This window comes from Nocardia sp. NPDC004711, assembly GCF_053601595.1.
Genome location: NZ_JBSGCB010000016.1, coordinates 67,576 through 124,019, shown reverse-complemented (window position 1 = coordinate 124,019; position 56,444 = coordinate 67,576). Strand labels below are relative to the sequence as shown.

57 protein-coding genes and 1 pseudogene are annotated in these 56,444 nt (G+C 68.3%); 16 read left to right on the top strand and 42 right to left on the bottom strand.

The window, feature by feature from the left end; translation table 11 throughout:
- Positions 1–100: 100 nt before the first annotated feature.
- From ACWEKS_RS18285 to ACWEKS_RS18265, 5 genes are all read left to right on the top strand, one after another.
- Positions 101–1,102: a glycosyltransferase gene (locus tag ACWEKS_RS18285; RefSeq protein WP_452341174.1), complete on the top strand. Its 1,002-nt coding sequence runs from the start codon at positions 101–103 to the stop codon at positions 1,100–1,102.
- Positions 1,103–1,381: 279 nt separating this feature from the next.
- Positions 1,382–1,711: a hypothetical protein gene (locus ACWEKS_RS18280; RefSeq protein ID WP_452341173.1), complete on the top strand. Its 330-nt coding sequence runs from the start codon at positions 1,382–1,384 to the stop codon at positions 1,709–1,711.
- A gap of 145 nt (positions 1,712–1,856) precedes the next feature.
- Positions 1,857–2,534 (top strand): phenylacetaldoxime dehydratase family protein, encoded by a 678-nt coding sequence (locus ACWEKS_RS18275; RefSeq protein ID WP_452341172.1) that lies wholly within the window; start codon positions 1,857–1,859, stop codon positions 2,532–2,534.
- A 60-nt stretch (positions 2,535–2,594) separates the two neighbouring features.
- Positions 2,595–3,284 carry an arsenate reductase/protein-tyrosine-phosphatase family protein gene (locus ACWEKS_RS18270; protein ID WP_452341171.1) on the top strand — a complete coding sequence of 230 codons (690 nt, stop codon included), beginning with the start codon at positions 2,595–2,597 and terminating at the stop codon, positions 3,282–3,284.
- A 193-nt stretch (positions 3,285–3,477) separates the two neighbouring features.
- Positions 3,478–3,840, top strand: a complete 363-nt coding sequence (locus ACWEKS_RS18265; RefSeq protein WP_379425958.1) for a hypothetical protein — start codon at positions 3,478–3,480, stop codon at positions 3,838–3,840.
- Between the two features lie 153 nt (positions 3,841–3,993).
- On the opposite strand, the gene ACWEKS_RS18260 is transcribed toward ACWEKS_RS18265, so the two are convergent.
- From ACWEKS_RS18260 to ACWEKS_RS18210, 11 genes are all read right to left on the bottom strand, one after another.
- The gene (locus ACWEKS_RS18260) at positions 3,994–4,857 is read right to left on the bottom strand and encodes an acyl-CoA thioesterase (RefSeq protein WP_379402199.1); all 864 of its coding nucleotides are present in this window, start codon (positions 4,855–4,857) and stop codon (positions 3,994–3,996) included.
- Between the two features lie 61 nt (positions 4,858–4,918).
- Positions 4,919–6,343 carry a pyruvate kinase gene (gene pyk, locus ACWEKS_RS18255; protein ID WP_364619557.1) on the bottom strand — a complete coding sequence of 475 codons (1,425 nt, stop codon included), beginning with the start codon at positions 6,341–6,343 and terminating at the stop codon, positions 4,919–4,921.
- A gap of 90 nt (positions 6,344–6,433) precedes the next feature.
- The gene (locus ACWEKS_RS18250) at positions 6,434–7,102 is read right to left on the bottom strand and encodes an amino acid ABC transporter permease (RefSeq protein ID WP_452341170.1); all 669 of its coding nucleotides are present in this window, start codon (positions 7,100–7,102) and stop codon (positions 6,434–6,436) included.
- A gap of 21 nt (positions 7,103–7,123) precedes the next feature.
- Positions 7,124–7,879, bottom strand: coding sequence for a transporter substrate-binding domain-containing protein (locus tag ACWEKS_RS18245; RefSeq protein ID WP_452341169.1), 756 nt, complete (start codon positions 7,877–7,879; stop codon positions 7,124–7,126).
- A 190-nt stretch (positions 7,880–8,069) separates the two neighbouring features.
- Complete coding sequence (locus ACWEKS_RS18240; protein ID WP_452341168.1) at positions 8,070–8,531, bottom strand: NINE protein; 462 nt, start codon at positions 8,529–8,531, stop codon at positions 8,070–8,072.
- A gap of 20 nt (positions 8,532–8,551) precedes the next feature.
- Positions 8,552–9,730, bottom strand: coding sequence for a prolipoprotein diacylglyceryl transferase (gene lgt, locus ACWEKS_RS18235; protein ID WP_452341167.1), 1,179 nt, complete (start codon positions 9,728–9,730; stop codon positions 8,552–8,554).
- A 193-nt stretch (positions 9,731–9,923) separates the two neighbouring features.
- The gene (trpA, locus tag ACWEKS_RS18230) at positions 9,924–10,724 is read right to left on the bottom strand and encodes a tryptophan synthase subunit alpha (protein ID WP_379389802.1); all 801 of its coding nucleotides are present in this window, start codon (positions 10,722–10,724) and stop codon (positions 9,924–9,926) included.
- Positions 10,721–12,031 carry a tryptophan synthase subunit beta gene (gene trpB, locus ACWEKS_RS18225; protein ID WP_452341166.1) on the bottom strand — a complete coding sequence of 437 codons (1,311 nt, stop codon included), beginning with the start codon at positions 12,029–12,031 and terminating at the stop codon, positions 10,721–10,723. The genes trpA and trpB overlap by 4 nt, the downstream gene beginning before the upstream one ends.
- An 8-nt stretch (positions 12,032–12,039) precedes the next feature.
- Complete coding sequence (gene trpC / locus ACWEKS_RS18220; RefSeq protein WP_452341165.1) at positions 12,040–12,858, bottom strand: indole-3-glycerol phosphate synthase TrpC; 819 nt, start codon at positions 12,856–12,858, stop codon at positions 12,040–12,042.
- A gap of 149 nt (positions 12,859–13,007) precedes the next feature.
- Complete coding sequence (locus ACWEKS_RS18215) at positions 13,008–14,000, bottom strand: TIGR02234 family membrane protein (protein WP_452341164.1); 993 nt, start codon at positions 13,998–14,000, stop codon at positions 13,008–13,010.
- Positions 13,997–15,532, bottom strand: coding sequence for an anthranilate synthase component I (locus ACWEKS_RS18210; protein ID WP_452341163.1), 1,536 nt, complete (start codon positions 15,530–15,532; stop codon positions 13,997–13,999). Before ACWEKS_RS18210 ends, ACWEKS_RS18215 begins: the two co-directional genes overlap by 4 nt.
- A 230-nt stretch (positions 15,533–15,762) precedes the next feature.
- On the opposite strand from ACWEKS_RS18210, the gene ACWEKS_RS18205 reads away from it, so the two are divergent.
- The 4 genes from ACWEKS_RS18205 (at position 15,763) to ACWEKS_RS18190 (ending at position 18,082) form a co-directional block, all read left to right on the top strand.
- A complete protein-coding gene (locus tag ACWEKS_RS18205) occupies positions 15,763–16,068 on the top strand; it encodes a hypothetical protein (protein ID WP_452341162.1) in 306 nt (101 codons plus the stop codon).
- A 177-nt stretch (positions 16,069–16,245) separates the two neighbouring features.
- Positions 16,246–16,701 (top strand): peroxiredoxin, encoded by a 456-nt coding sequence (locus ACWEKS_RS18200; RefSeq protein ID WP_452341161.1) that lies wholly within the window; start codon positions 16,246–16,248, stop codon positions 16,699–16,701.
- Positions 16,702–16,800: 99 nt separating this feature from the next.
- Positions 16,801–17,394 carry a permease gene (locus tag ACWEKS_RS18195; protein WP_452341160.1) on the top strand — a complete coding sequence of 198 codons (594 nt, stop codon included), beginning with the start codon at positions 16,801–16,803 and terminating at the stop codon, positions 17,392–17,394.
- A 190-nt stretch (positions 17,395–17,584) separates the two neighbouring features.
- Entirely contained in the window at positions 17,585–18,082 is a 498-nt protein-coding gene (locus tag ACWEKS_RS18190; protein WP_379441750.1) for a MarR family winged helix-turn-helix transcriptional regulator, read from the top strand.
- Between the two features lie 60 nt (positions 18,083–18,142).
- On the opposite strand, the gene hisI is transcribed toward ACWEKS_RS18190, so the two are convergent.
- The 5 genes from hisI to ACWEKS_RS18165 all read right to left on the bottom strand — a co-directional run bounded on the left by hisI (position 18,143) and on the right by ACWEKS_RS18165 (position 21,481).
- On the bottom strand, positions 18,143–18,514 hold the full coding sequence (gene hisI, locus ACWEKS_RS18185; RefSeq protein ID WP_452341159.1) for a phosphoribosyl-AMP cyclohydrolase: 372 nt from the start codon (positions 18,512–18,514) through the stop codon (positions 18,143–18,145).
- Entirely contained in the window at positions 18,511–19,284 is a 774-nt protein-coding gene (hisF, locus tag ACWEKS_RS18180) for an imidazole glycerol phosphate synthase subunit HisF (RefSeq protein ID WP_402770748.1), read from the bottom strand. The genes hisI and hisF overlap by 4 nt, the downstream gene beginning before the upstream one ends.
- A 16-nt stretch (positions 19,285–19,300) precedes the next feature.
- The gene (locus ACWEKS_RS18175; RefSeq protein WP_452341158.1) at positions 19,301–20,122 is read right to left on the bottom strand and encodes an inositol monophosphatase family protein; all 822 of its coding nucleotides are present in this window, start codon (positions 20,120–20,122) and stop codon (positions 19,301–19,303) included.
- A 4-nt stretch (positions 20,123–20,126) separates the two neighbouring features.
- Complete coding sequence (gene priA, locus ACWEKS_RS18170) at positions 20,127–20,858, bottom strand: bifunctional 1-(5-phosphoribosyl)-5-((5-phosphoribosylamino)methylideneamino)imidazole-4-carboxamide isomerase/phosphoribosylanthranilate isomerase PriA (protein ID WP_452341157.1); 732 nt, start codon at positions 20,856–20,858, stop codon at positions 20,127–20,129.
- Positions 20,859–21,025: 167 nt separating this feature from the next.
- The gene (locus tag ACWEKS_RS18165) at positions 21,026–21,481 is read right to left on the bottom strand and encodes a MarR family winged helix-turn-helix transcriptional regulator (RefSeq protein ID WP_452341156.1); all 456 of its coding nucleotides are present in this window, start codon (positions 21,479–21,481) and stop codon (positions 21,026–21,028) included.
- A gap of 99 nt (positions 21,482–21,580) precedes the next feature.
- Here ACWEKS_RS18165 and ACWEKS_RS18160 point away from each other — a divergent pair, with 99 nt between their 5' ends.
- The gene (locus tag ACWEKS_RS18160; protein WP_452341155.1) at positions 21,581–22,054 is read left to right on the top strand and encodes a nuclear transport factor 2 family protein; all 474 of its coding nucleotides are present in this window, start codon (positions 21,581–21,583) and stop codon (positions 22,052–22,054) included.
- 52 nt (positions 22,055–22,106) lie between these two features.
- On the opposite strand, the gene hisH is transcribed toward ACWEKS_RS18160, so the two are convergent.
- The 8 genes from hisH to ACWEKS_RS18120 all read right to left on the bottom strand — a co-directional run bounded on the left by hisH (position 22,107) and on the right by ACWEKS_RS18120 (position 28,789).
- Positions 22,107–22,745: an imidazole glycerol phosphate synthase subunit HisH gene (gene hisH / locus ACWEKS_RS18155; RefSeq protein ID WP_452341154.1), complete on the bottom strand. Its 639-nt coding sequence runs from the start codon at positions 22,743–22,745 to the stop codon at positions 22,107–22,109.
- Positions 22,742–23,371, bottom strand: a complete 630-nt coding sequence (hisB, locus tag ACWEKS_RS18150; RefSeq protein WP_452341153.1) for an imidazoleglycerol-phosphate dehydratase HisB — start codon at positions 23,369–23,371, stop codon at positions 22,742–22,744. Before hisB ends, hisH begins: the two co-directional genes overlap by 4 nt.
- Entirely contained in the window at positions 23,368–24,489 is a 1,122-nt protein-coding gene (locus ACWEKS_RS18145) for a histidinol-phosphate transaminase (RefSeq protein WP_452341222.1), read from the bottom strand. Before ACWEKS_RS18145 ends, hisB begins: the two co-directional genes overlap by 4 nt.
- Before the next feature lie 29 nt (positions 24,490–24,518).
- Positions 24,519–25,856, bottom strand: a complete 1,338-nt coding sequence (hisD, locus tag ACWEKS_RS18140; protein WP_452341152.1) for a histidinol dehydrogenase — start codon at positions 25,854–25,856, stop codon at positions 24,519–24,521.
- A gap of 194 nt (positions 25,857–26,050) precedes the next feature.
- A complete protein-coding gene (gene yidC / locus ACWEKS_RS18135; RefSeq protein WP_452341151.1) occupies positions 26,051–26,827 on the bottom strand; it encodes a membrane protein insertase YidC in 777 nt (258 codons plus the stop codon).
- Between the two features lie 106 nt (positions 26,828–26,933).
- Complete coding sequence (locus ACWEKS_RS18130) at positions 26,934–27,230, bottom strand: DUF6412 domain-containing protein (protein WP_452341150.1); 297 nt, start codon at positions 27,228–27,230, stop codon at positions 26,934–26,936.
- A 172-nt stretch (positions 27,231–27,402) separates the two neighbouring features.
- The gene (locus ACWEKS_RS18125; RefSeq protein WP_452341149.1) at positions 27,403–27,690 is read right to left on the bottom strand and encodes a putative quinol monooxygenase; all 288 of its coding nucleotides are present in this window, start codon (positions 27,688–27,690) and stop codon (positions 27,403–27,405) included.
- Between the two features lie 52 nt (positions 27,691–27,742).
- Positions 27,743–28,789: an aldo/keto reductase gene (locus tag ACWEKS_RS18120; protein ID WP_452341148.1), complete on the bottom strand. Its 1,047-nt coding sequence runs from the start codon at positions 28,787–28,789 to the stop codon at positions 27,743–27,745.
- A 155-nt stretch (positions 28,790–28,944) separates the two neighbouring features.
- On the opposite strand from ACWEKS_RS18120, the gene ACWEKS_RS18115 reads away from it, so the two are divergent.
- Complete coding sequence (locus ACWEKS_RS18115) at positions 28,945–29,796, top strand: helix-turn-helix transcriptional regulator (protein WP_452341147.1); 852 nt, start codon at positions 28,945–28,947, stop codon at positions 29,794–29,796.
- A gap of 67 nt (positions 29,797–29,863) precedes the next feature.
- Here the strand turns inward: ACWEKS_RS18115 and ACWEKS_RS18110 are convergent, their stop codons facing one another.
- The 4 genes from ACWEKS_RS18110 to ACWEKS_RS18095 all read right to left on the bottom strand — a co-directional run bounded on the left by ACWEKS_RS18110 (position 29,864) and on the right by ACWEKS_RS18095 (position 34,707).
- Complete coding sequence (locus ACWEKS_RS18110; protein ID WP_452341146.1) at positions 29,864–31,447, bottom strand: protein kinase domain-containing protein; 1,584 nt, start codon at positions 31,445–31,447, stop codon at positions 29,864–29,866.
- Between the two features lie 267 nt (positions 31,448–31,714).
- Positions 31,715–32,611 carry an arylamine N-acetyltransferase family protein gene (locus tag ACWEKS_RS18105; protein WP_452341145.1) on the bottom strand — a complete coding sequence of 299 codons (897 nt, stop codon included), beginning with the start codon at positions 32,609–32,611 and terminating at the stop codon, positions 31,715–31,717.
- Positions 32,612–32,691: 80 nt separating this feature from the next.
- A complete protein-coding gene (locus ACWEKS_RS18100; RefSeq protein ID WP_452341144.1) occupies positions 32,692–33,636 on the bottom strand; it encodes an NAD-dependent epimerase/dehydratase family protein in 945 nt (314 codons plus the stop codon).
- A gap of 96 nt (positions 33,637–33,732) precedes the next feature.
- The gene (locus ACWEKS_RS18095; RefSeq protein WP_452341143.1) at positions 33,733–34,707 is read right to left on the bottom strand and encodes an alpha/beta hydrolase family protein; all 975 of its coding nucleotides are present in this window, start codon (positions 34,705–34,707) and stop codon (positions 33,733–33,735) included.
- A 107-nt stretch (positions 34,708–34,814) separates the two neighbouring features.
- On the opposite strand from ACWEKS_RS18095, the gene ACWEKS_RS18090 reads away from it, so the two are divergent.
- The 3 genes from ACWEKS_RS18090 to ACWEKS_RS18080 all read left to right on the top strand — a co-directional run bounded on the left by ACWEKS_RS18090 (position 34,815) and on the right by ACWEKS_RS18080 (position 37,037).
- Positions 34,815–35,993: a winged helix DNA-binding domain-containing protein gene (locus tag ACWEKS_RS18090; RefSeq protein WP_452341142.1), complete on the top strand. Its 1,179-nt coding sequence runs from the start codon at positions 34,815–34,817 to the stop codon at positions 35,991–35,993.
- A gap of 279 nt (positions 35,994–36,272) precedes the next feature.
- A complete protein-coding gene (locus ACWEKS_RS18085) occupies positions 36,273–36,770 on the top strand; it encodes a tellurite resistance TerB family protein (RefSeq protein ID WP_452341141.1) in 498 nt (165 codons plus the stop codon).
- 84 nt (positions 36,771–36,854) lie between these two features.
- Entirely contained in the window at positions 36,855–37,037 is a 183-nt protein-coding gene (locus tag ACWEKS_RS18080; RefSeq protein WP_364626387.1) for a hypothetical protein, read from the top strand.
- 60 nt (positions 37,038–37,097) lie between these two features.
- On the opposite strand, the gene nadC is transcribed toward ACWEKS_RS18080, so the two are convergent.
- The 3 genes from nadC to nadA form a co-directional block, all read right to left on the bottom strand.
- On the bottom strand, positions 37,098–37,958 hold the full coding sequence (gene nadC / locus ACWEKS_RS18075; RefSeq protein WP_452341140.1) for a carboxylating nicotinate-nucleotide diphosphorylase: 861 nt from the start codon (positions 37,956–37,958) through the stop codon (positions 37,098–37,100).
- Positions 37,959–38,079: 121 nt separating this feature from the next.
- A complete protein-coding gene (locus ACWEKS_RS18070; RefSeq protein WP_452341139.1) occupies positions 38,080–39,798 on the bottom strand; it encodes an L-aspartate oxidase in 1,719 nt (572 codons plus the stop codon).
- Between the two features lie 33 nt (positions 39,799–39,831).
- Positions 39,832–40,872: a quinolinate synthase NadA gene (gene nadA, locus ACWEKS_RS18065; RefSeq protein WP_354845966.1), complete on the bottom strand. Its 1,041-nt coding sequence runs from the start codon at positions 40,870–40,872 to the stop codon at positions 39,832–39,834.
- A 77-nt stretch (positions 40,873–40,949) separates the two neighbouring features.
- Here nadA and ACWEKS_RS18060 point away from each other — a divergent pair, with 77 nt between their 5' ends.
- Complete coding sequence (locus ACWEKS_RS18060) at positions 40,950–41,708, top strand: NUDIX hydrolase (RefSeq protein ID WP_452341138.1); 759 nt, start codon at positions 40,950–40,952, stop codon at positions 41,706–41,708.
- Between the two features lie 18 nt (positions 41,709–41,726).
- Here ACWEKS_RS18060 and ACWEKS_RS18055 read toward each other — a convergent pair whose 3' ends face one another.
- The 10 genes from ACWEKS_RS18055 to ACWEKS_RS18010 form a co-directional block, all read right to left on the bottom strand.
- Positions 41,727–43,190, bottom strand: a complete 1,464-nt coding sequence (locus ACWEKS_RS18055; protein WP_452341137.1) for an MFS transporter — start codon at positions 43,188–43,190, stop codon at positions 41,727–41,729.
- A 44-nt stretch (positions 43,191–43,234) separates the two neighbouring features.
- Entirely contained in the window at positions 43,235–44,047 is an 813-nt protein-coding gene (locus tag ACWEKS_RS18050) for an ABC transporter permease (protein WP_452341136.1), read from the bottom strand.
- Positions 44,044–45,207, bottom strand: coding sequence for an ABC transporter substrate-binding protein (locus ACWEKS_RS18045; protein WP_452341135.1), 1,164 nt, complete (start codon positions 45,205–45,207; stop codon positions 44,044–44,046). Before ACWEKS_RS18045 ends, ACWEKS_RS18050 begins: the two co-directional genes overlap by 4 nt.
- A complete protein-coding gene (locus tag ACWEKS_RS18040) occupies positions 45,204–45,866 on the bottom strand; it encodes an ABC transporter ATP-binding protein (RefSeq protein WP_452341221.1) in 663 nt (220 codons plus the stop codon). Before ACWEKS_RS18040 ends, ACWEKS_RS18045 begins: the two co-directional genes overlap by 4 nt.
- Positions 45,867–46,000: 134 nt before the next feature.
- Entirely contained in the window at positions 46,001–46,630 is a 630-nt protein-coding gene (locus ACWEKS_RS18035) for a class I SAM-dependent methyltransferase (protein WP_452341134.1), read from the bottom strand.
- Positions 46,631–46,664: 34 nt separating this feature from the next.
- The gene (locus ACWEKS_RS18030) at positions 46,665–48,089 is read right to left on the bottom strand and encodes a cytochrome P450 (protein WP_452341220.1); all 1,425 of its coding nucleotides are present in this window, start codon (positions 48,087–48,089) and stop codon (positions 46,665–46,667) included.
- A gap of 18 nt (positions 48,090–48,107) precedes the next feature.
- Positions 48,108–48,812 carry a class I SAM-dependent methyltransferase gene (locus tag ACWEKS_RS18025; protein ID WP_452341133.1) on the bottom strand — a complete coding sequence of 235 codons (705 nt, stop codon included), beginning with the start codon at positions 48,810–48,812 and terminating at the stop codon, positions 48,108–48,110.
- Positions 48,813–48,861: 49 nt separating this feature from the next.
- On the bottom strand, positions 48,862–52,113 hold the full coding sequence (locus tag ACWEKS_RS18020; protein ID WP_452341132.1) for a thiamine pyrophosphate-binding protein: 3,252 nt from the start codon (positions 52,111–52,113) through the stop codon (positions 48,862–48,864).
- Positions 52,101–53,198 (bottom strand): aminotransferase class I/II-fold pyridoxal phosphate-dependent enzyme, encoded by a 1,098-nt coding sequence (locus tag ACWEKS_RS18015; protein ID WP_452341131.1) that lies wholly within the window; start codon positions 53,196–53,198, stop codon positions 52,101–52,103. The genes ACWEKS_RS18020 and ACWEKS_RS18015 overlap by 13 nt, the downstream gene beginning before the upstream one ends.
- Complete coding sequence (locus ACWEKS_RS18010; RefSeq protein WP_452341130.1) at positions 53,198–54,265, bottom strand: UbiA family prenyltransferase; 1,068 nt, start codon at positions 54,263–54,265, stop codon at positions 53,198–53,200. Before ACWEKS_RS18010 ends, ACWEKS_RS18015 begins: the two co-directional genes overlap by 1 nt.
- Positions 54,266–54,556: 291 nt before the next feature.
- On the opposite strand from ACWEKS_RS18010, the gene ACWEKS_RS18005 reads away from it, so the two are divergent.
- Positions 54,557–55,417 (top strand): haloalkane dehalogenase, encoded by an 861-nt coding sequence (locus tag ACWEKS_RS18005; RefSeq protein WP_452341129.1) that lies wholly within the window; start codon positions 54,557–54,559, stop codon positions 55,415–55,417.
- 84 nt (positions 55,418–55,501) lie between these two features.
- Here ACWEKS_RS18005 and ACWEKS_RS18000 read toward each other — a convergent pair.
- Positions 55,502–56,444 (bottom strand): annotated as a pseudogene (locus ACWEKS_RS18000) (Fe-S oxidoreductase); the annotation flags it as partial.

Here is a 56,444-nt window from a genome sequence, read left to right as displayed (position 1 = left end):
GGTGACGCACGACTGCATTCCAGGGCGGGGTTGCGAGAAGTGGTGTCCAGCAGGGGGTTCGGGGATGGTCAACCCTGGGTTGACGCGTTAGGGTGGCGGGATGCGCCTTGTGTTTGCCAGCCTCGCGACTGTGGGGCATGCGTATCCGCTGGTGCCGCTGGCGGTGGCGGCTCGGGAAGCGGGGTGCGAGGTACATTTCGCGGTGGGGGCGGGGATGCACGGGGTGATCGGGCGGCATGGGTTGGGGGCGTTTCGGCCGGGGGATTGTTTTTCCGAGATGTATGCGGCGGATATTGCGGGGGATTTGGAACGGCTGCGGCCGGATCTGGTGATTCATGAGTGGGGGGTGCCGGGGGCGGCGATTGCGGCGCAGCGGGCGGGGATTCCGGCGGTGTGGCATGGGTTCGGGCGGATGTTTCCGGAGGGGATCGGGCTGGAGATGCCGACGCGGATCGCCGGGGTCGAGGGGGTGCCGCATATCGATATTTGCCCGGTCTCGCTGCAGGACAAGGAATTTCTGAAAGAGGAACGGATCGAGTTGCGGCCGGTTCCTTACCCGGAGACGGGGGCGTTGCGGAACATACCGTCGTCTCGGCCACTGATCTACCTGACGCTGGGCACCGTGTTCGGCACACCGGGACTGCTCACGCGGGCCTTGTCGGGGCTCTCTCGGCTCGACGCCCAGGTCATCGTCGCTGCGGGGCGGCTGGATCCGGACGGGCTCGGTGCGCTGCCGGGCAATGTCAGTGTTCACGGCTGGGTGCCGCAGTCCCGGCTACTCCCCCACGTCGATCTCGTGGTGCATCACGGAGGCAGCGGTACCACGCTCGGGGCATTGAATTTCGGAGTGCCGCAACTGGTCCTGCCGCAGGGGGCCGACCAGTTCGCCAATGCGGATGCGCTGGAGGCGGTGGGTGCGGCGATTCAGCTCGGGGCGGGCGAGGTCGACGCGGACACGATCGCCGATCGGGCGGTGCGGTTGCTGGCGCGACGGGGCAATTCTTATCGAGAGGCGGCCGAGGCGGTCGCGGCGGAGATCGCTCGGATGCCCGGGCCGGACGAAGTCGTCGAGCGGCTGCGCGACTACGTCGTGAGCCGATAGGGGGACCGGAGCTCCCATATCAGGGTCGGATGGGGGATAAATCGGGGCGAACAGTCGGATTTCACTACGGCGGGCCGCCGCGTCGCGCATCATCGGTGTCCATAGGTCCGAGAGCATGGTGGAGGTTGCATGCGAATCCCGATATCCACGGTGGCGAAAGTGGGGCCGGCCGGGGTCGGCCTGGTGGCGGCGGTTATGGCGTTGTGCGCTGGGTGCGGGACGGAAACGGGCGGGTCGGCGGTACCAGCCGGGAGCGGATCTACGGCGGGAGAGACGACCGTGGCCAAGTCGACGTCGTCGAAAGCATCGAACCAGCCGTCGGACGGGCTGCCGGCGGCCGCGAACGGGACCGATCTCAGCGCCTGCGCCAACGGCAATTGCGAGGTCCGAGTCGACGGGCCGACCACGATTCCGGTTCCCGGATTCTCCCGGATCAACAATGTCCGGATCGAGCAGATCATCCCGGGCATGGTCACCGCGTCGACGACGGTGTTCGGGTTGCCGGTGTTCAGCTCGACCGCAGTCGGCGGCACCATCGCCCTGAACGGCCTGAACGTGAAGATCGTTGCCGTCCACGGCAACTCGGCCGTGCTGCGGCTGAGCACCTAGCAGGCGCGCCGACCGCATCCACGTTCCGGCCGCGCATCGCACGGCGGACTAGACTTCGGGCAGGACGAGGAAACAGCGCCTTCGAACCGCGAGCACAGCGGCGCCGTAGTCCCGCACAGATCAGCGAAACGTGCGGAGGTCACGAATGCGGGTGGAGAGAATGACCGCGGACCTGTCCGAATATCCGGATCTGGTCGTGATCCTGCTCGGAATGCGCGTACGCAAGCCGCGTGGAATCCTGCGGCTGCTGGGCGTCGGCCCCAAGCTGTACCGGTCACATCACGACATGCCGGACGGGCTCCTGTCACACGAGGATGTGGTGTGGTCGCTGTGGCCGCCGCACTGGGGTGCGCGGCAGTACTGGCGGGATCTGGAGAGCCTGGAACGGTGGACGCGGTCGGACCCGCACCGGCAGTGGTGGCAGCAATTCCTGCGGGATTCCGGCGGCACCGGATTCTGGCACGAAGCCTATTTCGCCAGGGGCGGAATCGATTCCGTGTACGACGATATGTCCGCAGCCACCGGGCTGGCCCGGTTCGCACGAACCGTCCCTGCTCGGGGGCGGTTGTTCTCGACGCGCGGCCGGGTCGGCGACACGGTCCGGGCCGGAGATCGGGCCGTGCCCGAAATCGCGCCCGTGATAACGGAATCCGCGTTGTACGACACGGCGGACACCAATAGCTGTTCGGCTATTGATTTGCCGGACGCGAACGGGCATGCTCACATTCCAGGGGCGTTGACCTGTTGCCGAACGGACACTCCGGTAAACGAGAATCAACATCAGGTGAGCGACATTCGACCGCGCGATGAACATCGCGGTTGAAACGTGTGATTCGGTCACGGAACAGTTTCGAAGCGACAACGGCGGGCATAAGTTATCCGCATGCATGTGTTGTTCGTGTGCAGCGGAAATGTTTGCCGATCCGTCATTGCCGAGCGCCTCACCCTGGCGGTGGCCGCTGAACATGGACTACAGGAGCTGTCCGCCGAGAGTGCCGGCGTACGCGCGCTGGTCGGGTTCCCCGTGGAACCCCTTGCCGCACAGACGATTGTGGGCCTCGGCGGCAATGCCGACAACTTCAAGGCCCGCCGCCTCAAGGCGGAGATGGTGCACCGCGCCGACCTGGTACTGGCCATGACCGAGAAGATTCGCGACCAGGTGCGCGAACTCGTGCCCGAGGCGCTCCCCCGCACCTTCACGCTGCTCGAGGCGTACCGGATCGCCAAGGTCAGCGGCGCGCGCACCGTGGTCGGACTACACGCCGCGCGCAACGATCTCGCGTACGTCGGCCGGGAGAACATCTCCGATCCGGTCGGCCTGTCGCCGCAACAGTTTTGCGATGTCGGCGACCGCATCGCCGAGGCGCTGGTGCCGCTGCTGCTCGCCCTGCACGCCCATCAGCATCCGCAGGCCACGCTGCGCCCGCGCAGCGCCGCGGACGGGCAGCCCCCGCTGCTGGTGATAGACGGCGGCCGGGGCGAGCAGGGCAGGCGAGCCGCGCACCCGCGGCCGGCCGAATACTCCGGGCCGGCAGTCGAACCGACCCGGCACGCGGCGGAATCCGCCGGATAGCAGGCAAATCCGGCAACCGAGCCCTGGACCGTCGCGTGTCAATGCACCTTGCTGCCTGGTTGGTCCGGTAAGGGATTACACTCTCGCGCGGAACACTTATCCGTTCCGCCGAACGCCACTGCCGGTGGTTCGACACAAGAACAGGACCAAGGACATGCCGAAGCGAATTTCGGATGTTTCGCTCCATGTTTACGTGACACCTCAGACCCTGCACCGCGTCACCGAGACGGTGTGCCGGGTGGTCGATGAATACGTCGCCGATCGAGATATCTTCGCGTGGCGCTTCACCCTCCCGGTGGAGTGCGACGAACCCACCCACACTGTGCTCGAAACCCAGTGGCGGCTGGACAATCCCGACGTGGAGCCGGGCACCCGCCGCACCTACGAGATCGCGCTCAGCCTGGTGGGCGAGGCCCGTCAACTGACCAAGGCGGGCATCGCCAAGCTCGAGCAGCGCCTCGTGCTGGAACTGTCCGCCGACGAACCGATCCCCTACATCGTGCACGCCCTGCAGCGCGAGAACTTCGAGCTCGAAGAAAACCGCGAGCTGATTTAGGTCAACTCTCGGGACTGTCCGGCACGCCCATCACCCGGATCGCCCCGCCCCATCAGCTCGAACGCGTCACCGCATCACCTGAAAAGCGCGTCGGGCCGCACCCCGAAGGGCACGGCCCGAGCATGCGTGCGTCGTTGTCCGAGCGATCGTGTGTCAGCGGCGCGCCGGGAAGTGGCGGATCACGCCCTCCTGCACCGTCGTCGCGAGCAGGTCGCCGTTGCGGGCGTAGAAGTGGCCGCGGGCGAGGCCGCGGGAACCCGCCGCCACCGGGGACTCGGTCGCGTAGAGCGACCAGTCGTCGAAGCGGAAGGGCCGGTGGAACCAGATGGAGTGGTTCACCGTGGCCGCGATGATGCGGTCCCAGCCCCAGGACAGCCCGTGCGTGGTGATGATGGAGTCCAGCACCGTGGTGTCGGACGAATATGCCAGCGCCGCAACGTGAATCAGCGGGTCGTCGGGCAGCTGCCCGTCCGTGCGCATCCAGACCCGGTTGTGGCCGAGGCTCTCGCCCTTGCCCTTGAGGATCCAGGCCGGGTCGTTGGTGTAGCGCATCTCGATGGGATGCGGTGCGTCGACGAACATCTGGAGCTTGTCCTCCAGACCCGCGAACGATTCCTCCACGCGCGGAAGGTCGTCCGGCCCCGGGACGTCGGGCAGGGGCGCGCCGTGTTCGAGCCCCTTGCCCCAGTCCTGGAAGGCGGCGAGCATGACGAACAGCTCCTGCCCGTCCTGGTACGCCGTGACCGTGCGGTTGGCGATGGAGCGGCCGTCCCGATGCCGATCGACGTGGTATTCGATCGGCTGCTTCGGGTCACCGCCACGGACGAAGTGCGCGTTGACCGCGTGGATCGGACGCTCCGGACCCACCGTCCGTCCCGCGGCGATGATCGCCTGCGAGACCAGCTGACCGCCGAACGTGCGGCTCCACACCTTCTCGGGATGGTGTCCGAGGAAGATGTCGGGGCCGTTCTCCTCCAGATCGAGCAGGCGCAGCAGCTCCCGCAGATCGTCGGACAGACCGGTCCCCTCGGGGTCCGCGACGACGTCCGAAGACGTCTCGTCCAGCGACGCACTCAAATTAGTGGTCCTCCTCGCCGATGCGATGCACGTGGATCAGGTTGGTGGACCCGACAGTACCCGGCGGCGAGCCGGCCACGATGACCACGAGGTCACCCTTCTTGTACCGGCCGATCGAGAGCAACGCGTTGTCCACCTGGTGGATCATCTCGTCGGTCGTGCCCACCGGAGGAACGATGAACGTTTCCACGCCCCACGTCAAGGCGAGCTGACTGCGAATCGCGGCCTGCGGGGTGAAGGCCAGCAGCGGCAGCGGGGTGTGCAGGCGGGCCAGGCGGCGCACCGTGTCACCGGACTGCGTGAAGGCCACCAGCGCTTTGGCATTCAACCGCTCGCCGATGTCGCGGGCGGCGTAGGAGATGACACCGCGCTTGGTCCGCGGCACGTGGGTCAGCGGCGGCACCCGGGTCGAGGACTCGGATTCCACGGCGTGCACGATGCGGGCCATGGTGCGCACGGCCTCGATCGGGTAGTCGCCGACCGAGGTCTCACCGGAGAGCATGACCGCGTCCGCGCCGTCGAGCACGGCGTTGGCCACGTCGGAGGCCTCGGCGCGGGTCGGGCGGGAGTTGGTGATCATGGACTCCAGCATCTGGGTGGCCACGATGACCGGCTTGGCGTTCTCGCGCGCCATCTGCACCGCGCGCTTCTGCACCAGCGGCACCTGCTCGAGCGGCAGCTCCACGCCGAGGTCGCCGCGGGCGACCATGATGGCGTCGAAGGCCAGCACGATGGCTTCCAGATTGTCGATGGCTTCGGGCTTTTCGAGCTTGCCGATGACCGGCACCCGGCGGCCCACGCGATCCATGATGTCGTGCACCAGCTCCACATCGGAGGGTGAGCGCACGAAGGACAGCGCGATGAAGTCCACGCCCAGGTTCAGGGCGAATTCCAGGTCGTCGATGTCCTTTTCGGACAGCGCGGGCACGGACACGTCCATGCCGGGCAGCGAGACGCCCTTGTTGTTGGAGACGGGGCCGCCCTCGGTGACCCGGCAGATGACGTCGTTGTCCTCGACACGCAGCACGGTCAGCCCGACCTTGCCGTCGTCCACGAGCAGCCGGTCGCCGGGCTTGGCGTCCTTGGCGAGGTGTTTGTAGGTGGTGGAAACCCGGTCGTGAGTTCCTACGATGTCGTCGACGGTGATACGGACTTCCTCGCCGGTGTTCCAGACGGTCTTGCCGTCGCCCTCGAACCGGCCCAGCCGGATCTTCGGGCCCTGCAGGTCGGCGAGGATACCGACAGCGCGGCCGGCCGTATCGCTGGCAGCGCGCACCTTCTTGTAGTTCTCGGCATGATCGGAGTGCTCGCCGTGGCTGAAGTTCAGGCGCGCAACGTCCATGCCACTTTCGACGAGCTCACGAATCCGGTCCTCGGATGACACTGCTGGTCCGAGGGTGCACACAATCTTCGTTCGTCGCATCACGCGTTCAACCCTAGACCTGTGACAACCCTCATGCCGACCCCGGCACACACATATACAGATCTCGTAAGCAGCCGTTCAGCTATCTCACGATCAACGCGCAACGTGCCGGGCCAGACGGGTTTCCAATCGAGTCTGACCGAAGCCGAGGACCAGGCATATTACCCAGTAGTAGATTGCCGCGACGCCATAGAGCGCGAAGAAGTCGAAGGTGGGCGCGGCGGCCATTTGCGCGGTGCGCAGCAACTCGGTCACCAGAATGGTGGAAGCGAGCGACGTGTCCTTCACCAGGGAGATGAGGGTGTTGGACAGCGGGGGCACCGCGATGCGGGAGGCCTGCGGCAGGATGACCAGCCGCAGCGCCTGCGCGTAGTTCATGCCGACCGAGTAGGACGCCTCCCACTGGCCCTGGGCCACCGAAAGGATCGCGGCCCGAATGATTTCCGCCGCATAGCCGCCGACATTCAGGCTGAACGCAATGATGGCCGCCGGAAACGGCTCCAGCACGATATCGAAGGCGGGCAGGCCGAAGAAGATGATGAACAGCTGCACCAGCAGCGGCGTGCCGCGAATGATCGAGATGTAGAAGCGCGCGGCCGCGTGCAGCGGCCATACGCTCGACATCCGGGCCAGCGCCACGAACAGCGCTATCGCCAGGCCGATCACGAAGCTGATGGCGGTCAGCGGCAGCGTCTTGGTGACCGTGGCCTCGAGCATGGGCCAGAGGTTGTGCCGTACCAGCGCCCAGGTGGCGTCGTCCATCGTCGAATTGCCCTGTGCCGCTTACTTGCTGACGTCGGTGCCGAAGTACTTGTCGGAGATCTTGGCGAGGGTGCCGTCGGCGCGGAGTTCGTCGAGTGCCTTGTTGACCTGATCGGTCAGCGCCTGCGAGTCCTTGCGGGCGGCGAAGGCCTGCTTGGAGACCTCACCGGTCTTGCCGACGACCTGGATGGTGCCGGTGCCCTGCTGCTTGGTGTAGGCGTTCACCGCGAGGGTGTCGTTGACGGTGGCGTCGGCACGGCCCGTCTTGAGCAGCTGTACCGCCTCCACGAAGCCGGGGATGGCCTCGACCTTGCAGCCGGCGCCCTTGGCGGTGTCGGCCCAGTTGGAGGTCTCGGACTGGGCGCAGGTCTTGCCGTTCAGATCGGCCAGGGCGTGGACGCCGTCGTTGCCGGTCTTGGTGACGATGACGCCCTCGGAGACGGTGTAGGGCTGGGAGAGCGAATACTTCTGCTCGCGTTCGGGTTTGATGGTGACCTGGTTGGCGATGAGGTCCACGCGCTTGGATTCCAGTGCGGCGAACAGCGAGTCCCAGGGGGCGGTGGTGAATTCCACCTTCTTGCCGATCTTGTCGCCAACGGCCTTGATGACGTCGACGTCGTAGCCGGTGAGGGCGCCGTTGTCCTGGTAGGTGAACGGGGAGTAGTTGCCCTCGGTGCCGACTTTGAGCGTGTTCGCGTCATCCTTGGTCGAGCTGCATGCGACGAGCCCTGCGGCGGCGACAACGGCGAGCATGACGGCGGCGAGCTTACGGCGCACGGCGGGGACCTCTCCTCGGGCGTGGCTGACCACGCGACGAAACAACCGACAAAGGGTACGCCGCGGACCGACCGGACGGCACGGCAACCATCATGATGCGCGAAACGCTGGCGCGAAATCGCGCCCGATGATATGCGCGAACGGCCGCCACCCGGTCGGGTGGCGGCCGTCGGACGCGGAAGTAGCGCCGTCAGTCGCGCAGTGGACGTCCCTGCAGGTCGGGGACCTTGCCGGTGAGCATGAGAATGCCGTCGATCAGCGACCAGACCCCGCAGCCGCCGCAGGTGATCAGCTGCAGCACACCGATCGTGGTGTAGCCCAGGTAGAACCGGCCGACACCGAAGTGCCCGATGAAGATCTGCAGCAGGCCCGCGGTGAGCTTGCTCTTGTCCGAGAACGGAACTCCGAATTGGTCGCGGCCGAACGGCGCTTCCGGGTCACCGCCGTAGGGCCCGGCCGGGCCCGGGATCGGATACGGCATCGGTTGGTCGTACGGCTGACCCGGCTGCCCGTACGGCTGACCCGGTTGGGCGTAGGGCTGCTGGCCCGGGTACGGCTGCTGACCGTAGGGCTGCCCGTACTGCGGGCCGGTGCCGGGAACGCCGTACTGCGGCCCGTCCTGCATCGGCGGCTTGTCGAATGGGTCGGTCACTCACGTCCTCCTGATCGCGGTCAGGAGCCATTCTTGCCGGACTCGACCGTCTTCGCCTGGTCGACCGCGGTGGACTCCGTCTCCTCCGGCTCGGAATCGCCGGTTTCGGAAGAGATATCGCGCGCGGTCTCGGATTCGTTGCCGGCGGCCGCGGATTCCGCTCCGGTGTCACCTGCGGATTTTTCGGCGGTCGGTTCGTCGACCTGGGTGACGGCCGCCTTCGAATCCCCTGCCGCGGAACCGGTTCCGGCTGCCGCACCCGCCGCACCGAACGCCCGCAGCGCACCGATCTGCCACGGCCAGGGCCGTTCCACGCCGGCGCGCAGCTGGTCGGCGGTCTCACGGCCCTTGGTGGCGAACAGGAAATAGGCCACGGCGCAGACGAATACGATCGCCGAGGTGAAGGTGTTGACGCGGAGGCCGAGGATGTGGGTGGCCTCGTCGTCGCGCAGCAGCTCCACGAAGAAGCGGCCGAAGCAGTAGACCGCCACGTAGAGCGCGAACAGGCGGCCGTGGCCGATGCGGAACTTGCGATCCACGTAGAGCAGCACGGCCACGCCGAGCAGGTTCCAGATCAGCTCGTAGAGGAAGGTCGGCTGCACGATCTTCTCCGCCGGGCCCGCGGCGGTGCCGTTCATCATGTCCAGCTGGCCGCTGTGGTCGTAGCGCAGGAAGATCTCCAGGCCCCACGGCACCTTGGTCTCGCGGCCGTAGAGCTCCTGGTTGAAGTAGTTGCCGAGCCGGCCGATGGCCTGGGCCAGCAGGATGCCCGGAGCGATGGCGTCGCCGAAGGCGGGCAACGGAATCCGGTACACCCGGCAGCCGATCCAGGCGCCGATGCCGCCGAGCAGCACCGCGCCCCAGATGCCCAGGCCGCCCTCCCAGATCTTGAGCGCGTTGATGGGGTGACCGCCGGCGCCGAAGTACTTCTGCCAGTCGGTGGCCACGTGGTAGAGCCGTCCGCCGATCAGGCCGAACGGCACCGCGAACATGGCCACGTCGAGCACCATGCCGGTCTGGCCGCCGCGCGCCACCCACCGCTTCTCACCCAGCCAGATGGCCGCGATGATGCCGAGGATGATGCAGATGGCGTACGCCCGCAGCGGGAACGGCCCAATGTTCCAGACCCCGCGCGGCGGGCTGGGAATGTAGGCCAGGACATCGGCGCCGGTGCTCTCGGCAAGGGCTCGTATGGTCACGAGTCCCCACCGTAGCCCAACAGTCCTGCGCCGTGCTGTCTCAGGTCAGCGCGCGCCGTGGGATTCGCTGCCATGGGTGGCACCGGCACCCGGTAACGCAACGGATATACGAAGCGGCGCGCATCCCCGCACTGCCGCACAATGCCCAAGGGTGCGTACCGAATTCGGTACGCACCCTTGGATATTGCCGTGGTTACGAGGAAACCGCCGCCGAACGGACGCCCTGCGCCAGCTCCGCCGTCAGCGTCCGGACCGCGTCCAGACCCTGCGCCGCCGCGGTCACCAGGGCCGAACCCACGATGACGCCGTCGGCGTAGGAGGCGATTTCGGCCGCCTGCGCGCCACTGCGCACACCCAGGCCGACGCCGATCGGAATATCGGAGTGGCTGCGCACCCGCGCGCACAGGGCCGGGGCCATGGACGACACCGCGTCGCGCGCACCGGTCACACCCATGGTCGAGGCCGCGTACACGAAGCCCTTGCTGGCTTCGAGGGTCTTGACCAGGCGCTCCTCGGTGGACGACGGCGCGACCAGGAAGATGCGGTCCAGATTGTGGGTCGAGGACGCCACGAACCAGTCGTCGGCCTCCTCCGGAATCAGGTTGGGCGTGATCAGGCCGAGGCCGCCCGCCGCCGCCAGATCGCGGGAGAAGCTGTCGACGCCGTACTTGAGCACCGGGTTCCAGTAGGTCATGACGACGGCCTTACCGCCCGCCTGGGAGATGGCCTCCACGACCTTGAACACGTCGCGCACCCGGACGCCGCCGGCCAGCGCCTGCTCGGCGGCATGCTGGATGGTCGGGCCGTCCATCACCGGATCGGAGTAGGCGACGCCGACTTCGATGATGTCGCAACCGGATTCGACCATGGCCTTGCACACGTCGATGGAACCCTGGAGGTCCGGGTAGCCGGCGGGCAGGTAGCCGATGAGCGCGGCCCGGTTCTCCTCGCGGGCGGCTGCGAAGGTGTTCGCGAGGCGGGACTGCTGGCTCACTGCTTCTCCCCTGCGTTCTCTTCGGCCTTGTCGAACAGCCCGAACCACTCGGCGGCGGTGTCCATGTCCTTGTCACCGCGACCGGACAGGTTCACCACGATGATCGCGCCCTCGCCGAGCTCCTTGCCGAGTTTCACCGCGCCCGCGACCGCGTGCGCGGACTCGATGGCCGGAATGATGCCCTCGGCACGGCTCAGCAGCAGCAGCGCGTCCATGGCCTCGGTATCGGTGATCGGGTAGTACTCCGCCCGGCCGATGTCCTTGAGGTAGGCGTGCTCCGGGCCGACACCCGGGTAGTCCAGACCGGCCGAAATCGAATGGGATTCGATGGTCTGGCCGTCTTCGTCCTGGAGCAGGTAGGAGTACGCGCCCTGGAACGCACCCGGGGTGCCGCCGGTGAAAGTCGCTGCGTGACGGCCGGTTTCGACACCGTCGCCGGCGGCCTCGTAGCCGACCAGGCGCACGCCCGGATCGTCGAGGAAGGCGTGGAAGATGCCGATGGCATTGGAACCACCACCGACACAGGCGGTTACGGCGTCGGGCAGGCGGCCGGTCAGGGCCTGCACCTGCTGGCGCGCCTCCAGGCCGATGATGCGCTGGAAGTCGCGCACCATGAGCGGGAACGGGTGCGGGCCCGCGGCGGTGCCGAAGCAGTAGTAGGTCTGCTCGGCATTGGTGACCCAGTCGCGCAGCGCCTCGTTGATGGCGTCCTTGAGGGTCTGCGAACCCGTTGTCACACTGATGACTTCGGCGCCGAGCAGCCGCATGCGGGCCACGTTCAGCTGCTGGCGCACGGTGTCGACCGCGCCCATGTAGATGACGCACTCGATGCCGAGCAGCGCGCACGCGGTGGCGGTCGCCACGCCGTGCTGGCCCGCGCCGGTCTCGGCGATGACGCGGGTCTTGTTCATGCGCTTGGCCAGCAGCACCTGACCGAGCACATTGTTGATTTTGTGAGAACCGGTGTGGTTCAGGTCTTCCCGCTTCAGCAGGATGCGCGCGCCGCCGGCGTGCTGCGCCAGGTTCCGGCACTCGAACACCGGCGACGGGCGCCCGGTGTAGTCGCGCTGCAGGCGATCCAGCTCGTCGAGGAAGTTGGGATCGACCCGGGCCTTGTCGTATTCGGCGGTGACCTCTTCGATCACGGCCATCAGCGCCTCGGGCACGTGCCGCCCGCCGTACACGCCGAAGTGCCCGCCCAGATCGGGTTCGTGGCTCTTGTGCGTGATGCCGTCACTGGCCTGCGGGAGGCCGAGAACGTTCTTGCCGGAGGCCATTTCGGAAGAAACTCCGTGAGTTTGCGTCATCGGCTCTTTCACCGTCCCCGGCGAACCGGCTTCGGGCACGACGGGTGGGTTCCGGCGGTCACCAGCTCGGCCACCGCGGCGCGCGGGTCGCCACTGGTCACCAGGCCCTCACCGACGAGCACGGCGTCCGCGCCCGCCCCGGCGTAGGCCAGCAGGTCGGCGGTGCCGCGAATGCCGGACTCGGCCACCCGGATCACTTCACTGGGCAGGCCGGGGGCGATGCGCGCGAACACATCCCGGTCCACCTCGAGGGTCTTGAGGTTGCGGGCGTTCACGCCGATCACGCTGGCGCCGGCCTCCAGGGCGCGGTCGGCCTCCTCCTCGGTGTGCACCTCGACCAGCGCGGTCATGCCGAGCGATTCGGTGCGGTCGATGAGCGAGGACAGCACGTCCTGTTCCAGGGCGGCCACGATCAGCAGGATCACGTCCGCGCCGTGGGCACGGGCCTCGTGGATCTGGTACGGGCCGACGATGAAGTCCTTGCGCAGGATCGGAATGTCCACCGCCGCGCGAACCGCGTCGAGATCCGCGAGGGAACCACCGAAGCGGCGCTGCTCGGTCAGCACGCTGATGATGCGCGCGCCGCCGTCCTCGTAGGCCCGGGCCAGGTCGGCGGGGTTCGGGATGTCCGCGATCGCACCCTTGGAGGGGCTGGCCCGCTTCACCTCGGCGATCACTCCGATCCCCTCCGCGTGCAGGGCGGCCTTGGCGTCACGCGGGGATTTGGCCTGCGCGGCGGCTGCCTTCACCGCCTGGAAATCCAGAAGGGCTTCCCGAGCGGCCACATCCGCGCGGACCCCGTCGAGAATCGAGTCGAGTACCGTCATCTGGCTCGAATCCTTTCTGGGGAGACGGACTTGCTGCCTGAGAATCCCCCCAGGCGCTGTCTCACCGATGCTGATAAAGAGTAAATGGCTATGTTCCCGTGCTTGACAGCGGGGCGGGTACCGGCGGCGCTGCCGATCCCCCACCCAGCTCAGGGGCGGTTGTCACGCGCTGCCCCGTTACCCGGATCATCGTGCGCGGCAGGGTGATTGGTTTCATCGTCGGTCGGATCGACACCCTCGTCGAGGGCATCCCACAGCACCCGGCCCGACAACTGCTTGTCGGCGGCGGCCGGGGTCCCGGATTCGTGGTCCTGAACCCGGGCCTGATGTGCGGCAACCTGCTCGGCCGCCGACAGCTTCCGCGCCGCCGGACTGTCGTACCTACCGGACATCCGGGAGGTCCCGGACGACTGCCGGACCAGGAGCAGACCGGCCACGAACGCGGCCACCGCACCGGCCAGGCACACCACGGCCGGCAGCGTCGAGGTCGTCACCGCGCCCGCGTGGTCACCCCCGTGCAGTTCGGCCAGCCGGGTCGCGCGATCGGCGGTCCCCTTGTGCATGAGCAGGGCATACGCGGGCACCGCGGACACCGCGGCCAGGACCGCGACCACCACGCCGACGCCGCGCCGCCACCAGCCGTGGGTGGCGAACACGGCCGCGATGGTGGCCAGGAAGACCAGCGCCAGTGGTGTCAGGGCCCCGAACCAGACACCGCCGTTGAGATCTCGATGGCGCGGCAGGCCGTAGTCACTGGTGATCTCAAGCCGGGCCCACGTCATGCGGGACGACCCCCAGAGCAGCGCCGCCGAGATCGCCAGCAGCGCCACCGCGGCGATCGGCCGCGACCGCTTGCGCGCCCCCACGGCGTTCGTGTCGGCTTCCGCCGCAGCGGCATTCGCCTCGGCCTCGGCCAGGTCCGCCGCCCGCGCGCGTTCGGCAGTGCGGGCGGCGTCGGTCTCGGCGTGTGGATCGGCGCCGGCGGCACCGGTTTTCCCGGTGTCCGCCCCGGTGTCCGCTCCGGCGGGCTTCGAATCGGCTTGCGCCGCTGCGTTTTCCCGCTCCGCGCTGTTTTCCGGTGTTGCGCTGCCTTCGGGTGTCGCTTTCCGTTCCGGGCCCCTGTCCGGGTCCTGATCGCTCATTGATCCGCGCCGTTCGGGCGGTAGGCGCGCACGGTCTCGGCGGCGGCGATCGCCTTGAGGACAGCCATGGCCTTGTTGCGGGATTCGACGTCCTCGTAGTCCGCGTCGGAGTCGGCGACGATGCCGGCGCCGGCCTGGACATAGGCGGTGCCGCCCTTGACCAGGGCGGTACGGATGGCGATCGCGGTGTCGGCGTCACCAGCGAAGTCCAGGTAGCCGACCACACCCGCGTAGACACCGCGGCGGGTGGGCTCGAGCTCCTCGATCAGCTCCATGGCACGGACCTTGGGCGCGCCGGAGAGGGTGCCCGCGGGGAAGCAGGCCTGGACCGCGTCGAGGGCGATCTTGCCGGCGCGCAGGCGGCCGGAGACCGTGGAGACCAGGTGCATGACGTGCGAGTAGCGCTCGACGTGGCGGTACTCGGTGACGCGCACGGTACCGGGCTCGCAGACCCGGCCCAGATCGTTGCGGCCCAGATCGACGAGCATGAGGTGCTCGGCGTTCTCCTTCTCGTCGGCGAGCAGGCCCTTCTCGAGCAGGAGATCGTCCTCCTCGGTGACGCCGCGCCAGCGGGTGCCCGCGATCGGGTGCGTGGTGGCCACGCCGTCCTTCACCGTCACCAGCGATTCGGGGCTGGAGCCGACGATGGAGAACGCGGTGCCGCCGGAGCCGTCCGGGATGTGCATGAGGTACATGTACGGGCTCGGGTTCGAGGCCCGCAGCATGCGGTAGAGGTCCAGCGGGGTGCCGTTGTAGTCCATCTCGAAGCGCTGCGAGAGCACCACCTGGAACGCCTCGCCGGCCTCGATCTCCTTGACCAGCCGGCGCACGCCCGCACCGAATTCCTCGGAGGTGCGCTGCCGGCGGTAGTTGGGCTCGGGGCGGTCGAACACCGAGACGGTGGAGTCGGCGGGGGCGGCCAGGGCCTCGGTCATGCGATCCAGGCGGGCCATCGCGTCGTCGTAGGCCGCGTCCACGTGCTCGTCGGTGCCGTTCCAGTTGACGGCATTGGCGATGAGGGTGATCGCGCCCTCGTGGTGGTCGAAGGCGGCCAGGTCGGTGGCCAGCATCAGGACCATCTCGGGGACCTGCAGGTCATCGGTGGCGATGCTGGGCAGACGTTCGAGGCGGCGCACGGTGTCGTAGCCGAGGTAGCCGACCAGGCCGCCGGTCAGCGGCGGCAGACCGGGCAGGCGCTCGGTGCGCAGCACCTGCAGCGACTCGCGCAGCGCGGCGAGCGGATCGCCGCCCACCGGCGCGTCGGCGGGAGTCTGGCCGAGCCAGGCCGCCGCACCGTCGATCACGGTCAGCGCGCTGGGACTGCCCGCGCCGATGAACGACCATCGCGACCAGGAGCGGCCGGTCTCCGCCGATTCCAGCAGGAAGGTGCCGGGCCGGTCCGCGGCCAGTTTGCGGTAGGTCGAGAGCGGAGTCTCGGAGTCCGCCAACACCTTTCGGACCACCGGGACCACCCGGTGGTCGGCCGCGAGCGCCCGGAACTGTTCCCGGGAGGTGGTGGTATCGATAGCCACGTTCAGAGGCAAACCATGCGCGCCGTGCATTCACCCATCATTCCAGGCCCGCCCGGCGCGATCTAAATCGCTCTCCCCGCCCAGCCGAGCAAGCGGCTGCGGCGAATACCTGAAGCGGTCATCACTACACGCGCGGCGGTCTCCACATGCGGTGGATCGTCACTGCTCCGGCAGCAAGATGGAGAGGTCGTCCGCGGTTATCCCCCATTTTCGAGAGGAGTTCAACACAGATGTACCCCTCGCAACCGATGGCACCGGAGGGTCCACGGCACACCGCTCCGCAGCTGGCTCCGGGCGGGCTGCCCGGCCACCCGCCGCGGATGATGCCTATGAACCACGGCGGGAAGCACTCCGCCATCGCCTCGTTCGTCACACTTGTGAAGGCCCTGGAAGCGCTCGATCCGCGCAACTTCCCGGACGAGTACGCCGAGCACAGCGACCGCATCAGGGAACTCGAGCCGTTCCTGCGCGCCCACGGGATCCTGGACGTCATGAATATCAAGAACCCGGAGGTCGCCGCCCTCATCGGCGTGTGAGGTAGGACCGGCACCCGGCGCCGGGGGTGGTTGGGGCTCCGGGGGCTGTTCCCCGGACCCCCAGGCAGAGGACCGGTGGGGGCCCGGTTCGCGAGGCGCCAAGCCCGAAGCCCAGCAAAGGATTTCATCCGGAGCTCTGATAGCTCGTGCACGATGAATTGGGGGTAGGGTGCGGGTATGAAGGTTGGTCAGCTCGCACCCAATTTCGAACTTCCGGACCAGTCGGGGACCGTGCGGTCGCTCGAGTCGCTGCTCGCAGACGGACCGGTGGTGTTGTTCTTCTACCCTGCGGCGAACACGCCGGTGTGCACGGCCGAGGCGTGCCACTTCCGGGATCTGGCAACGGAATTCAAGGCCGCCGGGGCGACCTGCGTGGGGATCAGCGCGGATTCCGTCGAGGTGCAGTCCGGGTTCGCGGAGAAGCAGGGACTGGGCTATCCGGTGCTGTCCGATCCCGGAGCCAAGGTGGCCGCCGAGTTCGGTGTGAAGCGCGGCCTGCTGGGCGCGCTGGTGCCGGTGAAGCGGACGACCTTCGTCATCGATCCGGACCGGACCGTCGCCAAGGTCATCAACAGCGAGATGCGCGCGAACGTGCACGCCGACGAGGCATTGAAGTTCCTGCGCGAGCGCTGAGCCGGTTCCCGCGCCAGCGCTGAGCCGGTTCCCGCGCGAGCGCTGGCCCCCACCGCGTCGCTCCTGGGCGCGCCGACAATTCGGACATACGCTGAGCGCATGACTACGCCCAGCACCGACCAGGAGCGAAAGCCTTCAACCTTCGTCACGTGGCGCAATCGCATCATTGGCGGAGTGGTGGCCGCGGTCGTTTTGTGGCTGGTGTATCTGATGCTCGCCGCATTCATTCCACGGTGGTGGGCGCAGCGCATCGGCGAATGGGTGAGCGGGAGTTTCGCCAAGGGCATCTGGTACGGCCTGATAATGGGCGCGGTATGTACGGCTGTGCCACTTTTCCTGTTCCTGGCCGCAGGACTCCGCTGGCGTAAACGGGGCGGCATGTTCATCGCGGGCGGCGCGGCCGTTCTCGCGATCGTCATCGCCATCCCGAATTTGATGACGCTGACCATCGTGTGGGGCAACTCGAATGCCGCACACGCCGGTGAGCGCATTCTCGATGTCGACGGGCCCGGATTCCGCGGCGCCACGCTGGCGGGCGCGATCGTGGCCGCGCTACTGTTCCTGCTGGTGGCATTCCTCTTGGGGCGCAGGCGATTCCGCCGGTACCGTGCCGAACGTCGGCACGCCGAACCAGAAAAGCCACGAGCAGAGCCCGAAACTCCGACACCGCCTCCCGAACTCGGCGCGAACTGAATCCACTCGCGACACGCGTGATCGATGTCACGTCATTCGGCAACACCGTGACTGGCGAGCGAAATCGTGGCAAACTTTGACCTGCGAGTGACTCGTTCGAATCTGTTTCGCAGGCTCTCCCACGGGCCGGCACAACACGTCACTTGGCTGCTACGAGAGGGCGCGCACGGTGACCAAGTGGTTGAATCCCATGGAACAGCGAGCGTGGCGTACCCTTGTCGCGCTCACCACCAGACTCCCCGCCGCATTGGATACCCAGCTACAACGTGAGTCCGGGATTACCCATTTCGAATACTTCGTGATGACTCTGCTCTCCGAAGAACCAGGTCACCGGTTGCAACTGAGTGACCTTGCGCAAAAGGCAAACGCATCGCTATCCCGACTCTCGCACGTGGTCTCCAAACTCGAACGGCTGGGCTGGGCCGAGCGCGTCACCATTACCGGTCGCCGCGGCGCGCAGGCGGTGCTGACCGACGCCGGATATCAGAAGATCACCGAGGCGGCGCCCGGGTATCTGGAGTGCGTGCGCGGCCTGGCGTTCGACGGGCTGGACGCCGAGCAGACCAAGCAACTGCTGGAACTGGGCGAGACCCTGGTGGCACAGCTGGACAAGGGCATGGCCCGCGGGCTCGGCCGCGCGGGGCGGCCGATCTCGCATCTGGACATGGACCCGAACGAATCGGGTTGACGCCGAAGGCTGTTCGTCGACGCCGCAAGCCAGCTCGCCGAGGCCGGAAACCGTTGCCGCTCAGTCCTCGTCGGCGAGCAGCCGGTCGCCCTGGGACAGCAGCACGTCGGTGTCGAAGCAGGTGTGGGTGCCCGTGTGGCAGGCCGCGCCCTCCTGATCGACGACCAGCAGCACGGTGTCGCCGTCGCAGTCCAGCCGTACCTCGTGCACGTACTGGGTGTGGCCGGAGGTCTCGCCCTTGACCCAGTACTGCTGGCGCGAGCGCGAATAGTAGGTGCCCTTGCGGGTTTCCAGGGTGCGGGCCAGCGCCTCGTCATCCATCCACGCCATCATGAGCACATCGCCGGTGCTCTTCTCCTGCGCGATGGCGGCGAACAGCCCGTCGGAGTTGCGCTTGAGGCGGCGCGCGATCGCGGGATCCAGGGTGCTCATCGGACGGTGATTCCTTCCGCGCGCATGGCGTCCTTGACCTGGCCGATGGTGAGGTCGCCGAAGTGGAAGACACTGGCGGCCAGCACCGCGTCCGCGCCGGACTGCACGGCGGGCGCGAAGTCGGCGACCTTGCCCGCGCCACCGGAGGCGATGACCGGCACCGAGACCGCGGCGCGCACCGCGCGGATCATCGGCAGGTCGAAGCCCGCCTTGGTGCCGTCGGCGTCCATGGAGTTGAGCAGGATCTCGCCGACGCCCAGTTCGGCTCCGCGCACGGCCCATTCGACGGCGTCGATGCCGGTGCCGCGCTTGCCGCCGTGGGTGGTGACCTCCCAGCCGGACGGGGTCGCGGGCTGCCCCTCCGGCACGGTGCGGGCATCGACCGACAGCACGATGCACTGGGAGCCGAACCGCTCCGACATTTCACGCAGCACCTCGGGGCGGGCGATGGCGGCGGTGTTCACCGATACCTTGTCCGCGCCCGCGCGCAGCAGCCGGTCCACGTCCTCGACGGTGCGCACGCCACCGCCGACCGTGAGCGGGATGAAGATCTGCTCGGCGGTGCGAGTGACCACGTCGATCATGGTGCCGCGGTCGCCGGTGGAGGCGGTGACGTCGAGGAAGGTCAGCTCGTCGGCGCCCTGGGCGTCGTAGGTGGCCGCGAGCTCCACGGGATCGCCAGCGTCCCTGAGGTTTTCGAAGTTGACGCCCTTGACCACGCGCCCGGCGTCCACGTCCAGGCACGGAATCACGCGTACGGCCAACGTCATTTCATGACCTCTGTCCTCAGCATTGCTCTGCCTCTCCTCGGACCCGGTCCGCGGTGTCCGCGATCAGGTCCAGTAGTTCCTCGTGCACGCCGGGGGCGGCGGCCAGCACCGAACCGGATTCGATGGTCCAGCCCCGGCCCTGCAGATCGGTGACCACGCCGCCAGCGGCCCGCACCAGGGCCACGCCCGCGGCGTTGTCCCACGGATGATGTCCGAACACCACGGCCCCGCCCAGAATTCCCGAGGCGGTGTAGGCCAGGTCGATGCCGGTGGAGCCGTACATGCGCTGGCGGCCGGACAGCCGGCTCAGCGCACCCAGCAGGTTGAAGCGGAAGATGCCCGGAATCCGGCCCGCCCCATCGATATTGAAGCTGCCGAAGCCGATCGGCGCGGTGGCGAGCTTGGCCGGGGCCAGGCTCGGCAGCGGGTTGCCGTTCAGCAGCAGCGGGCCGTCCGCGACCGCCGCGTAACGCTGGCCCAGGATCGGCAGCCAGGTCAGGCCGATGACCGGGTCGCCGTCGCGCACCAGCGCCAGCAGCATGCCGCACATGGGGCTGCCCGCCGAATAGTTGAAGGTGCCGTCGATGGGGTCCAGCACCCAGGCGGTGCCGGAGGTCAGCTGCGGACCGCCGAATTCCTCACCGTGCACCGGGATTCCGGTGCGTTCGCCCAGCCGCTGCGAGATGGTGCGCTCGAGCTCCAGGTCGAGTTCGGTGGCGAAGTCGTTGCGCCCCTTCTCGACCGCGCTCGGCGCTCCGATGCCCTCGACGAAACGCGGTGCGGCGGAGTCGAGAACCGCACTGGCGATGCCGAGCAGTTCGGCGAGTTCGGCGGCCACGGCGCTAGCGAACCGCGGCCAAGGCTTCGGGCAGGGTGAACCGGCCCGCGTACAGGGCCTTGCCGATGATCGCGCCCTCGACGCCCTCGTCCACCAGCGTCGCGATGGCACGCAGGTCGTCGAGCTGAGAGATGCCGCCCGACGCGATGACCGGGGCCTCGCAGGCATTGGCGACCTGGCTCAGCAGGTCCAGGTTCGGCCCGGTCAGCGTGCCGTCCTTGGAGACGTCGGTGACCACGTACCGCGAGCAGCCGTCGCGCTCGAGGCGCTCGAGCACCTCCCAGAGGTCGCCGCCGTCGGTCACCCAGCCGCGTCCGCGCAGCCGCCACTCGCCGTCGATGAGCTTCACATCCATGCCGACGGCGATCCTGTCGCCGTACTCGCCGATGGCCCGGGCACACCACTCCGGATTCTCGATCGCCGCGGTGCCGAGGTTGACGCGCGCGCAGCCGGTGGCCAGCGCGGCCTTCAACGACTCGTCGTCCCGAATCCCGCCCGACAGCTCGACCTTCACATCGAGTTCGCCGATCACCTCGGCCAGCAGTTCGCGGTTGGAGCCCTTGCCGAACGCGGCGTCCAGGTCGACCAGATGCACCCACTCGGCCCCGGCGTGCTGCCAGGCCAGCGCGGCGTCGCGCGGCGAACCGTAGCTGGTTTCGCTGCCCGCCTCCCCCTGAACCAGGCGCACAGCCTCACCATTGGCGACATCGACGGCAGGTAGCAGCACAAGACTCACGGGGTAAGCCTAGTGGTTGCCCGCCGTCCCACCGACCGCAGGGTGAACCGCGTCAGCCGCCCACCGCGCGGCGGGAACGATTTTCGGGGCGGGGGCACGCGGGCGGGGGCACGCTGTTGGGAGGTCGGGGTCGTCGATCGACGGGAGCTCGCTGTGCTGGAGGCGGGTCAGCCGTCTCGGGTATGGGATTCGAGGACGCGGTTCAACGTCAGTACGAAGTTGGCGCGTTCGGCGGCGGTGAAGCCCGGGAGTAGTTCTCGCTGGGCCGCTTCCAGGCGTTCGTCGAGGTCGGCCAGGTGGGCCCGCCCGGCGGGGGTGAGCGTGAGGGTGTTGCGACGGCGGTCGGTGGGGTCGGGGGTGCGGTGGACGAGGCCGCGGTCGGCCAGGTCGTTGACCGCGGCGACCACGTCGCTGCGGTCGATGCCGGTACGGCGGCCCGCCTCGGCCTGGCTGAGAGGGCCGTGTTCGTCGAGGGTGGCGAGCAGGGCGTAGTGGTAGCGGCGGGAACCGGTGGGCTCCAGCGCTTTCTCGGTGCAGCGGTTGGCGATGATCGCGACCTGGCCGATGAGGCGGGTGGGAAGAGCGCGCAGCCGGCCGGAGGCGCCTTCGGGCGCGGTGTCCATGAGAGGAATCTAGCAACACTTGTTGGGGACACCCACAATCGGTTACATTGGTTTCACCAACGTTGGAGCCACCAACAATCTCGTCGAAAGACCGTAGCCATGAACGCGATCGACACCACCACCCGGCAGTTCCAGGATCTGGCCGACAAATTCGAGATCACCGAGCTGGTCCACCGCCTCGGCCGTGCCCTCGATGAAGGCGACTGGGAGGAGCTCGCCGCGCTATACACCGCCGGTGCCACCGCCCGCACCCCCGGCGGTCTGGCCACCGGCCGCACCGCCCTGGTCACCCAGGCCGGCCGAAACCACTCCCCCGACCGGCAGATCCAGCACGTCATCAACGGCATCCTGATCGATCTGGACGGCGACACCGCCAAGGTCCGGGCCAACCTCCTGGTCGTCTTCGCCTGGGGTCCGGCCCAAGACCCGACCCTCGGCTCGCAGCCACGCCTGACCCTGGGCGAGGTCTATCGCTTCGACGCCGTCCGTACCCCCGACGGCTGGCAGTTCTCGAGCGTGGCCTCCAAGCCCATCTGGTCGGTCGGCACCCGGCCCGAGCCAGCGGCGGCCTAGAAACGCCGAAACCCCCGCCGGGAGCGGGGGTTTCGGTCGTTTCGGGGGCCGGTCAGATCGAGTCGACCCAGTTGCGCAGGAGCTGGGCTCCGGCGTCGCCGGACTTCTCCGGGTGGAACTGGGTGGCCGACAGCGGGCCGTTCTCCACGGCGGCGAGGAACGGGACGCCGTGTTCGGCCCAGGTCAGCTTGGCCGGGGCGATCTGGCTGCCGCCGTCGTCGGTCCAGGCCCAGTGCTGGGCGGCGTAGGAGTGGACGAAGTAGAAGCGGGTGTCGGCGTCCATGCCCGCGAACAGGACGCTGTCCTCGGGAGCCTTCACCGTGTTCCAGCCCATGTGCGGGAGGACGGGGGCGTCGAGACGCTCTACGGTGCCGGGCCAGTCGCCGCAGCCCTCGGTTTCCACTCCGAATTCGACGCCGCGTTCGAACAGGATCTGCATGCCGACGCAGATGCCGAGCACCGGGCGGCCGCCGGAGAGGCGCCTGCCGATGATGCGGTCACCGCGCACGGACAGCAGGCCCGCCATGCAGGCCGCGTACGCGCCGACACCGGGGACCACGAGACCGTCTGCGTTCAAAGCGATTTCGGGGTCGGCGGTGATGGTGACGTCAGCGCCGGTGCGGGCCAGGGCGCGGCCGGCGGAGTGCAGGTTGCCGGAGCCGTAGTCGAGCAGGGCGATCGTCTTGGTCATAGCGAGCCCTTCGTGGAGGGGACGCCGGACACGCGCGGGTCGTATTCGACGGCGGCGCGCAAAGCCCGTGCCACGGCCTTGTATTCGGCCTCGGTGACGTGGTGCTGATCGCGGCCGTAGAGCACGCGCACGTGCAGGGCGATGCGGGCGTTGAGCGCGATGGACTCGAAGACGTGGCGGTTGATCACGGTCGAGTACGACGCGGTCGGGGCCACGCTCGGAATGATGGTGTGCAGCATGTGATCCGGCTCGCCGGTGTGCACGCAGTACGGCCGCCCGGACACGTCTACGACGGCGTGCGCGAGGGTTTCGTCCATCGGGATGAAGCAGTCGCCGAAGCGGCGGATGCCCTTCTTGTCGCCGAGCGCCTGCCCCAGGGCCTGGCCGATGACGATGGCGGTGTCCTCGACGGTGTGGTGGGCCTCGATCTCGATGTCGCCCTTGGCCTGGACCGTCAGGTCGAAGCTGCCGTGCTGGCCGAAGGCGGTCAGCATGTGGTCGTAGAAGGGGACGCCGGTGGAGATGTCGGTCTTGCCGGAGCCGTCCAGATTGAGCTCCACCACGATGCTGGATTCGCGGGTGGTGCGCTCGACCCGGGCGATGCGGTCGGCACGGTCGATGGTCATCGGGCGATCAGCTCCTCGGACGCCAGTTTCGCGCTGACGCGCAGGAATTCGTCGTTCTCGGCGGCCAGGCCGATGGTGGTGCGCAGGTAGCCGGGGATGCCGACATCGCGAATGAGCACGCCCTCGTCGAGGTAGTGCTGCCAGGCGCGCGGCGCGTCGGCGAAGCGGCCGAACAGCACGAAGTTGGCATCCGACGGGATGACCTCGTAACCCAGCTCGGTCAGCGCCGCCATGACCCGGTCGCGCTGCGCCGCCAATTCGGCCACGCTGCCCAGGGTTTCGTCCGCGTGCCGCAGCGCTGCCCGCGCCGCGGCCTGGGTGACCACGGACAGGTGGTAGGGCAGGCGCACCAGCAGCATGGCGTCGACGACCGCGGGTGCGGCCACCAGGTAGCCCAGCCGCCCGCCCGCGAAGGCGAACGCCTTGGACATGGTGCGGCTGACCACCAGCTTGGTGGGGTACTTGCTGATCAGGCTGATCGCGCTGGGCGCGGAGGAGAACTCGCCGTACGCCTCGTCCACCACCACGATGCCGGGCGCGGCCGCGAGGATGCGTTCCAGGTCCGCGAGCGGAATGCTGTGGCCGGTCGGGTTGTTGGGGCTGGTCACGAAGACCACATCGGGGTTCTTCTCCCCCACCGTCAGCACCGCGTAGTCGATGTCGAGGGAGAAGTCGCCATTGCGCTTGGCCTCGATCCACTCGGTGTCGATGCCCTCGGAGATGATCGGGTGCATCGAGTACGAGGGCACGAAACCCAGTGCGCTGCGGCCGGGTCCGCCGAACGCCTGCAGCAGCTGCTGCAGGATCTCGTTGGAGCCGTTGGCGGCCCACACGTTCGCCGTGTCCACCGCGACGCCGGTCTGCCGGGTCAGGTAGGCGGCCAGATCGGCGCGCAGCCCCACCGCGTCGCGATCCGGGTAGCGGTGCAGGTCGGCGGCCGCGGCGCGCACGGATTCGGCGACGTCGTCGACGAGGGCCTTGCTCGGCGGGTGCGGGTTCTCGTTGGTGTTCAGCTGCACCGGAACGGCCAATTGCGGTGCGCCGTAAGGACTCTTGCCACGCAGGTTCTCCCGCAGCGGCAGATCGTCGAGCGAGATATTCGATCCGGGGACGGTCACGGCGCCTTCTTCCAGGCCGGCCTGGGCGCTCACCGCAGCTCTCCGAATCGCGCCTGCACGGCCTGGCCGTGTGCGGGCAGGTCCTCGGCATTGGCCAGTGCGACCACGTGCCCGGAGACATCCTTCAGCGCCGCCTCGGAGTACTCGACGACGTGGATGCCGCGCAGGAAGGTCTGCACGCTCAAACCCGAAGAGTGCCGAGCGCATCCGGCGGTGGGCAGCACGTGGTTGGAGCCGGCGCAGTAGTCGCCGAGGGACACCGGCGACCACGCGCCGACGAAAATCGCTCCGGCGGAACGGACCCGGGCCGCGACCGCGGACGCGTCGGCGGTCTGGATCTCGAGGTGCTCGGCGGCGTAGGCGTTGACCACGCGCAGGCCCTGGGCGATGTCGTCGACCAGCACGGTGCCGGACTGCTTGCCCGACAGCGCCTCCGCGACGCGGTCGTGGTGCTTGACCACGGTCATCTGCGCGGTCAGCGCCGCGTCCACGGCGTCGGCGAGCTCGACGCTGTCGGTCACCAGCACGCTGGCGGCCAGCACGTCGTGCTCGGCCTGCGAGATGAGGTCGGCGGCCACGTGCACCGGATCGGCGGTGGCGTCGGCGAGAATGGCGATCTCGGTGGGCCCGGCTTCGGCGTCGATGCCGACCAGGCCGCGGCACAGCCGCTTGGCGGCGGTCACATAGATATTGCCCGGGCCGGTGATCAGGTCGACCGGTTCCAGCTGTGCGCCATCGGTGTCGGTGCCGCCGTAGGACAGCAGCGCCACGGCCTGCGCACCGCCGACCGCCCACACCTCCTCGACGCCCAGCAGCTTGGCGGCGGCCAGGATGGTCGGGTGCGGCAGGCCACCGAACTGGGCCTGCGGCGGCGAGGCGACCACCAGCGAGTCCACGCCCGCGGCCTGCGCGGGAACCACGTTCATGACCACCGAGGACGGGTAGACGGCATTGCCGCCCGGCACGTACAGGCCGACCCGCTCCACCGGCACCCACCGCTCGGTCACGGTGCCGCCGGGCACCACCTGGGTGGTCTTGTCGGTGCGGCGCTGATCGTCGTGCACCTTGCGGGTGCGCTCGATGGCGACCTCGAGGGCCGCGCGCACGGCCGGGTCCAGCTCGGCCAGGGCCTTGTCCAGCTCGGCGGCGGGCACGCGCACCGCGGCGGGCCGCACACCGTCGAACCGCTCGCTGAATTCCAGCGCGGCCTCGACGCCCCGATCCCGGATGGCCTCCACGACCGGTCGCACATGATGCAACACCGAGTCCACGTCGACGCCCCCACGCGGCAGAGCCGCGCGCAGTTCGGCAGCAGTGGGAGTACGTCCGCGCAGATCCACGCGGGCGAGCTCGATGCGGCTAGTCATAGCGCTGTGCAGTCCTTGTCTGTGCTGATGTCGAGGGGTTCGCGACACGGCCGAAACCGCTTGCGACCAGCTACCAGACTATCGGGTCACCGCCAGCGCTTTACGTCGCGGCCGAGCTCGCGCGGGTGTTCCCGGCCCGCGACCCGGGAACACCCGCCGGACCGGCGGTTATGAGACGCTGGCCGCGGCACCGCTCAGACCGTGCTGCGGGCGGCCTCGGGACCGAAGCGAGCGGCCACCAGATGCTGCTGGGCGAAGGTCCACGCGTTCTGGGTGACGAAGTAGAGCAGGATGGCGATGGGCATCACCGGGCCGACCAGCAGTGCTCCGGCGGGGAAGACCCACTGCGAGAGCGTGTTCATGATCCGGACCTGCGAGCCCGCCGCGCCTTCGGCGGGTTGCGGCTGCCGGGCGACGGCGGCGCGGGCGGTGAAATGGGTCGCGATCGCCGCGACGATCATCAGCGGAATCGCCACGGCGGCAACGGTTCCGAAGGACGAGCCGGCGGTGGACAGGGTGGCCTCCAGCGGTGCGCCGAACAGTTTGGCGTCCAGGAAGGACTGCACCTGCGTGGCATTGAACACGTAATTCTGAGTGTGACCTGGCTGGAAGGACCGCAGCACGTGGTAGAGGCCGATGAAGACCACCGTCTGGCCGATGATCGGCAGGAATCCGGTCAGCACATTGACGCCGGACTCCTTCTGTAGCTCCTGCATGGCCAGCGCCTGCTGCTCCCGGTCGCCCGCGTGCTTGCGCTTGATCTCCTGCAGCTTCGGCTGCATCTCGGCCAGCGCGCGGGAGAACTTCAACTGCGCGATGAACGGCCGGATCAGCAGGGCCCGCAGGGTCATGACGAGGAAGACGATGGCCAGCACCCAGGCCAGGCCACTGGTCGCGCCGAGCAGCGACGCGAAGGCGGTGTGCCACAGCCACAGCACGGCGGACACGGGGTAGTAGATGAAATCGAGCACGGAGTACCTCGCTGCGCAGCGCCCGCACACGGGTGCGGGCGAAAGGAATTCGGGACGGCGGAGAACCCGACAGCGCGCACGACCGGGACAGGTCGTGCGGGCGCGGTCAGGCCGCGAGGACTCCGGGTGCGCGCGGGCGCGGGCGGCCCGGGGCGTCGGGATTGCTCTGCCGCAGGAACGCGCCGCGGCGCCGCCGTCCGGCCGACTCCGCCGGACCGGTGTGCGCGGTGGCCGCGAGCCGCGGACCGCGCGCCGACAGCACCGCCGCGGTCACCGCGACCAGCGCGGCCGCACCGAGGACGAGCAGCGAATCGGGGGTGGCGGCGGCGAGATACAGCACCGCCCACGCGGAGACCACGAGCGCGCACAGCAGCAGCGCCGTCGATCGAATCCGCGTACCCATGCGCCCGACCCTACCTGCGTTCCCCATCCCCGGCACCCCATGTGCCGGACGCGACATACCCCGCCCCCGGACCGCACCGTATCCGGCTCGGGCGCACCCTGATCCGGGCCCCCGCGCGACCGCGCCCCCACCGGGGACACCGGCGGGGGCGCGAGGATCGAGGGCTCGACCGCTATTCGGCGACGAGGCGGCGGATGATCATGGGCTCGGCCACGATGCCCTCCAGGACTCCGGCCACGTGCTGGAAGTGCTCGGTGGCGAAGTGCTTCTCCAGGGCATCGGCGTCCTGCCATTCCTCCACCACGACCATGTGGGCCGGGTCGTTCGGGTTGGTGAAGGGCTGATAGGACAGGCAGCCGGGTTCGGCCAGGGAGGGTTCGATCATGGCTTCCAGGGCGGTGCGGAGGCGGTCCTCCTGGCCGGCGGCGGCGTGCAGTTCGGCGACGACGTGCAGGGTCATGGTGGTGTGCTCCTTCGGGAGTGGATGCTCGGTTTTCGGATCTTGGTGACGCTCAGTGCTGGATCGGGCCCTCACCGGCGCCGGTGGTGCGCAGCGCGGTCGCGATGGCGTCCAGGTCGGCGGGGGTCAATTCCAGTGCGGCGCCGCCGATCCAGCCGTCGACCTGCTCGGGCCGGCGGGCGCCGGCGATGGCGCCGGTGACGCCGGGCCAGGTCAGGGTCCAGGCGATGGCGACGGCGGAGACGGTGGTGTCGTGGGCCGCCGCGATCGGACGCAGTGCGTCCACCAGCGCGAGATTGCGGTCGAGTTCGGTGGTGAACTCCGGGAAGCCCTTGCGCCAGTCGTCATCCGGCAGGCTCGCGACGCGTTCGGCCGAGAAGGCGCCGGTGAGCAGGCCGGAGTGCTGCGGCTGGTAGACGATGCCGCCGGTGTGATGCGCTGCGGCCCAGGCCAATTCGTCCGCCGCGCCGCGCTTGATCAGCGAGAACTGCGGCTGGATGGCGTCCACGTGGGCAATGGACTCGGCGATCTCCAGTTGCGGCACATCGTGATTGGACAGGCCGATGGCGCGCACCTTGCCCGCCCGCACGAGGTCGGCCATGGTCTGCCAGTACTCCGCGAGCGGGGTCGCGGAGGCAGGGTCGACGCCGTCGGGGTCCGAGAAGTCCAGGGAGGCACCGGTATCGGGCCAGTGCACCTGGTACAGGTCGATGCGCTCGACGTTCAGCCGGCGCAGCGAGTCCTCGACCTCGCGGCGCACGCTGGCGGCGGCCATGATCCGCTTGGGCGCGGCAGCGCGGTCGTTCTCGTCCCAGACCAGTCCGGCCTTGGTGAAGACGAACGGCCGATCGGCCTCGGGCAGTCCGCTGATCGCCTTGCCGACCACCTCCTCGGAGTGGCCGAGTCCGTAGACGGCGGCGGTGTCGATCCAGTTGACGCCGGCCTCGACGGCCCGGCGGATGGTGGCGATGGAATCGGCGTCGTCCTGTGCGCCCCAGGTGTAGCGCCAGCCCGAACCGCCGACGGCCCACGCGCCGAATCCGATCCGGCTGATGTGCATGTCGGTGGTGCCGAGCTGACGGGTGGGGAGAGAGGTCATTGTGTGCTCCTCGTGTGGCTTTCGCCGTCCGTTGCGGCGCTGAGCACTACTTTCGCCGGATGCGAGCGGGGCAAACAGTGCCGCGTCTGCCTGGGCACCGCATGACCAGGATGCGGCGCTGGATGGAATTAGCCGCGCTCATGGTTACCGAAGGCATGACCTTGGACCGTCGCGCCGAACTCGGTGAATTCCTGCGCTCCCGCCGCGCCCGGCTCAGCCCCGCGGAGGTGGGCCTGATGGATCACGGTGCGCGCCGCCGTGTTCCGGGCCTGCGCCGCGAGGAGCTGGCGCTGCTGGCCGGGGTCAGCGTGGATCACTATGTGCGCCTGGAACAGGGCCGCAGCCTGCAGTTCTCGGAGTCGGTGCTGGATGCGGTGGCGCGGGCACTGCGACTGAATCAGGTTGAGCGCGACCATCTCTACCGCCTGGCCCGCCCGTGGTCGGGTGAGGAGCCGCCCGTCGTGCAGGAGGTGCGCCCGGGTCTGCGCCGGCTGCTGGACGCCGCCCATGACGTCCCGGCCTACATCGTCGGCCGCGGTGTCAGCGTCCTGGCGTGGAATCGGCTGGCGGCGGCCCTGATCACGGATTTCGGCGCGCTCCCGCCCGCGCAGCGCGACTTCCTGCACCTGGTCTTCCTGGACGAGGGCGCGAAGGATCTCTACGAGGACTGGGACGACAAGGCCGCCGACACCGTGGCCTACCTGCGCCTGGATGCCGCCCGCAATCCCGGCGACCCGCGCATCACCGCCCTCATCGGCGAAATGAACACCCGGAGCGCGGAATTCGCGGAGCTGTGGCAGCGGCACGAGCTCAAGGACAAGACCCACGGGCGCCATATCTACCGCCACCCGATCGTGGGCCGTCTGGAGCTCGGCTTCGAAACCCTCCGTCTCCCCGACGATCCCGATCAGGCGCTGGTCGCCCACCACGTCGAACCCGGCTCCCCCAGCGCCGACGGACTACGGCTGCTGGCCTCCCTCGCCGCCGATCCGGCGAAGCTCTGCTGAGCAAACCCACCCCCGTAACGCACTGCGCCGCACCGGAAAACCGGTGCGGCGCAGTGTGCTGCCGGGATTACTTGGTGTCGCTGTCGATCTGCAGGCTGCCGCCGCCGGCGTCGATCACCCGCATGCTCACCGATTTGGTCGGGCCGTTCTTGGTCTGCAGCGAGTCCAGCACGATATCGGCCGAACCATCGGGGTCGACCGTGCCGCCGCCATTGGCGCCCCGGATGCTCGAGTACTTCTGGACCGGGTTCCCGGTCCAATACGTCTGGAATGCCTGCTGACTGCCGTAGACCTGCTGAGCGGCGGGGGTCAGCAGCTTCCAGGCATCCGAGTACCGGGTGTAGGTCACGTCGTCCCAGAAGGACTGCACCGCGTCGACGGCGGCGTCGAAGCTGACCGTCCCGGCGCTCTTGGTCTGGCCGAGGCCCGAGGGCACGCCCTTGGTGGCGCTGGCCGTGACCGACGCCTTCACCGAGCTGCTGTTCGTGCCCGCGCCGGAGGTGCTGCTCGAACCGGAGTTGCCGAACAGGCCGTACGCGATGCCGCCGGCCACCACGACCACCGCGGCCATCAGGATCAGCACCAGCTTCTTCTTGGAGCCGGAATCCGAATCCGGTTCGGGCGCCGGATGATTGCGGGTCGGCGGGCCGGCGTTCATGGGCGGGCGCGGCGGCGGGGTCTCCAGCAGCTGTGCCTGGCTCATGGCGCCGGTCGGGATGTCGGCCGACTGACGGCGCTCCATCTGCCGGGTGGTCTGCCGGGGCGCGGAGCGCTGGGCGGCGCCGGCCGACGGGGTGGCCGGGCCCGAGCGCCGGGCGGCCAGCACCCGGGTGGCCTCGGCATCCGGGCCGACCTCGGCGAATTCGGCCATGATGTCGCGCACGTCGAGCATGCTCGGCCGGTCCTCCGGCTCGAAGCTGAGCAGGCTGAGCAGCAGATCGCTGAGCGGTCCGGCATTGCGCGGTTCGCTGATCTGGCCGTTGGCGGCCGCGTACAGCAGCGCCAGCGGATTCGGGTTGGTGCCGTAGGGCGGTTCGCCTTCCAGTGCGTGGAAGAGCGTGGCGCCCAGGGCGAATACGTCCGCGGCCGGCGTCGGTTCCGCTCCGCGCGCGACCTCGGGGGCGAGGTAGGCGGCGGTGCCGGAGATGAGTCCGGTGGCGGTCAGCGTGACATCACCCTTGGACTTGGCGATGCCGAAGTCGGTGATCTTCACGGCGCCGTTGTCGCCGAGCAGGATGTTGCCGGGCTTGACGTCGCGATGGACGATCCCGGCGCGATGCGCGGCGATGAGCGCGGATGCCACCTGTTCGCCGATGCGGGCGACCTGCGGCAGCGGCAGCGTGCCCTGCGCGGACAGCACCACCGCCAGACTCTGCGACGGCAGATACTCCATGACCAGGCACGGGTCACCCTCGTGCTCGGTGATGTCGAATACGACGATGGCGTTCGGGTGCTGGAACCGGGCCGCGTTGCGAGCCTCGCGTGCGGCGCGCTGCCGCACGATGTCCTTGTCTGCATCCGACAGGCTCGGCTGGGTGAGGATCTGCTTGACCGCCACGGAACGTTCGAGCCGCTGATCCACGGCTCGCCAGACGACACCTGTGCCGCCGCTACCAATCCGTTCGACCAGGCGGTAATGCCCTGCGATCACTTGGCCGGTTTCGATGGCACTACTCCGAAGTTCTCCGAGATGACTGTGACAATGCGGTTGCCCGCGCGTTTCCCCGCACGAGTGTAGCGGGCGTCGCGCGGATCTCCGACGTCAGCGTGAGATATGAGCGAGATCTCGGTGAGATCTACGCCGCAATCGAGTGACCGCCGCGTAACCGGTTAGGCGAACCCGCTGGTCGAAGCCCATCTATGACGGGACATAGACCAATTGGTTTGGTGCGTGTTTGCTCCCACACACCGACGGCGTTCAGCTACCTTTCACCCCCGAAGCCGGGGCGGGGACCGCCGCGGGCCACTCGGCGCGCGTCAATTGCGCCGCGTCCGCCTGGTCGAGCTCGACGTCGAAGACCTCGGCGAGCACCTTCGGCAACTCGGCGACCTCGAGTTCGCGCACCTCCTCCGAGCCGTCCGGGTAACTGGTGGTCCAGGTGGTGCCGTCCAGCTGGTGGTGCACCTCGGCGTGGAAGCGCTGCACGAACGGCCGCATGGTGAACGGCGAACGCGCCGAGGTGGACACGTAGTGGTTCCCGACCGCGAAATCGACGCGGTACTGCGGAGTGGTGACGAAGGTGTGGCGGTCCACCCAGCCGTCCCGGCCGAACTGGTACAGCGTCCACAGCTCGCCGCCGGCCGCGTCGAGGGACCGCTCCAGCCGGAAACGCCATGCGCCCGCGCTGAATTCACCGCGATCGGGAGCCAGCTCGATCGGTTCGACCGGCCCCCACCCGAAGCCGACATCACACAGCCAGCGGCGATCGTCGTCCACGGTCTTGACCCGCAGCAGCGCGTGGGTGGCCGGGCGCAGGTTGGTCGCGCCGCGCGTGACGCGGGCCGACATGGCGGTGAACTCGAAGCCGAGCCGCTCCAGCGCGGCGGCGAACAGGCCGACGTTCTCGTAGCAGTACCCGCCGCGCCGCCGCCGGATCAGCTTGTCCTGCAGCGCTTCCGGATCCAGCGGGATGCCGCGGCCGAGAATGATCTCCAGGTTCTCGAACGGGATGGTGGTGGTGTGGGCGCGCACCAGTTCGCGCAGGGTGGCCAGGGTGGGCGTGCGCTCGCCGGTGAATCCGATCCGGGCCAGGTAGGCGTCCAGGTCGAGGTCCGCGCCCTGCCAGGTGTACGAGGGGTCCGCCGGTGTGGTCATCGCTGCCTTCCTGTTGCGCCGGATTCGCCAAGATCAACGGTATTCGGCGGGAAAGTGTTCCGGCGGCAGCGGGTGCCGGATCAGCGCACGGAGTCGGCCAGGGTGGGCAGGCCCTCGCGATAGGTGGGGTACATCGGCTTCCAGCCCAGGTCGGCGCGCGCCTTGGCGTTCGAGACGCGGATGGAGAAGTCCAGCATCTGGGCGGCCGCCAGCGGTGAGGCCATGCGCACCAGGCGGGCCGGGAGCCGGCGCGGCGGCCGCGCGCCGACGGTCTCGGCCATGGCGTCGAACATGGTGTCCCAGGTGATCGGCTCGTCGTCGACGATGTTGTACGCCTGGCCGGCGCCGCCGCGTTCGAGGGCCGCGACGGTCGCGGCGGCGGCGTCGGCGAGGTGGACGAAGCCGACGTATCCGGTCCCAGTGCTCGGCAGCGGGAGCATGCCCAGCCGCAGCGCCCGCACGAAGCTCTCCGACGCGCCGGGACCGTAGAACAGGCCGTAGCGCAGGGCGATTCCGTCGATGCCGGGTGCGCGCCAGGCGCTCGATTCGGCCTCGTGCAGTGCGCCGATGATGCCGTCGGTGACATCGCCCTGGATGCGGCCGAACGGGTCCTGCTCGGTCACCAGCCGCGAGCCGTGGTCGCGCAGACCGTATCCGACGATCAGCGACTGGGTGAGATAGCGCCGCGCCCCGGTGCGCTGGGCCAGCTCCACCAGATGCTTGCTGCCGATCTCGCGTAACGCGTTGGTGCGCAACAGACCCGGCGCGTGATAGTGGGTCGGCGGCGAGTACCGGTAGGAGGTGAGCTGGTGGATGACCGCGTCGGCGGTCAGTCGTTCGGTGGCGCGCATCAGGTCCGAGCGGTCCATGACATTGGCGACCAGCGGGGTGGCCCCGAGCGAGCGCGCGACCTCGGCGCCGCGACCGCCGCGGGTGAGCGCGTACACCTGATGCCCGGCCTGCCGCAGCGCCGTGACCAGTGGCCGCCCGATCGCTCCCGTCGCACCAGCCACCACGACTTTCATTGCGCCTCATCCCGTCTCACCGCGCCGATATCGACTGCGAGCCTACTGTCCGGGGACGGGATCGGGTGGATCGTGGTCAGCACCGAACGGCCGCGCTCAGGCCGCGCATTTGGCGTTCGGAGGCGCGGGCGGGGCGGTGTTCACGCCGGCCGCGACATCGACGAGGTAGTCGTGGTCGCCGCCCAGCGGCTCACTGCCGAGCAGCAATCGCTGGACCGCACAACCGGATTCGAAGAACACCGGATTGATGCCGTGGTCGCCGGGCACCACGCGGCCCTCCAGATCACGGCCGCTGACCACGGTGTACATGGAGACCGGGTGGCCGGAGAGGGTCAGTGAGGCGCGCATTTCGAGCGACTGGGTGTAGGGCACCAGGGGGTCGGCGGTGCCGTGCAGCAGGACCGCGCGCTTGACGTCCATGCGGTTGGTCATGAGCGCCGGCGACCGGTCGAGGTAGGACTGCAGGCAGGCCGCCGGGGTGCAGCCGCCCGCGTCACGTTCGATCTCGGCCCGCAATTGTGGTCCGGCCAGGCCGGATTCGAGCCAGGCGGTGACGTCGTCGGCGTGACCGAAGGTGTCGACCCAGTAGTCGTAGGTGCCGGACGGGGCATAGGCGGCGGCCAGCCCGCTGGTCACACCGCCCTGACTCCAGCCCCAGAGCACCGTGGGACCGATGCCGGGGTGCTCGCCGCGGTACCACTGGGTGGCCGCGACGGTGTCGCGCCAGCCCGCCCAGACGTTCCACTCCCCGGTCCGCCAGGTGCCGGCGTCGGAGCGCTGATCCATGGTGACCAGGGCCGCGCCGGTCTGCCGGACGATCGAGGCCAGGTAGTCGGGGAAGTCGCTCGCGCTGCCGGCGTGGCCGTGCACCGCCACGATGAGTCCGCGGGCGCCGCCGTCGGGTTCGTAGACCCGGCCGGTGGCGGTCTCACCGTCCACCGTGAGCGTCACCGGCCGCATCGACACGTCGCCGGGCGGCTCGCTCGAAACCATCGGGGCCGCAACCACCGTCGCCGCGAACACGCCCGCGACCGCACCGACCACCCGCATCCCTCGCCAACGGACACCCACGCCCGGCATCGTCGCATGTGCGCGGGGCCCGGCCGGGTACCCACGCCGGGCGATTTCCCGGGCGCGGGGTGCCCGCGGATTCGGATGGCGGAGGCTAGGATTCGACCATGCGTTCGATGGATGCCGCGGAGCGGCGGGCTCGGCTGGGGGTGCGGCACCGGCTGGCCGCCGGGGTGCGCGGCGACGCGGTCGAGCAGATCGTGCGGTCGATGGTGGTGCTGCACGCCACCGATCCGGCCACCGTGTACCTGTCCGTCGCGGCGCGCGGAGTGGGGATCGAACCCGGGCACGTGGAACAGGCGCTCTACGACGATCGGACGCTGCTGCGCATGCTGGCCATGCGGCGCACCATGTTCGTCGCGCCGGTCGACCTGGTGCCGGTGCTGCAGGCGTCGGTGGCGGATGCCTTGGCGCACAAGCAGCGCAAGACCTACGGGCGGTACATCGAACAGTCCGGGGCGGTGACGGGCAATGTCAGCGCTTGGCTGAACGAGGTCGAGGCGGAGACGCATGCGGCGCTGCTGGCGCGGGGCAGCGCGACCGGGGCGCAGTTGAGCAAGGAGGTGCCGCGCCTGCGGACCCAGGTCGACACCGCGCCGGGCAAGCCGTATTCCAAGCCGACCAATATCACCACCTGGGTGCTGGTGACGCTGGGTTGCGAGGGCCGGATCGTGCGCGGGCGGCCCAATGGGAGCTGGGCCAGCAGTCAGTACACGTGGGCGCCCATCGAATCCTGGCTGCCGGAGGGGATTCCGGCGGTGCCGGTGGACGAGGCGCGGGCGGATCTGGTCCGGAAGTGGTTGCGCGCCTTCGGTCCCGCACCGGTGAGCGATCTCAAGTGGTGGACCGGGTGGACGCTGGGCGAGGTCCGCAAGGCGCTCGCGCCGGTGGATACCGCCGAGGTCGACCTGGGTGGCGAGACCGGCCTGGTTCTCGCCGACGATCTGGAATCGACGCCCGCCCCGGAACCCTGGGCCGCGCTGCTGCCCGCCCTCGACCCCACGCCGATGGGCTGGCAGTCCCGGGACTGGTACCTCGGCCCGCACCAGCCCGCGCTCTTCGACCGCAATGGCAATGTCGGCCCGACGGTGTGGTGGGACGGCCGCATCATCGGCGGCTGGGCGCAGCGTCCGGACGGCGAGATCGTCTGGCGGCTGCTGGAGGACGCGGGCTCCGACGCCGAGCGCGCCATCGCCGCGGAAGCCGAACGCATGGGGGCGTGGTACGGCGATGTCCGCCCGATTCCCCGATTCCGAACGCCGCTCGAACGCGAGCTCACCGCCTGAGCCCGCGCCGGCACTCCGTCGAATACCGCCGCGCCGGTCCGCGATCCGGGCCGCAGATCGGCTGCGAGTTTGCGATCGAATGTCGATCCCATTGCACGGCAGGGTATTCGACGGTTGTGGCCCGGCCCGGACACTACTGTGAGGTTGCTGCCCACGAGTATTCGGAGAAATTCTGCGGGCCTACCGGGCGGCAGGCTGTTACTGTCGGCATTGTTATTCGCACGATCCGGGCCGGGATACGGGGAGATCCAGGGGTTCGGCGAGTTTTCGGAGTGTGTCATGGCGTTGACGAATCGGCTGGTCTCCCCGGCTGCACCGCACATCGATTCGGCCGGCGCGCCGCACGGTAACTCCGCCGAGGGGCGGCCCGCACCCGCGCCGCCGCGAAACGACCTGTGGGGCGACGCCTTCCGGGATGCGGCGCTGGGTATGTGCGCGGTACTGTCGGCGACCGACGGGCGCATCGATCCCGCGGCGCGCATGCGGGTCGCGCAAATGGTCGGCGCGCACGAGGTCCTGCGCCTGCGTTCCCCCGAGGACCTGCGAAATCTGTTCGAGGACAACTGCGCCCGGCTCATCATGGACCCCGCCTTCGGGCACGCCTACGTGATGGCGCAGATTTCCAAGGCCACCGATTTTCCCGAGCAGGCGGCCGCGGTGGTGCGGATCGGGCTGGTCGTCGGGCAAACCGACGGCGAACTCGGCGCACACGCGCTCACGGTGATTCGCGAGGCTTGTCAGGTTTTGCGTCTGGACCCGCACGAATTCGGTCTGTAAAGCCCTCTGGCTTTTGCTGGACATTGCCCGGAGCCGTCCCGCATTCTTGGAGCGTTTGCTGCCTAGCGAGGGGATTCACTCTGCATGGCGATCCAAGGGTTCCTCAATATTCTGCTCGACACCGTCCACCCCAATCGGGGCTGGCGGTACTGCGGCTGGTGCGAAGGCACCGGGGCCGCAGGCTATTCCGACAGCGGGTCAGCGATCCTGTGCACCGGCTGCGGCGGCATCGGCTGGCTCGTCGATCCGCCCGTGTACCGGCGCTGACCAGACGATTCACCCCCGGCGGAGTGGCACACCGGGGGTGAATCGACGGAAAGGGCTGTCTCACATATCGAGTCCGAGGTCCAGTACTCGGACCGAGTGGGTGAGCGCGCCGACGGCCAGGTAGTCGACGCCGGTGCGGGCGTAGTCGGCCGCCATGTCCAGCGAAAGTCCGCCCGAGGACTCGAGTTTGGTGCGCGGCGACCGGGTGTTGCGGCGCTGTACGGCCGCCTGGGTGGCCCACAGCGGGAAGTTGTCCAGCAGAACCAGTTCCACGTCCTCGGCGAGGACGGCGTCGAGCTGGTCGAGGCTGTCCACCTCGACCTCGCACTCGATGTCCGGGTTCAGTTCCCGCACAGCGCGCAGCGCGGCAACCACCGAGCCCGCGGCCACCACGTGGTTGTCCTTGATGAGCGCGGCATCGCCCAGCCCCATGCGGTGATTGACGCCGCCGCCGACCCGCACCGCGTACTTCTGCAGGGCCCGCAGGCCGGGGAGGGTCTTGCGGCTGTCGCGGATGCGGCAACCGGTGCCCGCCACCGCGTCCACCCACTGGGAGGTGGCGGTGGCGATTCCGGACAAGTGGCACACCAGGTTCAGCAGCGTGCGCTCGGCGGTGAGCAGCCCGCGGGTGGGTGCGGCCAGGCTGAGCACGACGTCACCGGGCTGCACCCGGGTACCGTCCGCGACGCGGCCGGTGACCTCGTAATTGCCCGCGCCCAGCACCTCGTCGAGCACGAGCAGGCCGACATCCAGGCCGGCCACCGTGCCCGGCTGGCGAGAAGCCATGTCCGCCTTGGCGACCGCGTCCGCGGGCACCGTGGCCAGCGTGGTGATATCGGGCCCGTACCGCAGATCCTCGTCGAGGGCGGTGCGGATGAGCGCGACCACCGCGTCGCGGTCCAGTCCGGCGTCGAGGGTCATTGCTGCACTCCTTCTTCGATGACGTGTCCTGCGCCCCGGGCGATGCGGTTCCGGACCGCAATGTCGTTCCGGACCGCGAAGCCGTGCGAGACGGCGAGCCCCGGCATGACGGCCGGGCCCGTCACGAGGCGACGGGCACGGCGGCCCGGCCCCACGCCTGCCCCGGCTCGATGCCGTCGGCAACGAGCTTCGGCCGCCCGTCGGACCCGAGCCGCACCGCGATGCTGCGCCGCAGTTCCTCCCGCGGCTCCGGGTAATCCGACCGCGTATGGCAGCCGCGGCTCTCGGTGCGCGCCGCCGCCGCGACCAGCAGCGCCCGCGCGGTCAGCGTGAGCGCGGAGTCCTCCAGCTCGCGAATGATCGCCGCCGCCGAATCGGAGTGCGCGACTGCGCCATCGCTGGACGCGTCCACGGCATCGTCGGCCCGGCCGACAGCTGCGCCGTTCCCGCTCAGCGCCCATTCGACGGTGATGCCGGGCGCGGCATTGTCGGCGACCAGGCCGACCATGCGCAGGACGGCGGCGCGCAGGCCGTCACCGTCGCGAACGACCGAGGCGTGCTCGGTCATCAGCTCCTGCAGCAACTTTCGATCCGCACGGGGGAAGCGTAGCGGGCCGACCTCGGCGATCGGGCGGGCCGCGCCCCGGCGTTCGGCGGCCGCCACGCCCGCGCGCTCGCCGACCACCAGGCCCTCGAGCAGGCTGTTGGAGGCCAGGCGATTCGCGCCGTGCAGGCCGGTGCGGGCCACCTCACCGGCGGCGTACAGACCGGGCACCGTGGTGCGGCCGGCGGTGTCGGTGAGGATGCCACCGCACTGGTAGTGCGCGGCCGGCGCGACCGGGATCAGATCCGTGGTGGGGTCGATGCCCGCGGCCAGGCACGAGGCGGTGATGGTCGGGAAGCGTTGCGGGAAGCCCTCGATCGAGCGGCCGTCGAGGTACACGTGGTCGGTGCCGAGCTCGTGCATGCGGGCCGCGATGGCGCGGGAGACCACGTCGCGCGGGGCCAGATCGCCGCGCGGGTGCACGCCCGCGGTCACCGAATTGCCTTCGGAATCCACGAGAATCGCGCCCTCGCCGCGCACCGCCTCGCTGATCAGCGGGCGGCGGCCCAGGCCGCCGGGCGTGAACAGCACGGTGGGGTGGAACTGCAGGAATTCCAGGTCCGCCACCAGCGCCCCGGCCCGCAGCGCCAGCGCGATGCCGTCGGCGGTGGCCCCGGCGGGATTGGTGCTGCACGCGTACAGCTGGCCCAGCCCGCCGGTGGCGAGCAGCACGGCGGGCGCGTGCACGATGCCGAAGCCCTGGCCCGACACCACGATGACACCGCGCACGCCCTCGGGCCCGGTCACGATGTCGAGCACGACGGCCCCGAACAGCACCGGCAGTCCGGCCGTGTTCAGCGCCCGCTGCACCTCGGCACCGGTGGCGTCACCGCCCGCGTGAATGATGCGGCGGGTGCTGTGGCCACCCTCGCGTGTCCGCGACACCTGACCATCGCGCCCGAGATCGAACACCGCGCCCAGATCGGTCAGCGCGGCCACCGCGTGCTGCCCGCCCTCGACGATGGACCGCACCGCGTCGGCGTCACACAGTCCGGCCCCGGCGACCACGGTGTCCTGCACGTGCGATTCCACCGAATCCCCGTGCGGTGCAACGACCGCGATCCCGCCCTGTGCGTACTGCGTGGAGGTGTCGGTGGGCCCGCCCTTGCTGAGCGTCAGCACCCGCAGCCCGCGTAGGGACGCGGTCCGCGCGGCGGTCAGGCCGGCCACCCCGCCACCCACGACGACGAGATCCGCCTCGGCTTCCCAGGTGATGGAAATCGATGTATTCACCATTGCTCATCCCTCCCCTGACGGGGGACGACGTGGCTACTCGCCGCCGCCGGGGTTGCCGATCTCGATCATGCGCTGCACCGAATTGCGGGCCAGGGCAGCGGTTTCGGCATCGACGTGGACCTCGTCGCGGTTCTCCACCAGGCAGCGGAGCAGGGCGGCGGGGGTGATCATCTTCATGTACTGGCAGGAGGCCCGGTCGTTGACGGGCTGGAAGTCGATGCCGGGGGCGGCTTTCCGCAGCTGGTGCAGCATGCCGACCTCGGTGGCGACCAGGACCTGGTTCGACTTGGCCGCCTTCGCGGCGTCGATCATGCCTCCGGTCGAGAGGATGTGCACCCGGTCGGCCGGGAACTCGCCCGCGCCCGCCAGATAGAGAGCCGAAGTGGCGCAACCGCATTCGGGGTGCACGAACAGCTCGGCGTCCGGGTGGGTGCGGGCCTGCTCGTTGAGCTCGTCGCCGTTGATGCCGGCGTGCACGTGGCACTCGCCCATCCAGATGTGCATGTTCTCGCGGCCGGTGACGCGCTTGACGTGCGCGCCCAGGAACTGGTCCGGCAGGAACAGCACCTCGCGGTCCGGGTCGATGGAGGCGACCACGTCGACGGCATTGGAGGAGGTGCAGCAGATGTCGGTCAGCGCCTTCACCGCGGCGGTGGTGTTCACGTACGAGACCACCAGCGCGCCCGGGTGCTCGGCCTTCCAGTCGCGCAGTTCCTCGGCGGTGATGGAGTCGGCCAGCGAGCAACCCGCGCGCTGGTCCGGGATGAGCACGGTCTTCTCGGGGCTGAGGATCTTGGCGGTCTCGGCCATGAAGTGCACACCGCAGAAGACGATGGTGTCCTCCGGCGCCTCCGCGGCGATCCGGGACAGGGCCAGGGAGTCGCCCACGTGGTCGGCGATGTCCTGGATCTCGGGCAGCTGGTAGTTGTGCGCCAGGATGGTGGCATTGCGCTCACGCGCCAGCCGCTTGATCTCCGCCGCCCATTCGGGGGTGGCCTCCACACCGGAGTATCCCGACGGGCCGTCCGTGATGCGCTCGGTCAGCGTCATCGTCGCGCCCACTGCTGCAGCCATGGCATGGCTCCTTCTCTCATGCGCCCGGCAACCTCGCCGATTCGCATCCAACCGGTTTTCGACTTAGAATCGAAAACGTGGCCCATCGTAGCACCATCCACGAAACACTCACCGCGGTGTTCCAGGTTCGTCGCTTCCCTGACACCATCCGTGCAGGTGAGAGCACTAGCGTGGGTGGGATTGCCATCTCCGACCGCTGCCCGCCGGGTCAGCGCACCGAACTCGCGGTGCTGTTGTGGGAACGCGCCCTGGACCCCGCCAAGGGCACCTGGTCACTGCCCGGCGGCCGCCTGCGCGACGACGAGGATCTCGATACGTCCGCGGCCCGCCAGCTCGCCGAGAAGGTCGATGTCCGCGAGCTGACCCACCTCGAGCAGGTGTGGGTCTTCAGCGACCCCGACCGGGTGCCCGGCGACCGCCGAATCGCCTCGGCCTATCTGGGTCTGGTGCCGTTGACCGCCGAACCGGTGCTTCCCCACGACACCAAGTGGCACCCGGTCTCGGATCTGCCGGACATGTCCTTCGACCACGGCACGGTCGTCCGCCACGCGCGAAACCGCTTGGCCGCCAAGCTGTCCTACACCAATATCGCCTTCGGCCTGGCCCCCGCCACCTTCACCATGTCCACCCTGCGTGAAATCTATTGCGCCGCACTGGGCTACGACGTGGATACCACCAACCTCCAACGAGTGCTGACCCGCCGCAAGGTGATCACCCCCACCGGCGCGACCTCCTCCCCCGGCCGCACGGGCGGGCGGCCGGCCGCCGTCTACCGCTTCACCGACTCCGGGATCCGCGTCACCGACGAATTCGCCGCCCTCCGCCCGCCCAGCTAGCCGCGCGGACCGACCCGCCTAGGCCGGTATTGTCGCCGCCCGGTCCGGATCGGTCACCGGGTCCAGCTTCCGGACCCGGATCGTGATCGCGACCACGATCGCTGCCAGCACGAAAAAGCCTGCGCCCCAGTAGAACCCGACATCGTAACTGTGAATCGCGGCGCGCGCCGGCAGATCCGGGGTGGGCGGGTGATTGCGCGCGTATCGCGTCGAGACCTGCACCGCGATCGTGGTGAGCAGCGCGGTTCCGATCGAGGCGCCGATCTGCTGCACGGCGTTCAGCAGGCCGCTGGCCACACCGGCGTCGCGATCGTCGATCGCGTACAGCGCGGTGGCCTGCATGGCCACGAAGATCTGCGCCATGCCGAGCGCTATCACGATCTCGGCCGGCAGCACGGCCGCCCAGTAGGGGTACCCGGCCCGCAACTGCGCCAGATAGATCAGGCCACCCGCCCCGAGTTGCGCACCGGCCAGCATCAGCACGCGCGGCCCGACCTGGGGCAACAACTTGCTGGCTATACCCGCGGAAACGACGATGCCGAAAGGAAAGGGCAGGAAGGCGATTCCGGCCTGCAACGGCGAATACCCGAGCGTCTGCTGGAAGTAGTAGCTGAGGAACAGGAAGACCGCGTACATCGCGACCGGAACCAGCAGCGCGACCAGGTACGAGCCGCCCCGATTCATCTCGCCCGGAATACGCAGGGGCAGCAGCGGATTGGCGACCCGCGCCTCGATGGCAACGAAGGCCAGCAGCAGGCAGACACCGGTCACCAGCAGCGCGACGGTGCCGGCCGCGCCCCATCCCGTCTGCGCCGCACGATTGAACCCGTACACGACGCTCGCCAGTCCCGCGGTCACGAGAACCACACCGGGCAGGTCGTAGCCGCCCGCCCGGCGGACCGGCACGTCCCGCACGACGACCAGCAGGGCCGCCGCCGCGGTGGCGGCCGCGATCGGAATGTTCACCAGCAGGCACCAGCGCCAGGACGCGTACTCCGTCAACGCTCCGCCGCCGATGAGCCCGACCGCGAACCCCGCTCCGGACACGCCCCCGAAGACGGCGAAGGCGCGAGCCCGCTCCTGCGCCGCGGTGAACGTCACCGACACCAGCGACAGCGCCGAGGGCGCCAGCAGTGCCGCGAACATGCCCTGCAGCGCCCGGCCGGCGAACAGCATGCCCGGGCTCACCGCCGCCCCGGCCAGCGCCGAGGCCATCGCGAACCCGACCAGGCCGATGAGGAAGATCCGCCGCCGTCCGACATAGTCGGCCAGGCGGCCGCCCAGCAGCAACAGGCCACCGAACATGAGCGTGTAGGCCGTGAACACCCATTGCTTGTCGGCATCGCGGATGCCGAGATCGGCCTGCGCGTAGGGCAGCGAGATCGTCACGATCGTCGCGTCCAGGACGACGAGCAATTGCGCGATCGACAGCACCAGCAGTGCCCACCAGCGACGATCGGATGCCGCCCGTTCTTCGGACATGAAGCTCACCCCTTACTTGTCGGTTTCCTGCGACCGCGCCGGTCTCACGCGACCGCGCGATTGGTGAAGGTCCGCCCGGGAAGGCGGCTCGCCACGAAATCCACCGCGGATCCGAGCACGCCGATGACGAGGATGATGGCCACAACCTGGTTGTAGGCCAACTGATCTCGGGCATTGAGGATCTGATAGCCCAGACCCGACCGGACCCCGAGCATCTCCGCGGGTACCAGCACGATCCAGGCGGTACCCAGACCCAGGCGCAGACCGGTCCGGACATGATCACGCACGGCCGGAATGATCACGACCCGCAGCTGTTCCACCCGCGTCGCGTGAAACGACCGCGCCACGTCCAGAAAGCCGCGGTCGATGGCGTGCACCCCGGAGACGGTGTTGAGCAGGATGGGCCACACGGCTGCGGCCGCGACCAGGAAATAGACCGGCTGATTGCCGATTCCGAACAGCGCGATGGCGATCGGCGTCCAGGACAGCGGCGAGATCATGCGCAAGAACTGCACGATGGGCGTGGCCGCCCGCTCGATCCGCATGCTCAGGCCGATCAGCAGACCCGCCGGGACTCCGATCACCATTGCGATGGCCAGGCCGATGACCAAGCGCCACAGGCTGATCGCCGCATCCGATACCAGCACGCCGCGCTGATACAGATCGACGATCGCCGGTAGCACCCGCTGCGGGGCGGTCTGGCGCAGCAGCGAATGCTGCGGCGCCAGTATCGAAGTCGCCAGCCACCAGAGCAGAACGGTGAGGATGATGGCCGCGGCCGCGGGCCACGCCTTGGCGACGGCCGACCGGGACGCGGTGCGGGCGGTCGGGGCGGATCGAACGAAGGTAGAAGTCACAGCAGTTGCACCTGTTCAGCTCTGACGAGGTCGGCGGGCAGCCCCAAGGCCTGTGTCCCTCCGTGTGCGGCAATCGAATTCAGCACGAAGGTGTCGTCGACCAGCCCCGCGTGCGCCGTGCTCGGATCCAGGTCGTCCAGAAAGCCGCGGTCGCCGTCGACCACGGTGTCGTGCATTGCCTCGACCAGCTTCCGGGTGAAGCTGGGATAGGGGTACGGCTGGAATCCCACCAGTTGCGGTGACCAATCGGGGTGTCGCAGGTGATAGGGCGGCGCGGGATAGGTCAGCGCCGTCCGAACCGCGGGCAGTGGCTGGGGCAGGTAACTACCGGACGTCAGCGCTCCGGCGGATCCATTGCGGTCCGCGGTGATTCGCACTTGGGCGGCAACCACCGCATCCGTGACCACCTGCACCGCGGACGGGCGCTCCGCGATCACGTCGTCCCTGGTGACCAGTACGCAGCAGGCATGTTCACGCCACACGTCGCCCAGAAAGGTATGGATCCGCCCGATCCCCTCGAGCTGCGCGATGGCATTGAACGGGTCCGCCACCACGTACCCGGCGATGGAGCGATTCGCCAGGGCGGGAACCATATCCGACGGGCTCATGACGACGAGTTCGACAGTGCGCTGGGATCGCGACGCACTGCGCCGCACCACCGGAGTGATGTCGTGCGCTCGCAGCAGTTGCTGGAGGACGATGTTGTGGATCGACCACCAGAACGGGATGGCGACCTGGGTTCCCGCCAGCTGCTCCAGATCCGTGATGTCCGGGGCGACAGTGAGTGCCGAGCCATTGGTGTGATTCCAGCCCAGGACTCGCACCCCCGCACCCAGAACGCGCTGGAGCTGCAGCGCCATCGGCATCAACAGATGCGCGACATCGATCTCACGAGAGACGAACGCCTCCGCCAGCCCGGCCCAACTTCGGAACATCACCGGCTTACCGCTGCTCACCCCGGAGGAATAGAGGCCCGCCGAATGCGCGATCAGCAGCGGCGCCGCATCGGTGATCGGCAGGTAACCGATGCGAAGCGCGCTCTCCCGCCGTCGCCCGATGGTGGCCGCGCTGTGGACGAGGTCCGCCGAGCCGAAGAGCCCGGCGGCGACGGTGAGCCCCGTCGCGCCCGCCAGCAGGTACCGTCTCGAAATATCCGTCAAAGAACCGCCACCTCGTCCGGGTGGTACTGGTGGAGGATGTCGTCGCGCAGCGCCGGCGTATCGCCGGTTCGGACGTCCCGCCATTCACGGCGCACGCTGCCCCGGTCGAGCAGCACGATCCGATCCGACAGCGCGATCGCTTCGTCGACGTCATGCGTGATGAGCACGACCGTCGCCGCGAGTTCGGCGACGAGTTCGGCCAGCCACTGCCGCAGGTCGATTCGGGTCGCCGGGTCCAGGGCACTGAACGGCTCATCGAGCAGGAGCAGCCGTGGCCGGGTCGCGACCGCCCGCAGCACGGCCACGCGCTGCGCCTGGCCGCCCGACAGCTCGCTCGGATATCGGTCCGCGAGGCCGTCCAAACCGAAACGCCGCAACAGGGTTTCCGGATATCGATGGTCGAATTCGTGCCGGTGAGCGGCGAATCGCCGTGCCACCGAGATGTTCTCGATGACCGTGAGCCAAGGCAGTAGCAGGGACTGCTGGAACACCACCCCGGTGCGCGGGCGAGCGCCGTCCGCGCTCCAGCTCACCGTTCCCGCGGTCAGATTCTCCAAGCCCGCCAATATCCGCAGCAGCGTGGACTTTCCGCTGCCGCTCGGGCCCAGCACGGCGAGAAACTCACCGCGATCGATCGAGATGCTCACGTTGTCCAGCACGAGATTGTCGCCGAACTTCTTCGTGCCGCAATCGAGGGTCAATTCATTTCGCAAACAAGGACACCTTCGTGAGCGGAATCGAGCGAGCGCGCCGACCGTCGACGACAGCGCTCACTCGCTTCCGGGGGTTCGCGCTATGCGCCCTTTACGCCGGTCAGCCGCGTGTACATGCCGCCGTGCACGCTGTCGACGACCACGTCGCTCAGCTGTTCACGGAATACCCGCTCGAACGGCTCGAGCTTCTTGTAGTGCGATCCGACGATGAACGACTTCAGGAAGTTGTACCCATTGATGGCGGGGTACCCGAATCCGGAGGTTCGCGGCAGGGCATCGATGATGCGCACACCGGTACCCGGCTTCAGGTTCGCGAGGAGCTCTTCCAGTTTCCGCGAGGGGTCCGGAACGCAGCTCATCGCAATGCAACTGAAGACCACGTCGACGTCTCGAAGCAGCGGTGTCGTCGCGATGTCGTCGACCACGAGCTTCACATTGTTCCACCCGTTCGCCGCCACCCGCTTCTCCGCCTTGGCGAGAATGGCCGCGTTGTTGTCCAACCCGATCACCCGGCCCGACGGGCCGATCGCGTCGATCAGAGCCGGGAAGGCAAGTCCGGTACCGCATCCGAGATCGGCCACCGTCTTGCCGGACAGGTCCAGTCCGGCGACCAGGGCCGGGTGCAGCTTGTCGATTCCACCGAGTGACAGGACCCACGCGGTCCGGTCGTAGATCGGTGCCGCGATATCGTATCGTTCTGCGAATTTCATACCCACTCCCTCAGGTTCTCTTCGGCCGAAGCAGTTATCGTCGAGTCAGTCGAACTCGGAAGCCGCCCTTGATCACCGGCGCCAGGCCGGGATCCTCGCGAAGTGACCACTGTGGCGGCACTTCGATCTTGTAGCGGCTGAAGATCAAGGCCACGAGGTACGGCGCGATCAGGTACCCCAATTGGGCGCCGGTGCATCGGTGCGGGCCCGCACCCCACGCCAGATAGTGCAACACCCGAGGCTGATCGACGCGTTTGCTCTTGTCGTAGAACCGATTCGGATCGAACGTGTCGGGATCGGTCCACCAGCGCGGGTCGCGGTGGATCGTCGAGATCGGAACGCCCAGCATCGTATTGGGCGCGATGTCGAACCCTTGGAAGTTCGCGCCGGTCGAGGTGAATCGGAGCAGGAGCGGAAGCCCTTGCATTCGCATCGATTCCTCGAAGCAGGATTTCACCCAATGCAGGCTGCGCACCGACTCGATGGACGGTTGTGAAAGATCGACAGTGCCACTCTCTTCCACGAGGCGATCCGTCGCTTCGGCGTCGAGGACGGTACGAACGACCGTTTGGGTGATCGCGCCGGCGGTAGTGCCATACGACGCGCTGGTCATGGTCGCCACATCGAAACAGAGGTCCCAGAAGGTCATGGGGGTCTTCAGCTTCTCGTACCCCGCGAGCATGCCGTCCAGGACATCGCCGTAGGTTCCCAGAGCCGGCGAGTTCTGCCGCTCGACAACGCGATTCTTGACGATCTTCGCCGCGGTGTACACCGCCCAGGGCCGGATCTTGTACGGACCCCACGGGCGCACCAGATTCGGCGGATCAGCGATCTTCAGCGTCGATCCGAGGAACTTGGTGAAGGTCGAGAGGCCGTTGTGCAACTCATCGATCTCATGGGGAGTGAAGGGCTCGGTGAACGTCTGCTTCAGCACTCCTCGCAAGAGGGTCTGAAAAATCGCCTCCTGCAGATCGGTGACCCCCTCGGCGTCGGTCGCCACGGCGATGTTCGCATCGAGGCCGTCGAGATAGGCTTCGACATTGGCATTGAACGTGCTCTTCAGACCGTCCCGAGTGACCAGCGGACTGACGATCCGACGCCTTTCCCGGAAGAGCTCTCCCTCGATGAACGACAACCCGTTCTGCCGCTTCGCAATGACGGGATGATAGTTACCGAACTTGCTGTAGTCGCCGGAGGTATCACCCATGGCCGCGTGTGCGTCCTGCGGGTTACCCAGGACGACCAAGTCCCGCAGCGGGAACCTGATTCGGCTGACATCTCCGTACTGCCGGACAGTGTCCCGTAGGAACTTGTTGCGGTCCTTCGCGAACTCGGGGTATGAACCCATGAAACGGTGTCCCGGCGGCCCGGGCAGGTGCTCATTCGAGAAACGGCGGCTGATTATGCTGGTTTCAGAATGCACCTTCGGCGCCTCGACGTGCGGGCATTTGCTGGACATGAACAACCTTTTCCATCTCTACTTGCGGAACACATAGGCGCGAACCATGCCGCCGTGGTACCGCGCTCGGGAATCCAATGTGAGGCCGGCCTTTTCGCAGCGGGCTATGGTGTATTCCGCGCCGCGGTCCATCTCCACCTCCCTGGTCATGTGGGCGACGGGCGCCGAACCGAGAAGTCCCGCGATCCGGCGAATCAGCAACAGGCGGTACTTCAGCACCGTGCGCAGCAACTCGCTGTCCGGCAGGGCGAGTTCGATGAGCAGAAAGCGTCCGCCGTCGCGGAGCACCCGTACCGTCTCCGCCAGCGCGGCCGACGGGTCGTCCATGTCATCGAGCGCGAAACACATGACGACGGCGTCGAAAGTCGACGACTCGAAGGTCAGCGCCTCCGCGCTTCCGTGCACCAGGGCCCACTCGCTCCGCGGCCACTCCTGCCCCAGCCGCGCCAGCTTGCGCTCCGCCACCGCAAGCATCTGCTCATTGAGATCGACGGCGCAGTAGGACATCGGAAAGCGATATTCGGCGGCCAGCGCGGACGCGATCTCGGCCGTCCCCGCGGCGACATCGAGCACCCTCGAACCGGCCTCGAGCCGGAGCAGGCGAACCGCCTCGCGCCGGAGCCGCTTGTCGCCACCCAATGTGAGAATCGAATTGACCAGGTCGTAGCGCGGGGCTATTTCCGTGAACATCGCCTGCGGCGTAGCCGGACGTGTCCCGACCATTCGCGTCCCTCCTCTCTGATTGCCTGACAGTTTCTGATTGCCTGACAGTTCATTCGCTTCGCGCTACCCGGCGAATCAGCTGGACAGCCGCGTCGGCGCCCACCGCCTTCACCATCGACCACGCGCCGGATCTCGCGGCCTTACCGTCGCGCAGCCAGCCCGACACCAGTCCCACGACCTGGCGGACATGAATGCGTCCCGCCAGCGCGGGAGCCTCCACCGCGGGGATGCGCGCGTCGATGAGCATCGGGCCCTCGGCGCGAAGCGCGGATCGGAAGGCATTCCCGAATTCCTCGGATGTCCGCGCCGTCACCGCGGGCAGCCCGCAATGCCGCGCGAAGCTCGCGAAATCCACTGGCGCGAATTCCGATGAGGTATCCGGCCATCCCATGATCCAGCTCTCGAACTTGATGGCGGCCAGCGCGCTGTTGTTGAAAACGACGATCACCGTTGTCGATTCGACCTTCGCGGCATTGCGGAGCTCGGCCAGCGTGATGCCGATCCCGCCATCTCCCACGATCGCCACCGAGATTTCCTTCGGTCTGCGTGCGGCGACGTCCACCGCGGCCGGCACCGCGAATCCCATGGTGGCGAAGGATGCGGTCCACAGATATCTGGACGCGGACCGTACGTAGCGGTAGGCCCAGAGCGTGTTGATACCGACATCCACGCTCAGGGTGGATGCTCTATCGGCTTGCGCGAGCTCATGATCGATGATCTGCGCGGCCGCGGCCGCGCGCAGTTCCCGCGCACTCTCCCGCGGTCCATTTCGCCGCGATGCGCCGGGCCGGGCGATATCGCGCACGGCGACAGGATCATTCGACGATCCGATCAGCGCCTCCAGCAGCTCCCGTGCGTCTCCGAGCAGGCCGATCGATTCGGGTGGGAGACGAAGAAAAGTCAGTGGATCGGCATTGATCGACACCACCGGACCGTTTCCGACGAGCTCGAATGCGGAGCCGCGCCAGGACACGCCCACCAAAACGACAAGTCGGCTCTGCCGGATGTTCTGCATCGCTTCGTCATGGCCGGATGTCCCCACCAGGCCGTCGCAGTGTTCGCCTAGAACATCCGCGGCCAAGGCACCCATGGTGCAGTAGAGCGGAGCTCCCGTGCGTGACGCCAACTCGAGCAGTTCACGCCGTGCGCCGGCTGCGCCACGGCCCACAACGATCGAGACATTCTCGGCCGCTTCGAGCAGTTCCGCGGCCCGCGCGATCTCGTCGCGGGCGGCCATCGTGCTGCCGGGAAGCCCGATCAACGACGTCGGAATCCCTTGCGCGTTCGAACTTTCCACGAGCGCCGCACTGTTGCCCGCCGCTATCGCGGAGCTGGCGACGTGAATGTGCGTCACGCCCTTACCCCCGGCGGCCACGGTCTGCAACGCGTCTCGAAGGCGAGTCGAATCCTTGGCGGTGCCGTCCAGAACCACCGATATCGCCGATATCTCCCCCAGCACGTCCACCGGATCCAGGAACCAGCGGTCGATTTCGAAGGAGACCAGCAGCACCGACGCGCTGTCGAACGAAGCGTCGTAAAGCCCGTTCAGCTGCGCGAGCAGTTCCGCGGGCGAGGTCACCAGGGCACACGCCGTGGTCCCCTCGGCCTTGAAGGTCGCGGTCGCCCGCATGGCGGCCGCCTGCGTATCGGCGACGACATGCACGTCGAGGTCGGTCGATTCACTCGCCGAACCGAGCCGCGCACAACTGCTTCGCGAGAGATACACCGAGTCGACGCCGCGACCCGCTATCGCACCGAGCAGATCGCTCGCGAACCGGACGGCATCGGCGTCGACCCTCCCGCCGGACAGCGCCGGTTCCATTCCCAGCGCGGAGGTCAGGATCACGACCGGACCGTGCTCGCGGCCGGCCTCTTCCAGCCTCGAATTCAGCTCACTCGGGTTTCCGGCCCAGAACACCGGGATTCCGAAGGCCCGAGCCAGATCTCGGATCGTCGCACCGGATTCCGCTGCGCACACGACGGTGACGGGAACCGCGTAGCGTGCGGCGGTGGACAGCTCCGCGATGTACTGGTCCAGGGACGCGAGGTCGGTCAGCGCATAGCATCGATCACCGGCCGCCAGCGCGAGACCGATCGACATCGGCAGCGCCGACCCCTCGCCCTCCAGATTCCACGCACTGTGGACATTCGCGTGCTCGCTCAGGAATCTGCGCGACAACCGCTGGATCGGTCCTGGGTCGACGGCCACCGACGCACCCGCCAGTCGCCGTGTGAGCACCGCCCACCCGCCGGGCAGCTCGGCGTCGCCCGGTGTGCCGGAGGGCTGCTCCGATGATGCTTGTGCCGGAACGTCTTTGCGGCTCGACACCGCGGAGGTCAGGGACTCCAGAATCGCCGGAATATCACCGGCGATTCCAACCCGCCGGCATCCGGCGTCGAACCCGGACGTGGCGAGATCGGTGATTTCGATCAGGATATTCGCCGCGGGAAAGTACCGCTCCACTCCGACGGTTCGCCGCCCGATCAGCAGCACGCTGCCGTCGGCCGCGGATGCTTCACGGTCGTCGACCGGGGTTACCAGCGCCTCCGGGATTCCCGACTCGGGCAGGGCCACCAGTGGAGCCGCCAGCGCGTGTGCGAGCAGGCGCGCGCGATCGACCGATTCCTTGCTGCCGGAACCCAATACGATTGCCGTCGGGTTCGCGCACAGGTGGTCGGCAAGGTCGTCGATGCGTTTCTTGTCGACCCTCGTGGCACTGCGGCGATCCAGCCGATACGGGCTCGCCTGTTCCCTCTCATCGACCGGTGCGTTCAGCAGATCCGACGGGACCGCGACATGAGCCGACGTCTGCTCGAGCCGTATCGCGAGCATGATCTGGTCGAAGACGCCGATCTGGTCGGCCGACATGATGTCAGACGAGCGCCACGTACCGTCCCGGAACAGCCGCGAGGATTCGATCTCCTGGAACGACTTCGTCCCGACACCGGCCAGCGGAACCTGTCCGGATATCGCCAGCACCGGCACCCGGTCGTAGAGCCCGTCATAAACGCCGGGCAACAAATGCGTGGCGCCGGGGCCGGCCGTACCGAAGCACACACCCACGGTGCCCGAGCCGCGCGCGTAACCGACGGCCATCCAGGAGGCCGCGCTTTCATGGCGAACCGCGATGAGCCCGATCTCTACCCGCCGCCCGACCGCGTCGACGAGGCAATTCACCGATTCCGCGGGCATCCCGAAGATGTAGCGCACATCGTTGCGGACCAATCGATCCACCAGCGCATCGGCGAACCGGGGACGGCCCATCAGATCGGCCCCCAGGTGCGGATTCATCTGTGGCATGGGCTTGCCTCCATTCCGCGGTATCCCTCCGCGAGTACATCGACAATGTCGGCTAGGTGCTCGAGTGCGGGCACGGTGATCCGGACGCCGAGGTCCGGATATTCACGGACGGCGATCCCCGAGCGGGCGAAGCAATCGACAAGAGATGCCGTGTGCGGCATGGGCATCCAGAGAAAGTTGCCGCCCGATTCGGGGACCGCGAGTCCGTGCTCGCGAACCGATTCGGTGAACAACGACCGGCACTGCACGACCGAATCGACCTGGGCGGCAAGCTCGTTGCTCACCTCCAGCGAGGCGATCGCCGCGGCCACCGCCATCCGGTTCACACCGAAGGGCAATGCGGCCGTTCGACAGGCACCGATCAGATCTCTATTGCCGACGGCGTATCCCACGCGGAGCCCCGCCAGCCCGTAGGCCTTCGAGAAGGTCCGCATGACAACAAGATTCGAATACAGGCGAGTCAGGCGGAAGATCGCGGCAGGATCGACGGTTCGATCGAAATCGATATAGGCCTCGTCCACCACGACGACCGTGTGCCGCGGAGCCGTCCGGAGCACCATCTCGATCTCGTCGAGACGCACCCGCTCACCCGTCGGGTTGTGCGGCGAACAGATCAGGATCGCGGCCGCGTCCGATCCGGCCGCCGCCACCATGGAATCCAGTGGCTGCCAGCGTCTTTCCGTGCCCGGCACCGGCACCGGCGTGCCGCCGGAGTCCACGACGACTCGCTCGTACGCGTCGAAGGCCGGAACCGCGAAGACGACCCGGCCACCATCCCCGGCAACCCGTCGCAGCACGTATCCGAGCACGCCTACGCTGCCCGGCCCGACGATGACCTGATCGGCGGCGCAGCCCACGAACTCGGCGATGGCTCCCCGCAGCGAGCCATACGACGCGGAAGGGTAGTCCGCGGCGCGGTCCACCTCTGCCTCGATCGCCTTGCGGACGCTCGGCAATGGAGCAAAAGGCAACGCATTGTTCGAAAGGTCCAGCGCGACTACCGAATAGTTGTTCTCCTCACCCGAGCGATACTCGTTCCACACGACACCCGGACGCGCCTTCATCAACCTTTCCACCGCATCCATCAGGCGACATCCTTCTTTCTGCGGGTATCGAGCTTCAGCGCATCCATGAGGAAAATGACGACCAGCGACCCGGCCACGATGCTGATCGATGAAACGGAGGGATCCATCAGCAGGATCCAGGTCGACAAATACCCCGTCGATACCACCATGTCGAAACGAAGCATGTTGTTCGCCGACTGGCTGTCGTCACGACGGATCATCCGCGCGCACTGAACGCATACGACCGGGAACCATACGAGGGCCAGCAGATACTTCTCCCCGAACTGACCGGCGGCCACCAGGAATACCGGACCCAGGTAGACGATGATCGTCCCGGCCGAGGCCACGATCGCGGCCTGCAATCGTGTTCGGCTGATGGTCGCCGAGGTCGTCAGACCGGCAGCCCTGTCGCCGTAATAGTCGGGCAGATTCTTCACCAGCCCCTTGGCCGCGAACCACACGAACAAATATGCGGCCATGCTGATGAAGGGCCAATTCCCGAGAACCGCCGGTCCGTGCTGCGCGACGGCGGGAGCCATCAGGAACGGGAAGGCGACATCCAGGGCGAAGAGGCAGATCGACAGCACCGGCCGCGCCTTCACCCGAAACGGCGGCAGGGAGTACTGGTGTGCGATGAGAACACAGATCGCCGTCATCACGACGAAGACGGGGCTCACCAGCGTCGCCAACCCCAGCATGATCGCGGACACGGCATAGGAACTCAGCAGCAGCCGCCGCCGGCCGTAGAGACCGAGCAGGTACAGGCGGGCCGGCAGGTTCTCATTGTCTTCCGCGACATCGGAATAGCCGTTGAACAGATTCGCGACCGCGCTGTACAGGAAGGTGATCACGAAACCGATCAGCACATCGAGGTCAACCGTCAGACCGAGGAGCTTGCAGGAAAGGCAGAACGCCAGCATTCCGGGTAGGCATGTACGCGGGCGGGCGAACGAAAGGAACAGCTCGATCCGCCCCAGAATTCCTGTCGTGTATCCCTCGGACGAATGTACCCAATCGAGTCTCTCTTCTGCCGACTTGTCCAGAAATTCGTCAAGTGTCGGTATCGACATAGTTTCAGCCACGATCACAGCTCACTCGTCATGCGCAGTTGGATATTGCCCGCCCCGGGCCCCCAGCTCCTGAAACCGAAACCCTTGCCCCACGATCGGCACTCAGAACGCAACTCGTCAATGCTTATACGGTGTATTGCGATTCCACCGGTGTGAGCATACACGAAATCCGTTGTCGCCCAAGGGTGTTCAACCGCTGCTTTCATCAGTTGCACACCCCCATGCGCGGTCGAAAACCGTTGGCAATTCCCGTGATTCCGCGTGGGCGAGGTATATCAGACGTCGTCTCGTATCGCAGAGAGGGTTTCAATGCTGATCGACTTCGTTCCCGACCGGAATCTGTACCCCTTCGACTCCCGCTGGTTCGACTCGTCCGCCGGCCGGGTGCACTACATCGACGAGGGGTCCGGGCCGGCAATCCTGTTCTGCCATGGCGTTCCGACGTGGAGTTTCCTCTACCGCCACATCGTGCGGGAGCTGCGCGACCGGTATCGCTGTATCGTCGTCGACTACCTGGGGTTCGGATTGTCCGAACGTCCGCAGGGATTCGGTTACACGGTCGCCGAGCACATCTCGGTCCTCGGCGAGCTGATCGATCACCTGCGACTCGACGACTTCATCCTGATGGGACACGACTGGGGCGGACCCATCGGCCTCGGGGCGGTCACCACGCGCGCGGATCGGCTGCGCGGAATCGTGCTGGGCAACACCACGTTCTGGCCACCCGAAGCGCGGGCGAATCGGGTCTTCAGCATGCTCATCCGCACCCCCCTGATGCAGCGGCAAGTGCTCGAGCGGAACTTCCTCGTCGAGCGCGTCCTACTCGGCGAGCTGGGGCGCAAGCTCAGCGCGGCCGAGGCCGACCACTATCGCGGCGTGCAGCCCACCCCGGCGGCTCGGCCCGGCCTCGGCGTGATCGCCAAACAGATTCGTGACGCCCGGCCGCTACTGGAGCGTCTCTCCCGAGACGTGCCCGCCATACTCGCCGACAAGCCGACCCTCTTGGTCTGGGGCATGCGGGACCTCGTCTACCGCCCGAAGGCCCACATCCCCCGAATGCGGGCGACATTCACCGACCTCGAGGTAGTCGAGCTGCCGAGCGCACAGCAGTTCATCCAGGAGCACGCACCCGATGAGATCGCGACGGCCATCGCGAAGCGGTTCCCCTGAGCCTGGTGAAACGATGGGCGGCGCTACCACTCGGTAGCGCCGCCCACGTCGATCAGGTTCGGCCGCCTGCCATTTCGAGCGCGCCTAGTTCTTCCGGCCCGGCGCCTTCATCCCCGACTTGAACCCCAGGCCACCCGGCTTGGCGGCCGGCGGCGCGACGGAGCCATTCCCTTCCGGCGTGCCATTGCCCTCCGTCGCGGCCGGAGCGGCGGGCTCGGCTGCCGGAGCCGGAGCCTTGGCCGGGGCTGGAGCGGCCTCGGCCGGAGCCGAATCCGCCGGAGCCGCAGGCGCTTCCGGAGCCGCAGCGGCGGCCGGAGCGGCGGTACCCGGGGCCTTCGGGCCGGGACGCTTGAGGCCGGACTTCATGGCCAGGCCCTTGGGCGCGATGGACGGCTTGGCCTCGGCGGCCGGAGCCGACGCGGCCGGAGCCTGGGTGGCCGGAGCCTGGGTGGCCGGTGCGGCAGCCGCGGCCGGTGCGGCGGCCTGCGCCACGGTCTCGGCCGCAGCGGCGTCGGTGGCGGGCTTGGCGCCCGGCGCCTTGGCGGCACCCTTCATCTGCAGACCCTTACCGCCGGGAGCCTTGAGGCCACCCTTCATCGCGAGCCCGCCCGGCTTGGCAGCCGGAGCCGCCGGAGCCTCGGCAACGGCCTCGGCGGGAGCGGCTGCGGCGGGAGCGGCTGCGGCGGAGGCGGATTCGGCGGCGGGAGCCTTCGCACCCGGCGTCTTCAGGCCGCCCTTCATCTGCAGACCCTTGCCGGGGGCCTTGGCCGGGCCCTTCATGGCCAGACCCTTGACCGGAGCCGGAGCCGGAGCCGCGGTCGCCTCGGCGGCAGGGGCAGCCTCGGCCGGTGCGGCGGCCGGTGCGGCGGCCGGGGCGGCGGCCGGTGCGGCGGCCTTCGCGCCCGGGGCCTTGAGTCCGCCCTTCATGGCCAGACCCTTACCACCGGGAGCCTTCGCGCCACCCTTCATACCCAGACCACCACCGGCCGGAGCAGCCTTCGGTGCAGCCTCGACGGGAACCGCCGCC

Coding starts and splice junctions, on each gene's coding strand:
- ACWEKS_RS18285 (WP_452341174.1), top strand. CDS start 101: ATGCGCCTTGTGTTTGCCAGCCTCGCGACTGTGGGGCATGCGTATCCG.
- ACWEKS_RS18275 (WP_452341172.1), top strand. CDS start 1,857: ATGCGGGTGGAGAGAATGACCGCGGACCTGTCCGAATATCCGGATCTG.
- ACWEKS_RS18270 (WP_452341171.1), top strand. CDS start 2,595: ATGCATGTGTTGTTCGTGTGCAGCGGAAATGTTTGCCGATCCGTCATT.
- ACWEKS_RS18250 (WP_452341170.1), bottom strand. CDS start 7,102: ATGGACGACGCCACCTGGGCGCTGGTACGGCACAACCTCTGGCCCATG.
- trpB (WP_452341166.1), bottom strand. CDS start 12,031: ATGACGCAAACTCACGGAGTTTCTTCCGAAATGGCCTCCGGCAAGAAC.
- trpC (WP_452341165.1), bottom strand. CDS start 12,858: ATGACGGTACTCGACTCGATTCTCGACGGGGTCCGCGCGGATGTGGCC.
- ACWEKS_RS18215 (WP_452341164.1), bottom strand. CDS start 14,000: ATGAGCGATCAGGACCCGGACAGGGGCCCGGAACGGAAAGCGACACCC.
- ACWEKS_RS18205 (WP_452341162.1), top strand. CDS start 15,763: ATGTACCCCTCGCAACCGATGGCACCGGAGGGTCCACGGCACACCGCT.
- ACWEKS_RS18200 (WP_452341161.1), top strand. CDS start 16,246: ATGAAGGTTGGTCAGCTCGCACCCAATTTCGAACTTCCGGACCAGTCG.
- ACWEKS_RS18195 (WP_452341160.1), top strand. CDS start 16,801: ATGACTACGCCCAGCACCGACCAGGAGCGAAAGCCTTCAACCTTCGTC.
- ACWEKS_RS18190 (WP_379441750.1), top strand. CDS start 17,585: ATGGAACAGCGAGCGTGGCGTACCCTTGTCGCGCTCACCACCAGACTC.
- hisI (WP_452341159.1), bottom strand. CDS start 18,514: ATGAGCACCCTGGATCCCGCGATCGCGCGCCGCCTCAAGCGCAACTCC.
- hisF (WP_402770748.1), bottom strand. CDS start 19,284: ATGACGTTGGCCGTACGCGTGATTCCGTGCCTGGACGTGGACGCCGGG.
- ACWEKS_RS18165 (WP_452341156.1), bottom strand. CDS start 21,481: ATGGACACCGCGCCCGAAGGCGCCTCCGGCCGGCTGCGCGCTCTTCCC.
- ACWEKS_RS18160 (WP_452341155.1), top strand. CDS start 21,581: ATGAACGCGATCGACACCACCACCCGGCAGTTCCAGGATCTGGCCGAC.
- hisH (WP_452341154.1), bottom strand. CDS start 22,745: ATGACCAAGACGATCGCCCTGCTCGACTACGGCTCCGGCAACCTGCAC.
- hisB (WP_452341153.1), bottom strand. CDS start 23,371: ATGACCATCGACCGTGCCGACCGCATCGCCCGGGTCGAGCGCACCACC.
- hisD (WP_452341152.1), bottom strand. CDS start 25,856: ATGACTAGCCGCATCGAGCTCGCCCGCGTGGATCTGCGCGGACGTACT.
- ACWEKS_RS18130 (WP_452341150.1), bottom strand. CDS start 27,230: ATGGGTACGCGGATTCGATCGACGGCGCTGCTGCTGTGCGCGCTCGTG.
- ACWEKS_RS18125 (WP_452341149.1), bottom strand. CDS start 27,690: ATGACCCTGCACGTCGTCGCCGAACTGCACGCCGCCGCCGGCCAGGAG.
- ACWEKS_RS18120 (WP_452341148.1), bottom strand. CDS start 28,789: ATGACCTCTCTCCCCACCCGTCAGCTCGGCACCACCGACATGCACATC.
- ACWEKS_RS18115 (WP_452341147.1), top strand. CDS start 28,945: ATGACCTTGGACCGTCGCGCCGAACTCGGTGAATTCCTGCGCTCCCGC.
- ACWEKS_RS18105 (WP_452341145.1), bottom strand. CDS start 32,611: ATGACCACACCGGCGGACCCCTCGTACACCTGGCAGGGCGCGGACCTC.
- ACWEKS_RS18100 (WP_452341144.1), bottom strand. CDS start 33,636: ATGAAAGTCGTGGTGGCTGGTGCGACGGGAGCGATCGGGCGGCCACTG.
- ACWEKS_RS18090 (WP_452341142.1), top strand. CDS start 34,815: ATGCGTTCGATGGATGCCGCGGAGCGGCGGGCTCGGCTGGGGGTGCGG.
- ACWEKS_RS18085 (WP_452341141.1), top strand. CDS start 36,273: ATGGCGTTGACGAATCGGCTGGTCTCCCCGGCTGCACCGCACATCGAT.
- ACWEKS_RS18080 (WP_364626387.1), top strand. CDS start 36,855: ATGGCGATCCAAGGGTTCCTCAATATTCTGCTCGACACCGTCCACCCC.
- nadC (WP_452341140.1), bottom strand. CDS start 37,958: ATGACCCTCGACGCCGGACTGGACCGCGACGCGGTGGTCGCGCTCATC.
- ACWEKS_RS18070 (WP_452341139.1), bottom strand. CDS start 39,798: ATGGTGAATACATCGATTTCCATCACCTGGGAAGCCGAGGCGGATCTC.
- nadA (WP_354845966.1), bottom strand. CDS start 40,872: ATGGCTGCAGCAGTGGGCGCGACGATGACGCTGACCGAGCGCATCACG.
- ACWEKS_RS18055 (WP_452341137.1), bottom strand. CDS start 43,190: ATGTCCGAAGAACGGGCGGCATCCGATCGTCGCTGGTGGGCACTGCTG.
- ACWEKS_RS18035 (WP_452341134.1), bottom strand. CDS start 46,630: ATGAAATTCGCAGAACGATACGATATCGCGGCACCGATCTACGACCGG.
- ACWEKS_RS18030 (WP_452341220.1), bottom strand. CDS start 48,089: ATGTCCAGCAAATGCCCGCACGTCGAGGCGCCGAAGGTGCATTCTGAA.
- ACWEKS_RS18025 (WP_452341133.1), bottom strand. CDS start 48,812: ATGGTCGGGACACGTCCGGCTACGCCGCAGGCGATGTTCACGGAAATA.
- ACWEKS_RS18020 (WP_452341132.1), bottom strand. CDS start 52,113: ATGCCACAGATGAATCCGCACCTGGGGGCCGATCTGATGGGCCGTCCC.
- ACWEKS_RS18015 (WP_452341131.1), bottom strand. CDS start 53,198: ATGGATGCGGTGGAAAGGTTGATGAAGGCGCGTCCGGGTGTCGTGTGG.
- ACWEKS_RS18005 (WP_452341129.1), top strand. CDS start 54,557: ATGCTGATCGACTTCGTTCCCGACCGGAATCTGTACCCCTTCGACTCC.